Below are 54,989 nucleotides of genomic sequence, written 5' to 3'. Positions count from 1 at the left end.
CGGCTGAACCCGGCGGGAGCGGGCGCGTCCGCGGAGAGTCACCTCGCCGACAGCGCCGCCTCGATCGGGCGCCCCTCCTGGATGCGGGCGAGCTGGTCCCGCAGCGCCGTCTCCAGGGCCGCGTCCTCCGGGCAGAGGTAGGGCAGCTGGTCCAGCGCGGCCCGCACCTCGTCCGCCGTCATGGCGCTCAGCGCCTTCATCGCCCACGGCTGTGCCATCGCTTCGCTTCCTTCCGTGTACGCCGGCGCGCCCCCTCCAGCGCGCCGGCACCCGGTACACGGTGTCGCAGGCCGCTTATGACGCGGTTTCGCGAGGCCGGACTCCCACTGCGGGTCGGGCGGCTCCGCCCGGGGCCTGACGGGCGGGAACTCGATGTGTCGCCCGCTCCGATCACCGGTAGCCTGCAGTCGTGATCGACCTCCGTGCTCTCAGAGAGTCCCCCGACCGCCTGCGCGCCTCGCAGCGGGTCCGCGGCGAGGACGAAACCGTCGTCGACCGCCTGCTGGACCTCGACTCCCGGCGCCGCGCCGCGCAGACGCGCTTCGAAGGTCTGCGCGCCGAGCAGAAGAGCGCGGGCAAGGCGGTCTCCTCCGCCGCTCCCGAGGAGCGTGCGACTCTGCTGGCCCAGGCCAAGGAGTTGGCGGCCGACGTCAAGCGGGCCGAAGCCGAGGCGAACGACCTCGGTGCCGAGGTCGACGCGATGCTGCACGACATTCCCAACATCGTCGACGAGGCCACCCCCGAGGGCGGCGTCGACGACTTCCGGGTGCTGGAGCACGTCGGCACCCCGGCCGAGCTCGACTTTACCCCGCGCGACCACCTGGAGCTGGGCGAGCTGCTCGGCGCCATCGACACCGACCGGGGCGCCAAGGTCTCGGGTGCGCGGTTCTACTTCCTCACCGGCGTCGGCGCGATGCTGGAGCTGGGCCTGTTGAACATGGCCATGCAGCAGGCGGTGGCCAACGGCTTCACCCCGATGATCCCGCCGGTGCTGGTACGCCCCGAGACCATGGAGGGCACCGGGTTCCTCGGCGCCCACGCGGACGAGGTCTACCGGCTTGAGGCCGACGACCTCTACCTGGTCGGCACCTCGGAGGTGCCGCTCGCGGGCTACCACGCCGACGAGATCCTCGCCGCTGACGCGCTGCCCAACCGCTACGTCGGCTGGTCGTCGTGCTTCCGCCGCGAGGCCGGCTCCTACGGCAAGGACACCCGCGGCATCATCCGCGTGCACCAGTTCAACAAGGTCGAGATGTTCGTCTACGCCCATCCCGACGACGCCCGCGCCGAGCACGATCGGCTGCTGGCCTGGGAGCGGGAGATGCTCGACAAGCTGGAGCTGCCCTACCGCGTCGTCGACATCGCGGGCGGCGACCTCGGCGCCAGCGCGGCCCGCAAGTTCGACTGCGAGGCGTGGCTGCCCACCCAGGGCCGCTACAGGGAGCTGACCTCGACCTCCAACTGCACCGACTTCCAGGCGCGGCGGCTGAACATCCGCTTCCGCGACGACTCCGGCAAGCCGCGCCACGCCGCGACGCTGAACGGCACGCTGGCCACCACCCGATGGATCGTGGCGATCCTGGAGAACCACCAGCGGGCCGACGGCTCGGTGGTGGTACCCGAGGCGCTGCGCCCCTTCGTCGGCGGCCGCGAGGTGCTCGAACCCGTCAAGCGCTAGCGCCGGAGCCGCACGGCCGGGGGCCGGGTACCCCGCGGGAACCGCCCGGTGCCGGAACTCTCGGCGGTGGGGTTTCGCGGGCGGTTCCCGGAGGTCGCGGGCGGGCGGATGCGCCTCGTCACAGGTAGGGGCCTGATCCGCCCCGCTCGGGCTCGCCCTGCGGTGCCATGCCGGCGGGCAGCGCCTTGCGCATGTTCTCCAGCTGCGCGCGGGCCGCCATCTGCTGGGCGAACAGGGTGGTCTGGATTCCGTGGAAAAGGCCCTCCAGCCAGCCGACGAGCTGGGCCTGGGCAATGCGCAGCTCGGCCTCGCTGGGCGTGCTGTCTCCGGCGAAGGGCAGGGTGAGGCGCTCCAGCTCCTCGATCAGCTCCGGAGCCAGGCCGTCCTCCAGCTCCTTGATGGAGTTGGTGTGGATCTCGCGCAGCCGCTCGCGGCTGGCCTCGTCCAGCGGAGCGGCCTTCACCTCCTCCAGGAGCTGGCGGATCATGCTGCCGATGCGCATCACCTTGGCCGGCTGCTCGACCATCTCGCTCAAGGGGCGCTGGGCGGCCTGTTCGTCGTCCTCCGCGCCCGAATCGGCGCCGGAGTCCGCGCCGGAGCCCATGACCAGCACGTGCGGCTGCTCTTCTTCGTCGAATCGCTCGCTCATGAATCCCTCACCTAGCGGGGTTGCGTCGTCATCGGGTGAGCACGATCTTGCCGACGTGCGCGCTCGACTCCATGATGCTGTGTGCTTCGGCGGCGCGCGCCAACGGCAGTGTGCGATCCACGATAGGCCGCACCGAGCCGTCGGCGACCAGCGGCCAGACGTGCTCGGCCACTCCGGCCACGATGGCCGCCTTCTCCTCCAGCGGGCGCGAACGCAGCGTCGTGGCGTGCACCGACAGGCGCTTGACCAGCAGGCGCCCGAGGTCGAGCTCGCCGGAGCGCCCGCCCATCAGTCCGATGATCACCAGGCGGCCGCCCACGTTCAGCGAGCGCACGTTGTCGGCCAGGTAGGAGCCGCCCATGATGTCGAGGACCACGTCGGCGCCGGCGCCCCCGGTCTCCTCCTTCACCCGGTCCGGGAAGCGCTCGCGATGGTAGTCGATGCCCGCGTCGGCGCCGAGCTCGCGGCACCGGTCCAGTTTCTCGGCGCTGCCGGCGGTGGCCACGACGCGCGCGCCCCGCGCGTGCGCGAGCTGGATGGCGAAGGTGCCGATGCCGCTGCCGCCGCCGTGCACGAGCAGGGTCTCGCCGGAGCGGAGGCCGGCGGTCATGAACACGTTGGACCACACCGTGCAGGCGGCCTCGGGAAGAGCGGCCGCGGTCACGAGGTCGACGCCGCGGGGGATCGGCAGCAACTGGCCTGCGGGCACGGCGACGCGCTCGGCGTAGCCGCCGCCGCTGAGCAGCGCGCAGACGGGGTCGCCGACCGACCAGCCCGAGTCCCCGGTGCCCGGACCGAGAGCGGCGACGTGGCCGGAGCACTCCAGCCCGGGGTACTCGGAGGCGCCCGGAGGCGGAGGGTAGTTCCCCTGGCGCTGGTTGACGTCCGCCCGGTTGGCGGCCGTGGCGGCGACGTCGACGAGGACCTCGCCCTCGCCGGGGACAGGGTCGGGGACCTCGGTCCAGGCCAGGACGTCGGCCGGGCCGGGTTCTGTGATGAGGATCGCGTGCATGCCGCAACGCTACCCAGGGCGGTGCGGGCCGCGCTCGTCGGATCGGCCGCTTGTGGACGGCGGGGGAACGGGCGGGTGCGGGGTGTCCGCCTTTGGCTGCGGTTCGTATCTTTGTTGGCGGAGGAGAGAATATCCGTGAGTCCGGGTCTGGTCTGCCAGGTTCCCCCATGGCGCGGCCAGGCGGCAGCGATCGGACATCGCGCACCCGAGCAAGCGTCTTGAGGAGAACCGCGTTGGCACACCGAGAGCACGACGGTTCCGAACATGCCGGTACGCGTGCGTGGGACAGGGGGCACGACCAGGACGCCGCCGGGGACGAGGCTCCGGGCGACCGCGGGCAGGCCCCCTCCCCGGCCGATCAGTGGTTCGGCGACGCGTCACCGCCGCCCCCGCCCTACGCCATCGACGAGGGCGCCGTCCCGCCTCCTCCCTATGCCGTAGGCGGGATGGGCGGGTTCGGGCCCGACCGGCCCGCCCCGCAGGCGCCGGCGGATCAGCCGGTTCCGGAACACCCTGCAGGCCCCGGCGGCCCCGGCGGTGCGTCGGCGCAGGACGGCCCGTCCGGCCCCGCCGCTCCCTACGGGCCGCCGCCCGCTCCGCAGCAGCCCGCCGCGCCCGGCGCCTACCAGCCGCCCGGTGCGCCGGGCGCACCGCAGCCGCAGTACGACGACGGCCGGAACCCGGCGCCCGCGCCGGACGCCTACCCCTCCGGCCCGTACCAGGCCGGGCCCTACCAGCCACCCGCGCCGCCCCAGGACGGCCCCGGCCCCGGGCCTTTCCCCGCGGGCGGGGGGCCGGACGCGCCGGCCCCGGTCCCGCCGCCTCCTCCCGCCGCCGGGGACGGCGACCCCGCGCGCCGCGATCCGGCCGGGCTCCCGCCCGCGGACCCGCCCGGGTTCCACGGCGGGCGGCCGGGCGAGGCGTACCCGTCGGGTCCCTATCCCGCCCCGCCGCCCGGCCCGGCGCAGCAGTCCCCGGCTTCCGGCCGACCGGTGCAGGACCCGAACCAGGCGCCGCGGACCGCCTACAACGGGCAGCCGATACCCGCGGCACCCGCTTCCGACCGTCCGGCGCCGGAGGCACCGGACGCGGCGGGCATGCCCGGACAGCGCGACGGCGGCGCGTCCGGCGGCGCCGGCACCGTCGGCCCCGCAGCAGGGTCGCCGGGGCAGAGCGCGGAACGGGACCAGCGGCCCGAGGGCACCGCGCCCGACCGCCCCGCTGCGGGGGAGGCGGCACCCGCCGACCCGCCGCCGGGGCAGCCGTCGGCCCCGCCGTGGAGCAACGGCGCCGGCGGCGCGCCGTGGACCGGCGGCCACAGCGGCTTCTCGCAGTGGGCGCCGCCGGAGCGCGCGCCGAGCCCGCCGCCGGGCTCCCGGCCCGAGGGCGGGTCCGCCGACCGCAACGGCGCCGGACCGCGCCCCGGCGAGGCCACGGAGGTGATCCCGCCCTTCCGTGACGAGGGCGAGCCCGCGGCGGGCTCGTGGGCCTACGACCCCGCCGCCTGGGGCGAGTCGTCCGCCGAACCTCCGCACCCCACCGGCCGGGGCCGGTCGCCTGCCGGCGACGGACCGCAGTGGACCTCGGCCGAGCCCGTCCGTCCCCCCGAAGGCGCGCCGGGGCCGCACGCCGCGTCCGGCGAGCCCCCGCTCGTCGGCGACGGTCCGGCTTCCCCGCCGCGGGTGCGCCCGCCGGAACCGCCCGGCGGGCCGGCGCCCTCCGACGGGCACCCCGCGCCGGGCGGGGACGTCCCCTCTCCCGAGCAGCTTCCGCCGCTGCCGCCGAACGCCGGGCCCCCGCACGGCGGACCGGGCACGGGCCCCGGGGCGGGTCCGCCGACCGCTCCTCCCGCGTGGCCGCCGCAGCACTCAGGCGGGCCGGGCGGCGCCGACACCGGCGGCCGCCCCGCGCCCCCGGCCGGTGACCCGCGTCCGGAATCGGCGCCGTCGGGCCCGCAGCCGTGGAACGCGCCGCCGCCTGCCGGCCCGCACCAGGCGCAGCAGCAGCCGTACGCGCCCGGCGCGCCGGACGACGGTCGTTTCGACCCCTACAGCCGGCCCTACGAGGCCTACGGCCGGCCGGCCCAGCAGCCCGGCGACCCCTACGCCCGCCCCGGATACGACCCGTACGGCGCGCCTCCGCCGCCGGGTGAACCGGAGGGCTACCGTCCCGCGCCGGGCCCGGCCCCGGGCGGGCCGCCGTCCGGGCCGCAGACGGGGTTCCAGTACTCCGCCCACTTCGCGGACGGCGTGCAGCCCCAGCAGTTCCCCGGCCACAGCGGGCACCCGGAGACGGCCGAGGACCTGCGCGCGGAGAACCTGGTCAGCGACAGGCGGCCGGGGCCGAGCAAGGGGTGGCGCAAGATGCTCCACTCGGCCACCTTCGGGATGGTCGACGTGGGGGAGTCGGCGGCCGAGCAGCGCCGCCGCGAGCTCACCGAGCGGGCGCGCACGCAGGTCGGCGGCGGCCACCACCGGGTGGCCGTGCTGAGCCTGAAGGGCGGGGTGGGCAAGACCACCACCACGGTGGCGCTCGGATCGATGCTCGCCTCGCTGCGCGGCGACCGGGTGCTGGCCGTGGACGCCAACCCCGACCGCGGCACGCTGTCGGACAAGGTGCGGCTGGAGACCGCGGCCACCATTCGCGACCTGCTCAACGAGCGCGAGTCGATCTCCCGCTACGCCGACATCCGCGCCTTCACCTCCCAGGCCAACAGCCGGCTGGAGATCCTGGCGTCCGACCGCGACCCCGCGGTCTCGGAGGCCTTCAGCGAGGAGGACTACCGCGAGGTCTCCTGGCTGCTGGAGCACTACTACTCCATCTGCCTGACCGACTGCGGCACGGGCCTGCTGCACTCGGCCATGCGCGGCGTGCTCGGCCTGGCCGACCAGATCGTGCTGGTCAGCTCAGCCTCGGTCGACGGGGCGCGCAGCGCCAGCGCGACCCTGGACTGGCTGGAGGCGCACCGGTACGGCTCGCTGGTGCGCGGCGCGGTGGTGGTGCTGTCGATGGTGCGCACCGGCAAGAGCAGCGTGGACCTGGAGCGGCTGGAGCAGCACTTCGCGAGCCGGTGCCGTGCTGTGGCGCGTGTGCCGTGGGACGCCCACCTGGAGGAGGGCGCCGAGGTCGACCTGGAGCGCCTTGCACCCAGCACCCGCGACGCCTACCTGCAACTGGCCGCCACCGTCGGCGAGGCCTTCGCCTGGCCGCGGTGACCCCGTGTGCGGGGCCGCGCCGGAGCGGTCCCGCACAACGCGCCGGCGTGCTCGGAGCGCGTGCGGCTGTGCCCCGTGCGGGGCGGTCCGCCGGCCCGGCGATTGCGCGAACGGACGAAGCCCTCCCCCCGGACCGCGGGAGACGGACCGGAGGGAGGGCTTCAACGGCGCGGAGGGTGTGGGATTTGAACCCACGAGATCCCGCTAAGGATCTTGTGCTTTTCAAGAGCACTGCACTCGGCCACTATGCGAACCCTCCATGAGCGGCGGCCACGCAGGCCGCCCTCAGCATAGCGCAGACACCCGACTCGGTCCGGAGGGCCGCAGCTCCGCGGCCTACCGCGTCGCGCCGGTCCGCGCGGGCCCGCTTCAGCCGGTCCCGCCGTGCTCCCCGCCGTCATCCAGGCCACGGCACAGGGCGGCCAGGCAGGCGCGGATCGGCGGGCTCTCGTACTCGGCCCGCCACACCGCCGCGATCTCGCGCCGCAGCGGCGAGTCCAGCGGCACGAAGCGGACGCCGGGCGGGGCCGGCCACTGCGCCATCTCCGGGACGAGCGCCGCGGCCAGGTCCGCGGCCACCAGCGCCAACTGGGTCGGCACCTCGTCGAGCAGATAGCGCACATCCGGCTCCACACCCCGCCCTCGCAGCGCCTGCACCAGGGCCTCATGCTGCTCGGTGCCCGGCGAGCAGCTCGCGAACGGGGTGCCCTCCAGCTCGGCCAGGCCGATCCGCTCGCGCCCGGCCAGCGGGTGGCGGTCCGACAGGGCCGCGCTGACCTCCTCGTCGACGAGGGGCCGCACAGACAGGCCGGGCGGTAGGAAGACCGGGCGGTTGGCCCAGCTCTCCACCAGCAGCAGGTCGAGTTCGCCGCGCAGCAGCATCGGCATCATGTCGATGACCTCGCCGTCGCGCACCGAGGGGATGAGCCGCGGATGGGCACCGGCCAGCTCGGCCAGCGCGCGGGGAAGCAGGGTGCGCACCGCGCTGCCGACGCTGCCGATGCGCAGCGGCCCGAGCGTCTCTGCCCGGAGGTCGGCGAGGTCGTTCTCCGCCGCGCCGGTCTGGGCCACGACCCTGGCGGCGTGCTCGGCCAGCACGCGGCCCGCGTGCGTGAGGCGGACGCCCCGCCCGTCGGGCTCCAGCAACCGGTGGCCGGTCTCGCGCTCCAGCTTGTTCAGATGCTGCGAGACGCCGGACGGGGTGATGTGCAGCGCTTGCGCGCCCTGCGCGACCGACCCGTGTACGGCGACCGCGTTCAGGACCCGCAACCGCTCCAGATTGAACACGTAAGTGATGCTACCGGGTTACTGGTAGAAATGATCGCTTTTGCTTCGCGCTCGCTCCCGGCACAGTAGGCGGCATGGAGAGGTACGACGATCCGACGGCCCCCGGTGCGCGTCCGGCGGCGGCTGCGGTGGCGCATGCGCGGACCGCACGCCACGCGGCCGCCGACTCCGCCGCCGCGCCGGGCTCCGGTCGGCCCGCCGGACCGCTCGACCGCCTCCACCCGGTGGTCGCGGCGGTGTCCGGCGCGGCCGCCAACTCGACCTCGGCCGCGTTCGCGAAGCTCGCGGGTGCGGGCCCCGGGACGACGGCGTTCCTGCGCTGCGCGCTGGCGCTGGTCGCCCTGCTGCCGCTCGCGGCGGCGGAGTACCGCGCACGCGGGCCCCGCCCGGCCCGGCTCGTCGCCGCCGACGCCGCCGCCGGTCTGCTGCTCGGCGTGGACTACGTGTTCTGGGCGCGCAGCATCGACGACGTCGGCGCCTCCATCGCCACCGTGCTGATCAACGTGCAGGTGGTCGTCTTCCCCGTGCTGGCGTGGGCCTTCAGCGGGGTGCGCCCCTCCGCCCGCTTCGCCCTGGCGGCGCCGGCCATGCTGGCCGGAGTGGCCTTCGCCAGCGGGGCGGCGGGCGACGCCGCGCCGGGCGGCTCCCCCGTCTCCGGCGCGCTCTGCGGTGTCGCCGCGGGTGTCGCCTACGCCGGGTACCTGTTCCTGACCCGGTCGGCGGGCGGGACCGGCCACAGCGCCGCGCCCGTCTTCGTCTCGACGCTGTCCGCCGCCGTTGCGGCGGCCGCCCTCGGCGGCGCCTGGACCGGCGTCGACCTGGTGCTGCCGCTCGCCTCGTGGGGCTGGCTGGCGGCCCTCGCCCTGCTGGGGCAGGTGCTGTCGTGGCTGCTGATCGGTTCCGCCCTGCCCAGGCTCGCACCGGGCACCGGTGCGGCGCTGCTGGTGATCCAGCCGGTGCTGGCGGTGGCGCTGGGCACCGTGTTCCTCGGCGAGCGGCCGACCGCCACGCAGCTCGGCGGCTGCGCCCTCGTCCTCCTCGCGATCTGGGCACTGGCGACCGAACGCTCGAAGCGGGAGCACGGGCGGCCGCACCGGTCCCGCCGGGAGAGGGCCTACTCCTCGCGTGCGATCAGCGTGCCGTCCAGGTAGCACCACGCCCAGTCCTCCCCGTCCTCGGCCGCGGCGGCGAGGGGGTGGTCGGACGCGGTCGCGTGCGCCGACGCGTGGCGGTTGGGCGAGGAGTCGCAGCAGCCAACGTGGCCGCAGCCGAGGCAGATGCGCAGGTGCACCCAGTCGTTGCCGCCCGCGAGCAGGCAGTCGGCGCACCCGGCCGTGCTGGGCAGCACGGGGCGGATCCGCGAGGCGTGCGGGCAGGCCTGGGGGTCGGCCGCGAAGTCGAACAGGGTATTGGGATCGGGGTAGTCGCCGGTCGGCGGTGCGGCGATGCCCAACTCGTCCAGCAGGGTCCCGGCCAGGTCGGCGGCGACGGCGCGCGAGGTGTCGACGATGCGGCGCGCCCCCGACGGGGCGAGGACGTCGGGCTCGGGGGAGTCGACCGGCCGCACCACGATCGGCGCGTCCGGTGCGAGCTGGCCGATGACGGCGGCGATCCGGGCGCTCTCCTCGGTGGTGTTCTCCGCGATGACGACCGCGCGGGCCGAGAACAGGCCCGCCTCTTCGAGGACGTTGTGGCGCAGCGGGTCGCCGCGGACCACGGTGTAGCCCTCGGCCTCGGCCGCCGCCGCGAGGTCGGGCCCCAGCGTCGTGACGGCCACGGGGATGCCGCGGGCGCGCACGGCGGCGGCGAGCTCGGCGGCCACCGGACCCCAGCCCGATATCAGCACCGGCGCGTCGGGCGGCGCGTCCCCGCCGCCGTCCCCCCGGCCGCGGTCGGCGCCCGCCCCGGGCACCGCGGTACGCGGCCGGCGGCGTCCGCCCGCCCATCGGCCGAGGCGGTCGCCGAGTGCGGCCAGCGCCGGTGTCAGGGTCATCAGCAGCACCGTGACCGCGATGAGCACCTGCTCGCCGTCGGCGCCCAACCCGGCCGGTGCCAGCCCCGCCTCCGCGCCCGAGCGCTGGAGGACGAAGGAGAACTCGCCGATCTGGGCGAGGAGCAGCCCGCCCGCAACGGCCGTGGAGGCGCCCACGCCCAGCACCGACAGCGCCAGCGCGCCGGTGGCCGCCTTGACCGCCACGACGGCGACGGCCAGCAGCAGCACCAGCCACCACAGCTCCAGCAGCACGCTCAGGTCCAGCAGCATGCCGATGGAGACGAAGAACGTGGCGCTGAAGAGGATCTGCAGCGGCAGCACCTCGCCCAGGGCGTGCGCGCTGTGCCGCGACTCGCTGACCACCAGTCCGGCCAGGAACGCGCCCAGCGCGACGCTGACCCCGGCCAGCGAGGTCAGGTAGGCGGTGCCCAGACCGATGGCGACCACGGTCAGCAGGAAGACCTCGGGCGAGCAGGCGCGCGCCACGCGCTCCAGCAGCGGGGGCATGACCTTGCGGGCGATGACCAGGACCACGACCAGCACGGCGGCGGCGGTGCCCAGCGCGCGGGCGATCTCCAGCGGTCCCTCGCCCGATCCGCCCAGCAGGGGGATGAGCAGCACCATCAGCACCACGGCCAGGTCCTGGAAGATCAGCGTGGCGATCGAGGCCTGCCCGAGCGGCCCGGTGGTGCGCCCGGCCGCGGCCAGCACCTTGAGGACGATGGCGGTGGAGGACAGCGCGACGAGGAAACCGGTGAACACGCCGGCGCGCCAGCCCGCCCCGAACGCGATCACCAGGCCCGCCACCACCGCGATCGTCAGCAGGGCCTGCAGCCCGCCGCCCACCAGCACGTAGCGTTTGATCGAGGCGAGCCGGCCGAGCGAGAACTCGATGCCGATGGTGAACAGCAGCAGGATGACGCCGATCTCGGCCGCCGCCTCGACGGTCTCCGTGGTGGGCACGAGCCCCAGCTGGTGAGGGCCGATCGCCACCCCGGCCAGCAGGAACCCGACGATGGGGACGACGCGTACGCGCAGGCTGAGGTAGCCGATCACGGCGGCCGCACACAGCAGCAGCACCACTGGTGAGAGGAACGCCGGAGTCTCCTCGGCGGCCAGGAGCATGCGGAACCTCGATTCTGCGCTGATCACGAACCTGATCGGGCGTGGCCAGAATAGGCGGCCGACCGGCGCGGAGCGAGCGTCGGACGGGAGACCCCGGTCTCCCCGCACACGTGCGGGTTACCGGCGAGTAATATCTGGGTCATGGCAATCATGAACGAAGAGACCGCCGAGATGGTCAAGTCCGGCTTTCTGGCGGCGGTGCCCTTCGCCCGCACGCTGGGCGTGGAGTTCCTCGAGGTCGACTACCACCGCATCTCCATGCGCCTGCCCGACACCGAGGCCAACCACAACCATGTCGGCGGGCCGCACGCGGGAGCGATGTTCACGCTGGGCGAGTCGGCGTCCGGGGCGATCGTCACCGGCGCCTTCGGCCACCTGCTCGACCGCGCCGTGCCGCTGGCGGTCAAGGCCGAGATCCACTACCGCAAGCTCGCGATGGGCGACGTGGTCGCCGAGGCGCACCTGGACCGGCCCCGCGAGGAGATCGAGGCCGAGCTCGAATCGGGCGGTCGGCCGGAGTTCGCGGTCGAGGTCGAGCTGCGCACCGCGGACGGAACGGCCACCGGCGCCATGACCGTCACCTGGACCCTGAAGCCGAGCCGGCGCTGACCCCGATCCGCCGGCGCGGGTCCCCGCGCCGGCCGCGGCCGGGTTCGCGGCAGCGCGTGCTCCGGGAATGTCGCAGCCGACGGATACGGTGGCCGAGCCGGCCACCCGGTCGGCGACGTCCGGACGCCGTCCGGGAGCGGCCCCGGCGCCTGCGCCCTCCCCCGCGCGCAGGCGCGGTGCGGCTCGGCGGCAGGGCCCGCCGGCGCGGCGCCCGGGAACGGACCGTCTACACGGAGGTGGGGACAGCGTGAGATTCCGAGCCGACCGGGATTCGTTCGCCGACGCGGTGGCGTGGACCGCCCGCGCACTGCCCACGCGCCCCTCCATGCCGGTGCTGGCGGGCATGCGCCTGGAGACCGCGGCCGGCTCCTCCGCGCTGCGGCTGTCCAGCTTCGACTACGAGGTCTCCGCGCGGGCCGAGGTCGAGGTCTCGGTCGAGGACCCCGGCGCCGTCCTCGTCTCGGGGCGGCTGCTCGGCGAGATCGCGCGCAACCTCCCCGACGCCCCGGTCGAGCTGCACGCCGATGGCGCCCGCGTGCTCGTCACCTGCGGCAGCGCGCGCTTCACCCTGCTCACCCTGCCGATCGAGGACTATCCCGCGCTGCCGGCGATGCCCGAGGTCAGCGGCTCGCTCAGCGCCGACTCCTTCGCCGCCGCGGTGCGCCAGGTCGGCCCGGCCGCCAGCCGCGACGACACCCTGCCGATGCTCACCGGCGTGAACCTCGCCTTCTCCGGCGACGCGCTGACTTTGGCCGCGACCGACCGCTACCGCATCGCCGTGCGCGAGCTGTGGTGGAAGCCGCAGGCCGCCGGGTTGGAGACCTCGGCTCTGGTGCCCGCCCGCACGCTGCACGAGATCGCCCGCTCGCTGGCCGGCGGCACCGGCATCGACCTCGCGCTGTCGGCGGCCGCCGGCGGAGCCGGAGGCGAGGGGATGATCGGCTTCGAGAACAACGGGCGGCGCACCACCACCCGCCTGATCGACAGCGACTTCGTCAAGTACGAGTCCCGGTTCCCGCAGGAGTCCGGCGCCCGGGCGAAGCTCGCCACCGCGCCGCTGATCGAGGCGGTCAAGCGCGTCGCGCTGGTGGCCGACCGCAACACCCCGCTGCGGCTGTCGTTCAGCGAGGGCGAGGTCGTGCTGGAGGCCGGATCCGGCGACGACGCCCAGGCCGCCGAACGGCTCGACGCGGAGCTGAGCGGCGATCCCATCCGGGTGGCGTTCACCCCCGACTACTTCCTCGACGGCCTCGGCGCGGTGCACTCCGACTCCGTCCACATCGACTTCACCCAGCCCACCAAGCCCGTCGTCCTCTCCGACGTCCCCGGCGACGACGCGCAGCCCCCCGAGTTCCGCTACCTGGTCATGCCGCTTCGGGTGTCCTGACGGCGCACGCGGCGTCCGGCCGCCCTCGCGGGAGCACGGGCGGGGCCGGCCGCGGACGGCCACCTCGCCGGGCCGCGGGAGGAGCCCGCGGCCCGGCGGCGCACGTCAGGGAGGGCCGCTCAGTCGGGGCAGCCCTCCATGTTCTCGATGTCGTGGTTGAGGTCCAGCGGGACGAACTCGTAGTGCCGGGTGCGGTACTTCAGCAGTTTGTTCGTCATGGGCACGGCCCAGCCCTGCAGCATCGGGTGGCGCCGTGCCAGCAGCAGTGAGGCGCGCTTGGCCTCGTCGCCGTCCAGGGGGCGCACCTCGCCGCGCACGGCGCCTCCGCGGGGCTTGCCGTTGAACGTGGCCGGCTGCAGGTCGGCGCCGGCGTTGCGGGCGAGCCGCCGCGCCCCGCCCGACTCCTCCCACGTGCGGAAGAGGACGCGGCCGTCCTCGACCACGACGCGGACCGGTGTGCTCTGCGGCCTGACGCCGTCGTCGTGGTACGTGAGCAGCAGGGCCGTCTTGTAGCGCTGGAACGGCCTCAGGAGCGTGGCTGCGGTCATCCCGGTGAACTCCCTCGTCGGACACTGGAGTGTGCTACTTCACTCTTCCCCAAAAGCGTGTCCTACGTCACCCCCCGCAGCCGAGGCGGTCGCCGCTTCGGAGGCCGCGGCGCCCGCACGCGGCGCCGCGGATGCCGGGAACCGGCGGCTCAGGTGATGGTGTAGGAGTCGCCGACGCGCTTGCGCAGTTCCTCGCCGGACACCTCGGCCACGCGGGAGCTGATCCCCCACCGGTGGCCGAACGGGTCGCGCAGCCATCCCGTGCGCATGCCGTAGGGCTGGTCGGCCACCGGACGCTCGGCGGTCGCACCGGCGGCGAGCGCCGCCTCGAACACGGCGTCGGCGTCGGCGACGGTGAGCATGAGGCTCACCGGGGTGCCGCCGGCGGCACGCGGGCCGCGGAGACCGAGCTCGGGGTGTTCGTCGGCGAGATAGACCGGCGCGCCTTCGACGGTGATTCGGGCGTGGCCGACGCGGCCGTCCCCACCCGTCCAGCGCTCGTCCTCGACGGCGCCGAACGCGCGGCGGTAGAAGGAGATCGCCGCATCGGCGCCGTCCACGCACAAGTAGCAGACGAGTGTGTCCACTTCTGCGGTCATGGCCTCTCACATCCTTCGTCCCACCGAAGTGGGTCTCATCCGAACGGACGCTTTCGACGCTAGCCCGCAGCCGGGCGCCGGTCTTGGACGAATGTGACGCAACCGGGACACCGATTACGGACGCGCGCCGGGAGGGCGGCGAGCAGGAGCGGAGTCCGGAAGTGAACGGAAGGCCACGGCTGGACATCCCGCGGTCAACCGCCGAGAGGAACGGAGAAGTTGGGCCCGCATGGTTTATCCACAGGCGTTTTTGGCCGCTCGGCGAATCCCGTCGGATTTCCCCGAGTTACCCACAGAGTTATCCACAAGACTCCCCCAATGGGGGAAGACATGTGGATAGGGCGGAGGCGTCCGCTTACTCCCTTTCGGACAGAGCCGAGGTTCCGCCCTGGCCGACCGAAGTGCCGATACCGAGTTCGGCGCGGCGGCCGCGCACGTACCCGGCGCGGTAGCCGGCCCGGTGGTGGGTGCGCTCCGGCCGCGTGGGCTTGAGCTGCGGGAAGCGCCGCTGGAAGTCCTCGCGCACCCGGTCGACGTCCGTGCGCAGCACGACTTCGGCCCCGCGGGAGGAGGCGGCCTCCTGCTCGCCGGACTCGCCCGATGCCGACTCCGAGGTGCCCTCGTCCTCGCGCTCCTGGCGCAGCCGGGCGCGGAACTCCTTGATCCGCTCGGCCACCGCGTAGCCGTAGGCGCGAACGAAGGACCGGTAGAAGCGGCTGCGCTCGGTGGACAGGGTGGAGCGGTCGTAGTTGCGCAGCTCGCGCAGGTTGGCGATGTGCTCGCGCGCCGTGAAGCGGGCCGAGGCCTCCATCTGCATGGTGATGGAGGGCAGCAGGACCCGCAGCGCGTCGAGGGCGCTCGCGGTGCCGACGATGATCAGCGTGCGCTCGGTGTTGGCCGAAGTGTTGCCGCGCACCGCCGACTGGCACCCGTAGGCGGCGGCGATACCGGCCAGGGCCTTGACACGCGCCTTGCCGTGCCCGCCCACGCCGGAGACCGGGAAGTCGAACCGGGTGACCGACTCGGGAGACTCGCCCCGCTCGGCGCGCGCCTCGGCCTCGGCGATGGCGTGCCGGGTCATCAGCTCGGCCGCTTTGGCGGTGAACGCCTGGCTCTCGGAATCGGTGACCGCGGGGTCCTCCGCCATCCGGAGGAGCCCGCGGACCCGCTCGATCATCTTCTGACGAGCTTCAGTCGACATAGAGCGCTTGGTCGTTCCCCGTGGATTGTTCTGCCATAGACCGGTGCAACAAGTGGATCAGGTCGACTTGTTCCCCGCCACCATGCCGACGATACCGAGGATGACCCAGATCACCGCTGCCGCTCCAAGGCCCGCGAAGATCGCGCCGAAGAAGCCCGCGCTCAGCAGCGAGGTGGCGGCGACGCCCACACCGGCCAGCGCGGCCGGGCCGGCGGCGAACCGCCAGGGGTACTGGCCCGCCCAGCGGCGCGCCCGGCGGTCGCCCTTGCTGCCGAGGAGTGCGACGCCCCCGCCGACGAGTGCGAAGAAGAAGATCGCGGTCCCGATCGGGCCGGCGATGGTGATGGCGGGCAGCGCCGTGAGGAAGGACAGGCCTCCGGCCACCACACCCGCCCCCGTCGCGATACCGGTGGGCCACATAAGCGTCGCCGCGTGCACGGGCATAAGCGAGTTTCCGCGCTCCAGCGTCATGTCAGCTCCTTTGTTCCGGCTGGTTGGAAGCCTGTGCCCAGCCTGTCCACCCAGGATGCCCGCCCGGCGGCGGAGATGCATCAGGGCACACCCCTGACTTACCCCTGACGGAGCACTCTGGCACCTGCCGTCCCGGGTCCGTGGACTTTTCCACAGCCCTGTGGGCGGCTTCTGCCCGATGAACGAGCGGCGCGCGGCGGAAGTGCCCGCGCCCGCTCACCACACGGCCGCCCCGGCTCGTCAGCCTTCAACCGCGCCGCGCACTCCCTCGGCGGTGCTCGACAGCAGACCCGCGTCCGCCAGCCACTCCGGAGGGACGGTGGAGGCGCCGCCGCGCTCGGGGCCGCCGCCGCGACCGGTGACCAGGACGGTGTCGGTGCGCACACCGTCCGCGTCTTCCCGGTCGGCCGAGCCGCCCGACGCGCCGGGGCGCGCCCGCACCACCTCGACGCCGGGCGCGGGGGCGGGGGCCGGGGCGTCCGCCCCGACCAGCAGTCTGACCTTCGGGAACCACAGGTGCAGGCCGGATTCGGCGAGCCCGTCGGGCAGCGCCGCGGCGGCCACGCCCGCGGCGGCCAGCCCGGCCAGGTCGTCGCGCAGCCGCTCCAGCGCCTCCGGGCTCTCCTCGGGCAGCACTGTCGCGGCGTCGACGTGCAGGGAGAGCCGCCGGCCCAGCGCCTCGCGCAGGAGGGGCCAGGTGCGGCCGAAGGCCGGCAGCAGCCGCAGTTCGGCCACCTCGCCGACACCGACCCACCGCACCTCGTCGCTCTCCCAGTTGGCCGCTTCGAGCCGCCCGCCGTACACGGTGCGCGCCAGCACTGTGTCGTAGCGCCAGACCGTGTGCTCCTGGCGGTGCACTCCGATCAGCTCGAACGTGCCGGGGTCGCCGGCGACCTCCTCGCCGAACTCCCGGAGCGCGGCCTGCAGAGGGCTCTCGTCGCTGTTGCGCGCCCCGCCGGGCACACCCCAGGTGCCGCCCTGGTGGCTGCCCACCGCGCGGTGCTGCATCAGCACCCGGCCGCCGGGTCCGCCGCGCTGCCCGGGCGCGCGGAGCAGCAGCCCGGCGCTGCCGAAGCGTCCCCAGCGCCGCGAACCGTCGGGAAGGGTCACCCAGCCGTCGCCGTCGCTCATCCCACCTCCTTCTCCCGCCCCGATCGACGGGGCGGTCTCGACCCCTCCACCTTGCCCACTGCGGCCGACTCCGGCCAGTGCCAATGCCCACCGCGTATGCCCCGCCCGCTAGGATTTGCGCGCGATGAGCAGCACGGCGAAGGCGACGGCCTCGGTTTCACGGCTCCCCCTGTACACCCTCGACCTGGCGAGGCGGTACTGGGCGCCGCTGCTGTGCGTCTATGTCATCGGCACGTTCCTGCACGACATGATGATGCGCGGCGTCGTCCGGCTGTCGGCCTTCGACCAGAACGTGGGCCTGATCGGCATGACCCTGGTCGTGCTGACGCAGCTGACCGTCACCATCGTGATGTTCCACATGCTGCGGCCGGGCCTGCCCACCGTCGACCGCGAGCTGTTCTCCCCGGCCTCCCCGCGCTCCGGCGGGGTCTCCGAAGGCGAGCGGCGCTGGGTCGACGCGGTGGCGGGGGCGATCCTGCCGTTCCTCATCTTCTACAACGCCTGGGGCCGCTTCGCCGAGGAGTTCCGCCAGTACAACGTGGAACTGATCAACCAGCGCGGCCTCACCGGGTTCGTCGAGGGCAACGACATCAACGCACTCGGCCTTCCGCTGGCCGTCGCGCTGGTGTCGTTCCTGCTGCGGGTGCTGTGCGACCGGCTCTACGCACGCACCGACAGCAAGATCCTGGGCCTGTTCACGGCGCTGTTCGAGGCCAACTGGATGTCCTTCGGCCTGTTCTCGATCATGCAGGTCTACGGCAACATCAAGACCTGGGCCGCCCAGCGCCAGGCCTGGCACGCGTTCGAGAACGGCATTCTGGAGTTCGTGCGCAGCCTCGGCAGTGCCACGTCGCTGCCGATCGAACAGGGCTATCTGGCCGCGCTCGACCTGATCGGGCAGCTGATGCTGCACCTGCGCGACGGCCTCTTCGAACCGCTGCTGTGGCTGACCATCGCAGCGGTCATCTTCGGCGCGGAGATGGACCGCCACGACGCGCTGTTCCGCAAGGGCACCCGCGCCGCCAAGATCGAGGACGCGCTGACATCGCCGAGCAACAGCGTCCTGCGCCAGATGGGCCGGCTCATGCGGCGCAGCGCGCAGGACCGGTGGACGCCGTTCATCAACGCCTTCCGCTTCATCCTGCGCGCCAGCCCGGTGTTCTACCTGGGTTTCTGCCTCTACTACGTGCTGATGGAGGTCGCCTTCGCCTGGCTGGAGCGCGGCGTCTACGTCGCGGTCGGTCCGCACGACTTCCTCGGCTGGTGGTGGCCGTGGCTGACGCCCGTCAGCTTCATGGTGGACGCGCTGCACGAGCTGATGCGCGTGTGCCTGCTGGCGGCGACGTTCGAGGTCACCCTGCGCAGCCTGAGCGCCGCCAGCACCGGCCGCCGCGCCCGCGCCGCCGGGCGTGTGCACGCCTGAGCGCCGCCACACCCGCTCGGCCTGCGGCTCGCTGGACGCGGGGGCCGGCGTGCCGGCACTACTCCTCCTGCTCGAAGCGCATCGCCCGGGGCGCGGGGTCCTGACCGCCACCGGCGGTGGGCACGGCGACCTCGAAGGCGAGTGAGTCGACGGCGTCCTCGGGCACGACGAAGCTGACCACAACGCCCGCTTCCTCGCCTGCCGGCAGCGGCTTGCTGTTCTCGTCGGTGCAGCCGTAGAGGACGGAGACCGTGCCCTCCAGGCCGGGCCGCATGGAGTAGCTGGAGGTCGGCTGCCACCAGCGCCCCTGGTCGTCGACTGCGCGGAACTCGCAGTTCGCGAGGCGCTTGCGGGCCTTGCCCTCGCCGGGAGTCAGCTTGAACACGGCGTCGACGAGGTGGGTGCCCTCGGGCGGCGGCGCGGCCCCCTCCAGTTCGTCGACGAGCGTGCCCCGCAGCTCCCATCGGCTGCCCACCAGCTCGGCGGGGTCCTCGGTGCCCGCGACCGCGATCGGCTCCGGCGATATCGCGCCCTGGTCGAGCATCGCCTCGCGCTCCATCCACCAGGGCACGCCGAGAGCCACCGGCAGCGCCACCGCCAGCACGGCGATGGACGGCAGGTGGGCGCGCTTCCAGAAGGGGAGCGCCCGCCGGGCGCGCCCGCTTCCCGGCGGTACGGGCTGCGCGGGGTGCGGCGGATGCGCCTGGGCCGGGTGTCCGCCGGGCGGCGGTGCGAAGGCAGGTGTGCCCGGAGGCGGAGGAGGCCCGTAGGGGCCTTGCGGGCCTGGGCCTTGGGGACCGTGTGGTCCGGGCGGGCCGGGCGGACCGACCGGTCGGCCGCCGTGGGGGCCGCCGGGCGGCGGAGGGGGACCGGCCCGCGGGCCGCCGGGCGGTGGCGGAGCCAGGTGGCCCTGCTGTCCCGGTCGGCCCTGGGGCGGGTGGGGACCCGGCTGCGGCTGCGGACCCTGCCGGTGCTGCGGCCCCGGCTGGGGAGGCGGGCTCGGCGGCGGCCCCTGCGGTCCTCGGGGAGCCTGCGGAGGCTGTCCCCCCTGGGGAGCGGGCCCGCCGGGCTGCGGGTGAGGTCCGGGACGACCGGGGTGGGGACCGTTGCCCCCGGGCGGCGGAGGAGGAGGTGCGGGGCGGCCGCCTTGCTGCCCGGGCGGTCCGGCAGGCGGACGGTTCCCCGGAGGCGGCGGAGGCGGCGGTGCGGGGCGGCCCTCCGCCCCGGAGTCCGGGGGCCGGCGCTCCGCGGGCGGAGGCTGCCCGCCGGAGGGGTGCTGCGGCTGCCCCTCGGGCGGTGTGGACCGCCGCTGCTCGGCGGGGGGCTGCTGGTCGTGGGGCCGCTCGCCGCGGCGGGGGTCGTCGGGGTGCATTGGCGGCGCTTCCTACGACGTCTTGGCGGGGGCGGGAACGTCGATGCGCTCCTCCGGCTGGGAGAGGCGCTCGTCGAGCTCGGTTCCGCTCAGCCCCAGGTCGATGTCGGCGCGGGCGCTGAGCCGGTCGTCGATCGACTCGCGGGCGTTCACCTGGAGAACGGGTGCCGAGATCCGGTCCTCGGGCACCTCGAACACCAGCATGCCGGCGACGGGGATCCCCGCCTCCAGCGTGGTGCCGAGGCCGCCCGAGAGGCCGTTGCTCAGCCACCCGTTGGCGGAGTAGACGTAGCCGTCGTCCATCACGAGTTCGGCGTCGACGTTGGTCAGCGGAGCCGAGGCGGAGGTGATCCGGACGCCGGCCACCAGCCACACGCCGTTCGCCTCGATCGGCCCGGAGGTGCCGAACCCGTCCTTGTCGGCCACGGTCTCGGCGAACCGGACCTCCTGCACCGTGATGGAGAACTGGCCGGCGTCGACGGGCTCGCCGATATCGCCCGAGGAGGCGATGGGCTCGGTCGCCAGCGTCTCGTCGGGCACCAGCGACTGGGCCGCGACGATCAGGGCGAGCAGCGTCAGGGTGGCGAAGGTCGCGACCGCGCTGCGGGTGAAGGAGGAGGCCACGCGCGCCTCACCCCTGTCCGAGCGGGAAGGTGACCTCGGCCGCGACGTCGTCGGTGGCCTTCCAGGTCTTGGACTGGTCGGTGAAGCCCGGGGAGAACTCGGTCTCGTTGAAGGTCAGAGTCACCTCGTCCTGCTTCTCGGCGAGCGGTGCCACGTCCTCGGGGGTCTTCATCAGATCGTCGAGGTCGAAGGGCTCGGAGCTTCCGGGGCCGCCCAGGCCGGCCAGCGGGTTGTCGGACTGCTCCTGCTGTTCCTGGTCCTTGTCGTCCTGCTCGGCCTTGCGCAGCGACCAGGTCATGACCACCTTCTCGCGCATCTTCGGCTGGATCTCGAAGACCAGGCCCCCGGGGTGGCGGACGTAGGCGACGCTGAGCGCGGACGCGTCGATCCCGTCCGAGGGGAAGTCGACCTCGATCACGTGGCCCAGCTGGCTGACCTGGATGGGCTTGGTGTCGTTGGAGACCAGTTCGGCGCGCACCTGCAGTGCGGTGAGGCCGGCGTCGTCCTTGACGAACTCGGCCTTCTGCGGGGTCAGGGTGTACATCGCGGTACGCACCTCGGTGCCCGGCTCGGCCTCGGGTGTGGCGTCCGCCCGAGCCAGGCCGCCGGTCGCCCAGAGCACAAGGGTCGCCGCCGCCAGGACGACGGCGGCCACGAGCAGGATGACCACCCGCCAGAGCGTGCTCTGGGGAAGGAGGCCGCTCGATACATCCTCGGTGTCGGGAGCGTGGTGTGCCACGAGCAGGAAGTGTAGAGGGAACCGCCCCCTTCGTGCCCTTTCGCGGCCTGATGAGGACAGATTCCCGCGTGTCGGGAACCGATCGGCCGGGTAAGGCGCGCGGCCCGTCCAGAAGGGCTTCCGCCAGCCGAAAGAGAACTGAAAGCGGTCCGCAAGACCCTCTTTTTAGGCTGGAACCACGTTCAGCCGGACCGGCACCCGCAGGAGGACGGCCTGCGGGCGCCGGCCGCGTTGGATCCGGGGCAGGCGGATGCCGCCCGCGGCCGCCGCAGGCCGCGGGACCGGCCCCCGGACCGCTTCGGGCCGACACCTCGATCGCGGGGAAAGGCCTGCTCCTGACCTCCTTGACGTTCCATGAGACCGAAGGAGTCCCCATGACTTCGCCCCTGCTCGCCGGCGCCTACGGCGTCGAGGCGGAGTTCGCGGCCATCGTCGCCAGGGTCGATCCCTTCTCCGAACCGGACTACGAGACGTTCGAGGAGGACGACGACCAGCCGGTCGACGACGACGCACCGGTGGTTGACTGGCCCTAGCCCCCCTTCGGTCCGTTTCCATGCGACACCCTGCAGAAATCGAGGATCACCGATGAGCCAAGCAGTGCTCGCCCCTACCGCGCCGATCGACGCGGAGTTCGCCGCCATCGCCGCCCGGATCGAGCCGTTCTCCGAGCCCGACCCCGAGCAGGAGGACCAGACCGCGCCCGAGAGCGCGCCTTCCGAGAAGGAGGCGGAGACTCCCGAGAAGGAGTCCGACAAGTAGGGGCGACGATCCCCGAGGGCCGCTGATGCGGCCCCGCGTGCCGCTGTGGACGCCGTGCTGCGGGGAGGGGAGCACGGCGTCCACAGCGCTGTTACTTCACCCGGTGCGGCGCGAACCGCCTTGCTAGAGTGCTGTTCGTGAATTTTGGCGTGCTCGGCCCCATTTCGGCGTGGTCGAACGACGGAGAGTCGCTCTCCGTCGGCGGTCCGCGACAGCGGTGCGTACTGGGCACGCTTCTGATGGAGCGCGGCAAGGAAGTCACCGTCGATCGCCTGATCGAGTACCTGTGGGACGACGACCCGCCCCGAACCGCCCGCTCCGTGATCCAGGTGCAGATCTCGCACCTGCGCCGCTCCTTCCCCGACGTCATCAAGACCACCGCCGGCGGGTACATGGCGGCGGTCGAGGCGGACCGGGTCGACCTGCACCGCTTCCGCGCTCTCGTCGAACGCGCCAAGGCCGCGGGCGACCCCGCCGAGGAGGCCGTGCTCTGGGACGATGCGCTGGCGTGCTGGCGCGGCCAGCCGTTCTCCGGCACCGGCTCCGAGCACCTGTGGAACGCCGTCGCCCGGCCGCTCCTCGAGGAGAACTGGAGCGCCTGGACCTCGTGGGCGCAGTGCGCGTTCGCGCTGCACCGCTACACCGAGATCGTCACCCGGGTCACGCCGCTGGTGCGCGAGGACCCGATGCGGGAGCGCCTCCAGTACTTCCTGATCGCGGCGCTGTACCGCAGCGGGCAGCGCGCGTCCGCGCTCGCGGTCTTCCAGGAGTGCCGGGAGTATTTGGCCGAGGAGCTCGGCGTCGACCCGAGCCCCGAGGTCATGGAGCTGCACGGGCAGATCCTGCGCGACACCGAGTCCCACGTGGGGCGGCTTATCGGCGCCGTCACCCCTTCGGGCGGCGAAACGGCTCCCGCGGAGCAGCCGCCGGTTCATGAGCAGCGGCCGCGCGACTTCGTCTCACGCAACGACCTCCCGCGCGACATCCCCGACTTCACCGGCCGCGAGAACGACCTGGACCGCCTGCTCGCGCTCGGGACGCGCGACGAGAACCGGGCCGAGATCGCCGTGGTCACCGGTCTGGGAGGTGCGGGCAAGACGACTCTGGCCGTGCACGGCGCGCACCGGCTGGCCGACCGGTTCCCCGACGGCCTGCTCTTCATCGACCTCTACGGCTACACGGTCGAGCACGAACCCGTCATCCCCGCCGCGGCGCTGGGCAGCCTCCTGCGCGCGATCGGCGTGCAGCCGGACGCGATCCCGGAGTCCGTCGAGGAGCGCGCCGCGCTGTGGCGGGCGAGCCTGACGGGCCGGCGGGTGCTGATCGTGCTGGACAACGTCGCCAACTTCGCGCAGATCAGTCCCCTGTTGGCTGCCGCTCCGGGCTCGTTCACCATCGTCACCTCGCGCCAGGACCTGCCCGGGTTGAGCGGAGCGCAGTACATCTCGCTGGGCATGCTCACCGAGGAGTCGTCGCTGCGCCTGTTCTCCACCGTTCTGGGGCAGGACCGCGTCGACCAGGAGGAGCCGACCGCGCGCGCGGTGATGCGGCTGTGCGGCGGGCTTCCGCTCGCGCTGCGCATCGTGGCGGGCCGCATGCTCAGCCGACCGCGCTGGACCTTCGAGCACGTCAAGCAGCGGCTCAGCGAGCACCACCGGATGTTCCGCGAGCTGCGGATCGAGGGCCACAGCGTCGAAGCCGTCTTCGAGCTGTCCTATCAGAGCCTCAATGAGGAGCAGCGCCGCGCGTTCCTCATCCTGGGCGTGATGATCGGCGGCACCGTCGACCTGCACGGCGCGGCCGCCCTGCTCGACTGCGACCCTCCCGAGGCCGACGACCTGCTCCAGGAACTGGTGAGCGTCTGCCTGTTCGAGGAGCCCAGCGTCGACCTGTACCGGTTCCACGACCTGCTCGGCTCCTACGCCCGCGAGAAGGCGGCCACCGACCTCTCCCCGGCGGAGGCCGAGGAGGCGCGGCGCCGCCTCGCCGACCACTACCTCGACATGGCCAACCGGGCGGCCGACATGATGGGGCCGCGCGGCCACCACTACGAGATCGACCGGAGCAGCTCCTCCAGGTACGAGACCACGCTGACCGACCACGCCCAGGCCACCGCGTGGTTCGAGCGGCACCAGGACAACCTCGCCTCGGCCGTCGACTTCTACGCGGGCGTGGGGCTGGACGAGCAGGCATGGCAGCTGGCCGACTCGCTGTGGCGGCACTACGCGAACCACGGCCAGACCGAGCTGATGATGTCGACCCAGGAGAAGGCGCTCGCCGCCAGCCGGGCCAACGGAAACGTGCGCGGCAGCGCGGCCACCCTCATCGGCCTGGGCATCGCGCACTGCCTGGCAGGCCGCTTCAGCCACTCGCTGGACCTGCTGAACGAGGCCCGCGAGCTGCTGGAGACCATCGACGACGAGCGCGGCAAGGCGCGGGTCTACTCCAGCCTGAGCATGGTCTACGACCGGATGGGGCGCTTCCACGAGGCCCTGTCCTGCATCTGGAAGGTCTTCGAGTACGCGGTCGCCGCCGGCGACCGCTCCCTTGAGGGTGTGCAGCGGGCCAACCTGGGCGCGATGTACCAGGTCCTGGGCGACTACGAGAAGGCTCTGGAGCTCTGCGAGTCGGCGCTGAAGATCAAGAGCGAGGAGGGGCAGTACGAGACCTCGGCCCAGGTCCTGCGCGTGCTGGGCGAGGTCAACTCCCAGCTGGGCAACCTGGACCAGGCGTTCTCCTACCTCTCCGAGGCGCTGAAGCTCGCTCAGCTCATCGGGTCCCAGCGCGACGAGTTCTACATCCGCAACGGTATGGCGGTGGCCCAGCGCCGCAGCGGCGACATCGAGGCGGCGATCGAGTCGCACAAGGCCGCCCTGCAACTGGGCGAGGAGGTCGGCCAGCACAGCGCGGACTCCGAGATCCTCTCCGAGCTGGGGTGCGCCTACGCCGAATACGGCGACGCGGCCGAAGCCCGGCGGATCCAGGAGCAGGCGCTGGAACTGGCTCGCACCCGGGGCGAGCGCCACGTCGAAGGGCGCGCGCTGCTGCGGCTCGGCCTGCTGCCCGAGGCGGTGCCGCACGACGATCGGGTGACCTACCTGGCAAGCGCCGCCAAGCTCTTCGCCGACCTGGGTGCTCCGGAGGCGCAGGAGGCCCAGGCGGAGCTGCAGAAACTCGTCTGACGGCGGCCGCCCGGTCCCGAACCCGCGCCGCACGAGGCCGGCCAGGGCATCGGGTGGCATCGGGTACCGCCTTGGCCAGGCTTGGCCGTGGTTTCACGGGAAACAGCAGGTGAGCGCTGGGGAAGAGCGTCCGGCGACGGAACGCGGTGCCGCAGAAGCACCCGGCCCGCAGTGGCACGGGGACTCCGGCCCGCCGGGCCGCAGGGCGACCAGGCCGCAGACGACCGGGCCACCGGGGCACCGGGCCACAGGGATGCCGGAGTACCGGGACCCCGGTTCGACGGAGCACACCGGGTCTTTGGTTCGCCGGGTCGCAGTTCGACCGGGCTGCCGGGGCACCGGGACTCCCGCTCGCCGGGCCGCAGAGCCGCTCGGCCGCCAGTCCGCCGCGGGTCCGCCCGGCGTCTCCTCGCCCAGAATCGTCCCCGTCGGGCGGGCGTATGCGAGCGGACGCCTCCCCCTCCTCCCCGCTGCCGGAGAGGGGGCCCGGCCCCGTCCGCAGAGGAAGGGGAGGCATCCTGCTCACCCGTGGAACGGCCGCTGATCTCGGGCCCGCCCTGAGGCGGGCCGCATGACGGCGGCGTTCCACTGCCCGCCCCGCTCCGCGGCGGAGCCGAGGTCGGTCGACGTCTCCTCGCGGTGCTGCGGGCACAGGTGGTCGCCGGTCGCGCGTGCCCGCACACAGCGGGGCGCGGCGCATCGGTGCTCTCCGAGTCGTGAGCGGAAGGTGCGGATGTGCGTGGTGCAATGGCGCTCTGTCGGCTCTGTCAGCTCGATGCAGTCGCCCACCGAACACACCCGCGACCCGTTGAGCCACCGTGACAGGCGGACCCACCACGGGATCGGGACGGCGGACAGGGGATCGGGAACGGGGACACGGCTCTCGGCTCCCATACCCCCAAAGTGCGCCCGGCGCCCCCACCCGACAACCCCGAAGGCCGTTCCCGGCCGTTTCCTCTAGAGAGGTTTGCCGATCCCCGTACCCCGGCACCTCGCCCCACCACCCCCACCCGCCCACCGCACCCCGCCCAGGCCCTTGATCGTGTGCGACCACGCCCGCACGTCCGCTAGACTGTTCCACGGCGCAAACGGGGTGTAGCGCAGCTTGGTAGCGCGCTTCGTTCGGGACGAAGAGGTCGTGGGTTCAAATCCCGCCACCCCGACGGAAAAACGGGTGCCCACCCAGGTGGGCACCCGTATTCGTGTGTGCGGGGTCTGTGGGCCCTCTCAGCGGCCGTCGGGGTGATGGCGTGCGGGTTCATCAATCACTGGCCGCGAGCCTGGTGCGGGTCATCGGCGGCACTCGACCAAGCCCTCATCACTGCCGCGTTGGGAATCGTGGTGATCGGCTTGCTGCCCGGATCGGCGGCGTCCAGCGGGCGAGGTCCAGCCACGTGTGCCTCCGCCCGGGAAGTCGCCAGGCCACCCACACGTTCCGGCTGCTGTGGCCGGCGCCGGTTGCCGCACCCTGTGAGCCTCAAGTCTCGCGTGAGCGAGATCCAGGCTTCCCGGTATGTACGTCCAGACGGTGCAGGGCAGCTCGAGCCGTGCTCGCCGGATCCTCCTGCTGCATACTGTCCCGGGCGTACGGGCGGGGACAGGGCTTCGCGTGGGCGCGGGTGCCGTCGGCGGCGGTCGACGGGGTGACCAGTGCGAGAGAGGCGGCTCAGAATGGAGATTCCCCGATGGCTCTATATCGGGTGCGGGATGGTGGCCTTTCTCGGAAGCGGCCGGATGGCCTACGAAGCGGTCACGCTGAGCAACATGGGATTTGAACTCGGTGAGCTGTCCGTATTCATCTGGGCCGGCTTGATCTTCCTGGTGTTCGGCATCGTCGTGGTGGCTGTGGGCGTACGCAAGAAGGGGTAGGCGCCCGGGCTCCCCGGGCCCCCGCACGCCGCGGACGGGCGTCGCGGGCGCGGCCGGGCCATCCGGCGGGTTGTGCGAGGGCCGGCGCCGGTCCAGATCAGCCACGGCGGCGCTCGGTGGCCCGTGCTGACGGCGCCCGCGCCGGAGCGGCTAGACCACCTCGTGGCCGTGCTCCTCGTGGAACGGGCGCAGGTCGGGCTCGCCGTACTTGGCCAGCAGCGCCTTGAACCGCAGTTCCTTCTCCGCGCCGAACCTGCTCAGGCGGGCGGCGACGGTAGCGGGCGAGACGAGGACCGGGGGTCCGGCCTTGGAGTGGAACTTGTCGGCGAACATGACGAGCTCCTCCTCGGCCGACTCGGCGACGTAGTCGCCGGGCGGGATGGGGAGGCCCTGCGCGCGGATGTCCTCGCGCGTGATGCCCATCCCCGTGTGGCAGGAGCAGAACCGGCCCAGGGCGTCGGGGTAACCCTGTTCGGCGAGCAGGTCGCGGCCGAGGACACCGTGGCGCACATAGCGCTCGTAGTCGAGCTTGCCCGTGCGGTCGTAGAGGCGGTAGACCCCGATGTCGTGCAGCAGGCCGCCGGCGCGCACGAGTTCCGGATCGGCGGCCTGGGGGCGGCGGGACAGCAGCTGCTCGGCAATGCCCGCGACGATGGCGCAGTGCGTGTGCACAAGGTCGAAGGCCTCGCTTGTCGGGGCGTGCTCCGCGTGCAGATCGCGGATCTCTCGGTCGCTGGGTACACGCATGCCCTCGACCCTAGCGATCCGTCGTGACCAGCTTGGCCGGGTCCCGGGTTCTTCGGCGGCCGCGGGCGAGCGCCGCCGCTGCGCGTCCCGCCCCGGTCCCCTGCCTCCCGACCACCTCCCTCGGACCGGCACCGCCTGTCCGCGGCGGGCCCCGCCCCGAGGCGCGGCATGGGCGACAGCCGCGGGCCGGGCCGCGCGAGGAGGGCGGTCCGGCCCGCGGCGGAAGGCCCTCAGGCGGTCTTCACCAGGCCGCCGTCGATGCGGTAGTCGGCCCCGGTGATGCCCGCCGCGCGCTGCGACGCAAGGAACAGGGTGAGATCCGCGACCTCCTGCGGCTCGCCCACCCGGCCCAGCGACACGGCCATGCTCTCCGGCAGCAGCCGGTCCATCACGTCCTCCACCGTGGTGCCCGCCTGCTCGGCGAGGACGTTGGCGAAGCCGTCCCCCTCGTTCGTCCACAGGGGTGTGCGCACCGGGCCGGGCGAGACCGTGTTCACCCGGATCCCGCTGGGTGCCAGCTCCTCGGCCAGGGAGCGCCCGAGGTTGGTCAGCGCGGCCTTGGCGGCGCTGTAGTGCATGATCATCGGTGCCGGCTGGCGCCCGTTGACCGAGCTGATGTTGACGATCGCGGCTCCCTCGCGTCCGGTCATCGCGGGAACGGCCGCGCGCGTCGCGCGCACGACCGAGAACAGGTTCACGTCGAAGATGCGCTGCCAGGCGTCGTCGCCGGTTCCCGTGATGCCGTCGGCGGGCTCGCTCGCGCCGACGTTGTTGACCAGCACGTCGATGCCGCCGTGCAGCTCCACCGCCGCCTCGACGAGGCGGCGGGGCCCGTCCGCCGCCGCGAGGTCGGCGTTGACGACGGCCACCCCGGCCGATTCGCTCAGTTCGGCGAGCTCGGGCGTGGTAGTGCGGCTGCCGGCGACCACCCGCGCGCTCTGGGCGGCGAGCTCCCGGGTGATGGCGAGCCCGATGCCCTTGCTGGCTCCGGTGACGACGACGACCTTGTCCTTCAGGTTGAGATCCATACGTGGAATCCTGGCCGCGCGGCTCGGCCGGTGCTGGCGGGAATCCGACCTCGAACTCGGCCGCCGGCCGCTCCCGCCCCGCTCTCCCGGCCTTCTCCGCTCCCTCCCCGGATTGGAGTCGAACGGTCAGTTCATGGGGTTCTCGGGGCGCTCCCGGGTATACGGGACAACATGGGAGTCCTACGCAAACAGCTTCAACGCCTGCTCGCAGCCCCGTTCATCGTCGACTCGGTGGAGACGCTGCGTGATCCGCACCCGCGGGCCGAGGCGCTCGCACCGGTGGTGAGCCGGGTACACGCCTCCTGCCCGTGGATCCCGGACAACCCGGCGCTCGTGGTGCGCGCCCAGGCCGTGGCCGGTGTCGGCGCGGGAACCATGCTGCTGCTCGGCAAGGGGAGGCGCGCGGCCAGCCTGGTGCTCGCAGCGCAGGCCGTCCCGTCGCTGGTCGCGGCGGCGCAGGGCAAGGTCTGGGACTCCGCCGGGCGCGACTCCGCGGTCAAGGACATCGGGCTGCTCGGCGCCCTGGTGCTGACCGCGACCGAGCCGCGGCGGCGGCCGCCCAAGGTGGTCCACGACGTCCGGCACGCGGCCCGCGACGCGCGCAAGTCGGCGTCGCGGGCAGGCAAGACCGCGGGCCGCAAGGCGCGCGGCGCCGCGCCCAAGCTGCCGACCGGCGGGCACTGATCCGGCACCTTCCTTCGCACCGGCCCCGTGCCGCCGGGGCGGCCGCGACGACCGGCCGCCCCGGGCGCGGGGCCGTTCTCGTGCGCTGAAGCCGCCCCTCGGGCCCGGGCTTGACGCGCGCACCGTGATGCGCTCATTATGAACGTACGTTCATGAACAACAGTTCATTTTAATTCCACGCCAAGGAGCGCCGCCATGCACGAGGCCGTCGACACCGACCAGTTCCGCGCCTGGAACGGCTACGAAGGCCGGCACTGGGCGGACCACCACGAGCGCTATGAGGCGGTGAACGGGGGTTTTGACGGACACCTGCTGGAGGCGGCGGCCATCGGGCCCGACGACCGCGTGCTCGACGTCGGCTGCGGAAACGGCGGCGCCACCCGGCTCGCCGCCCGCGCCGCCCACCGCGGCGACGCCCTGGGCGTCGACCTGTCCGCGCCCATGCTCGCCCGCGCCCGCGCACTCGCCGCCGACGAGGGCGTCGCCAACGCCGCGTTCGAGCAGGGCGACGCGCAGTCGCCCCCGTTCCCGGCCGCGGCCTTCGACACCGCTGTCAGCCGCTTCGGCGTGATGTTCTTCGCCGACCCCGCGGCCGCCTTCGCCAACATCGCCCGCGCCCTGCGCCCCGGCGCACGCCTGGCGTTCCTCTCGATGCGCGGACTGGGCGGGAGCGACTTCGGCGGCGTCTTCGCGGCGATGTCGGCCGTGCTGCCGCCCGGCGCCGCCGAAGGGGTGGGCGATACAGCGGTCTCCTTCGCCGATCCCGAGCGGGTCCGCGAGGTCCTGCACGGCGCCGGCTTCAGCGGTACGGAGATCACCGCCGTCGACGCCGAACAGGTGTGGGGCGCCGACCCCGCCGACGCGGCCGGCTTCCTGTGCGGGTGGGGCCCCGTGCAGCACATCCTCCGCGGCCTCGGACCGGCGGCGGCCGACCGCGCGCGCGAGGCCGCCGAGGAGGCCTTCCGCCCCTTCGCCCGATCGGGCGCGGTCCGGCTGCGGGGCACCGCCTGGCTCGCCACCGCGACCCGCCCCTGACGCACCACCGAGAGAAGGACGGCACCATGGATCGGATCACCGTGATCGGCGGTTCCGGCGCGGTCGGCCGCGAGGTCTGCGCGGCGCTGCGGCGCGTGTACCCGGGCGAGGTGGTCGCCGTCGGCCGCGAACCGAGTTGGACACCCTCCCCGGGGTCCGCGCGCTGCCGGCGGACATCACCCGCGACGAGGGGCCCACCCGCGCGCTCGACGGCGCCGATGCCGTCGTGATGTGCACCGAGCAGGACGGCGGCCGCGTCGCCCGCGCGTGCCTGGAGCGCGGCATGGGATACGTGGACGTCTCCGCGTCCGCTCCGCGGCTGCGCGCCGTCGCCGCCCTCGACGGGCTCGCGCGCCGACGCGGCGCGACCGCCGTGCTCAGCGTCGGCCTCGCTCCCGGTGTGACCAACCTGCTCGCGCGAAGCGCCACCGACGCCGGCGGTGCCGGGCCGATCCGCATGGGCGTGCTGGTGGGCGCCGGAGAGCACCACGGCCCGGGGGCCCTCGACTGGATCCTCGACAGCATGGAGCAGGCCGGCGGCCCGTCGCGGCTCCGCTTCCCGCCTCCCTACGGCGTGCGCACCGCCTACCGGTTCCCCTTCAGCGACCAGTACACGTTGCCCGAAACCTTGGGGGCACCCGCGGCCGAGACCGCACTGTGCCTGGACACCCGCGTGCTCACCCCGCTCCTGGCGACGGCGCGGCGGCCCGTCGCCGCCCGGCTGCTGCGCCGTCCCCGCGTCCGCGCCGCGGTGCGCCGGGCGCTGCTGCGGGTGCACGCGGGCGGCGACGGCTTCGCGGTGACCGCCGCCCGGGGGCCGGTCACGGCCTGGTTCAGCGGGCGGTCGCAGAGCCGGGCGAGCGGGGTGGCCGCCGCGCTGGCGGCCGGTCGGCTGCCCGGCCTGGCGCCGGGCGTGCACCACATCGAGCAGGCCGTCGAGCCGGTCGGGTTCCTCACCGAGCTCGCGGGACACGGCTTCGAGCTCGGACTCCCCGAAGGAGTCCTCGGGCCGGGTTCGCACTACGATGCCCAGTGATGTCACCCAGAACAGCCGCCGCGCTGCGCGGCCAGGAGGGCGAACCCACCCTGCGCGAGCACCTCCTGGCCACCGCCGAGCGCCTGGTCGCCGAGCGCGGCGCCGCGGGTCTCACCGTGCGCGACATCGCCCGGGAGGCCGGGGTCGCCGCCGGCGTCCTCTACAACCACTTCGCCGACAAGGAGGAGCTCCTCGCCCGGGCGCTGCACGCCCATGCCGCCAACGCGGCGCGCGCGGTCGGCGAGGTGCCCGCCGCCGGAACCGGCACCGTCGAGGACAACCTGCGGGCGCTGCTGCGGTACGCGATCGCGGTGCACACCGCCGTGCTCCCCGCCTTCGCGGGCGCCGCCGCCCACCCCCGGGTGCTGGAGCGCTTCACCGAGCTGCTCCGCGGCAGCGCGGGCGGCGCCGACCTGCGCGCCGTGCTCGCCGACTACCTGCGCTCCGAGCAGCGGCTGGGGCGCGTCGCGGCCGGCGCCCGGCCCGAGGCCGTGGCGACGATGCTCGTGGGCACCTGCCATGAGCTGGTGCTGCCGCCCCTGCCCACCGTCCCACCAACGGCGGCACCCGCCGACGTTCCGCCGGAACTGATCGACGACCTGGTGGCCACGGTGATCGACGGCGTCCGCCCCCGCTGACACGGGTGTCCGAAACCTTCAAGACGGCGGCCGCCGCCTCGTCTAGCGTCGACCGCATGACAGCAGCATTCAGCGCGGTCGGAATCGTCACCGCCGACATGGGCGCGTCACTGGCGTTCTACCGCCGTATCGGAATGGACATCCCCGCCGGGGCCGAGAGCATGCCGCACGTCGAGGTCGAGCTCCCGGGCGGCCTGCGCATCCTGTGGGACACGGTCGAGACGGTGCGGTCCTTCATACCCGACTGGGAACCGGCCTCCGGCGGCGGGCTGGCGCTCGCCTTCGCCTGCGACGGGCCCCGAGGCGTGGACCGCCTCTACGCGGACCTCACCGGGGCCGGTTACACGGGGCTCCGCAGCCCCTGGGACGCCGTGTGGGGCCAGCGCTACGCCGTCGTCTGCGACCCGGACGGGCACTGGGTGGACCTCTTCGCACCTGTGGAGTGAGGAGCCCGCGGGTGCGGGGAGGCCTACCGGGTGACGGGCCCGCTCGTACCGCCGGCCTGGCCCGCCCGTCCGGTGAGCACGCTCAGCGGGTCCCCGGCCAGCTCCCTGGCCTCGCGGGCGAGGTGCGCCTGGTCGGCGTAGCCGGCCGCTGCCGCCACCTCGGCGAAGGGCGTGCCCTCCCGCGCCGCCGCGAGGGCGCGGTCGAACCGGAGGATGCGCCGCAGAGTCCGGGGGCCGTAGCCGAAGGCCGCCAGACTCCTGCGGTGCAGGCGGCGCGGGCTCAGCCCGGTCGCCTCGGCGGCGCGTGCCACCGACGCGCCGGCATCCAGCAGCGCGGCGACCTCCCGCATCACGGGATCGGCTCCGCCCGTTGCGGCGAGCCGCCGGGCGGCCGCCCGCTCCAGGAGCTTGCCCGGGTCCGCCGCCAGCGCCACCGCCTCGCCGAGTCTGCGCGCCTCGTCCGCGCACCACAGGTCCTCCAGCGGCACCCGCCGGTCGCGCAGCTCGTGCGCCGGCACGCCCAGCGCCGCCGGACCGGCGCCCGGCGGCAGCCGCAGCCCGATGAAGACGACCCCCGGTCTCCAGTCGGCGAAGTAGGCGGCGGTGTCGGGCCCGGCGGCCAGGAGCCCGCCGCCGTCCCAGACCAGGTCCATGCAGCCGTCCGGCACCACCCGGTGCAGGTCGCCGTCCTCGGCCGCCCCGGTCCACACGACCCCTCCGGTCGCCGACGCGCGCTCGCGGTACATGACCCCATTCTCCTCCCGCGCACCGGGCGAGGGCAGGGGGATCGCGGCTCCGCGTTCGCGGCGGCGGGCGGCCGCACCGGGTGCCTTGCTCCGGACGGCCCGACGACCGCCGCGGGCGCGCCTACTGCTGGGCGACCAGGTCGAGCAGCGTCGCCTCGGGCCGGCAGCAGAAGCGGGCGGGGGCCGTGGGCGAGGTGCCCAACCCGCCGGAGACGTGCAGCCAGGTGCCCGCATAGCGGTGCAGCCCCCAGGCGCGGCGGCGGTCGATGCCGCAGTTGGTGACCAGGGTGCCGTAGAAGGGCAGGCACAGCTGCCCGCCGTGGGTATGCCCGGCGACGAGCAGTTGGTAGCCGTCGGCGGCGAAGCGGTTGAGGTTGGCCGGCTCGGGCGAGTGCAGGACGCCCACCCGCAGGTCGGCCTCCGCGTCGGCGGTCCCGGCGACGTCGTCGTAGCGGTCCAGCCCGATGTGGGAGTCGGAGACCCCGGCCGCGGCGATGTCGCGCCCGTCCGCCTTGAGCACGGCCTTGCGGTTGTTCAGGTCCAGCCAGCCCCGCTCGCTCATGGCCTCGCCCAGCTCGCGCCAGGGCAGGTCGGGGACCTTGCGCTTGGCGTAGTCCGAGCCGCTGCTGCGCCACAGGTAGCGGGCGGGGTTCTTGATCTGCGGCGAGTACAGGTCGTTGGATCCGAACACGAATGCGCCCGGCCGGTCCAGCAGCGGGCCCAGCGCCGAAATGAACGGCTCGACGGCGTCCGGGTGGGCGATGGAGTCGCCCGTGTTGACCACGAAGTCGGGGTCGTAGGCCTCCAGCCCGCGCAGCCAGTCCAGCAGCATGCGCCGCCCCGGCGTCAGGTGCGTGTCGGAGATGTGCAGGATGCGCAGCCGGGAGCTGCCCGGGTCGAGGAGGGGAAGCTCGTAGTGGCGCAGCCGGAACCAGTTGCGTTCGATCACCGAGGCGTAGACGACCCCGGCGAGCCCGACCGCACCCGTGACCGCGGCCGCACGTCCGGCCGTCCGCAGCGTCTTCCGCATCCTCGTCACCGTCACGGCACCTCCCGCTTCCGATGGTGTCAGACATCGCGACCGGATGCGCCCGCCGAGCGGGCCTCCGGGCCCGCGGGCGGCGCGGAGCGGGCGCCCGCACCCGCGTCCCGCCGAACTCTGCGGGCTCGCGGTCGTCCGGGACGCCTGCCGCCGCTCCGCCGGGCGATCCGGCGGCCGCGGCCGGGTGCCCGCTGAGCGGTCAGGTGTTACGGATCCGGGACCGCAGCGTCGGCGTCGCCCGGACGTGGTCGATTTGCACGGGGTGGCGCGGACGGAGCCGCGGAGCGCACCGGGACCGGAACGGGATCCGGCGCGGCCGGCGCTGCCCGACCCCGACCCCTGCAGCCGAGCTGATGAGCGCGCTGGACGTGCTCGACGACGCCGAGCGGGGAGGCCTTCCGCGCGCTCCTGGGCGGGTGCGGCACCGCCTGACACGGGCGCGAGCAATACGCTCGCAGCCCCGCAGACCGCCGCCGTATGATCGCTGCCATGGCCGAACTCAAGGACCGCCTCCAGACCGACCTCACCGCAGCGATGAAGGCGCGCGACGACGTCCGCACCCGCACCCTGCGCAGCGTGCTCGCCGCGATCTCCACGGAGGAGGTCTCCGGCCAGGCGGCGCGCGAGCTCCGCGACGAGGACGTCGTCCGCGTGATCACCCGTGAGGCGAAGAAGCGCCGCGAGGCCGCCGACGCGTTCGAGGAGGGCGGCCGCACCGTCCAGGCCGCGGCCGAGCGCGCCGAGGGCGACGTGCTCGCCGACTACCTGCCCCGCCAGCTCGGCGACGACGAGCTCCGCGACCTGGTCGCCGCCGTCATCGCCGAGACCGGTGCCGAGGGCCCCAAGGCCATGGGCCAGGTCATGAAGCAGGTGACTCCGCGGGTGGCCGGCCGAGCCGAGGGCGGCCGCGTCGCCGCCGAGGTCAAGCGCCAGCTCACCGCTTAGGCCGTTTGACGGGTCCGTCCGTAGTGGGCGGCGCAATCGGGTGCCCCTCGCTCCAGGCGCGAAGCGCCGAGTCTGCTGCGCGGAGCGCTTCGGCGGGACCGGTGTCGCTCTCGCGCGGCCGGGAAGCGAGCCGGGGCGGGGATCCCCTGCCGACTGACGGGAGCGCAGGGAGCGGTGCCGGGGCGCCGCGCAGTAGGAGTGATTCGGCGAACACGCCCCTGGCGCCGCATCGCGCGGCCGGGCCGCGCCCGCCGGTGCCGTCCCCGCGCCGCCAGGCCCGAGAGCTGAAACGAACGGGGGCGGCGGGCGACCGGGTCGCCCGCCGCCCCCGCGGCGTCAGCAGCGGCTGTGCCGCCGCAGGTCAGTCGTCCTGGCCGCGGCCCGGGTTGCCCTGGCCCCAGCCGGTCCAACCGGCGCCTCCGCCACCGGCGTCCTCGCCGTTGCCGCCCCCGCCGCTGCTCAGAAACACGTTGACCGTCGCGCCCTCGGGCAGCCCGGTTCCGGGCTCGGGGTTGACCGCACCGACGGCGTCCGCCGGCTGGTCGGAGGGCACCTTCGTGGAGGACAGGTTGGGCTCGAACCCGGCCGCCTCCAGCTCGCCGAGAGCCTCGTCGGCCGTCATCCCGAGGACGTCGGGGACGCCGCCGTTGCTGGCGGCCTCGTCGGCGTTCTGGCCGTCCTCGCCGTCCTCCTGCTCCGGCTGCGGCTCGGAGGTGCTGCCGAACTGCGACGGCGGCGCCGCGAAGTCCTTGGCGGGCAGCTCCTGGGTCGCCTCCCGCATGGTCTGCTGCCAGATCGGGCCGGGGATCGTGGCGCCGAACACCTGGGAGTAGTACCTGCCGCCGATGGTGACGTCGCGCAGCGGGTAGTTCTGCGGTCCGCGCGGGTCGCCGACGAACACCGTGCCGGCGAGGTTGGGCGTGAACCCGGCGAACCAGGCGCTGGCCGAGCCGTCGGTCGTACCGGTCTTCGCCGCCGCCGGCCGCCCGATCTCCAGCCCGGTGGTGGTGCCGCCCTTGAAGGTCTGCTGCAGCAGGTAGCCGACGCCGTCGGCGACGTCCTTGCTGATGACCCGCTCGCACTCGGACTTGATGTCGATGGTCTTGCCCGCGTGCTCGTCGACGATCTTGTCGATCGCCTGCGGCTTGCAGTACGTGCCGCGCGAGGCGAACGTGGCGTAGGCGGCGGCCATGGTCAGCGGGGAGACCTCCTCACTGCCCAGGGTGAAGGAGTTGTTGGCCTGGGTTCGCGCGTTGTCGAAGGAGGTGCCGTCGGCGCGGTGGACGCCGAGGGTCTCGGCCATCCGGATGACGTTGCACAGGCCGACGTCCGCCTGAAGGCTGGCGAAGTAGGTGTTCACCGAGCCCTTGGTGCCGCTGACCATGTTGTTGGTGCTGCCGCCCTTGGTGTCGCCCGCGTTGCTGAGCGTCCACGGTGCCAGCCGCCCGCCGTTGCAGTTGCGCTGACCGGTGATGGTCGTGGTGTTGCCGGTGCTGTAGGAGGTGCTGAACTCCTTGCCCGCCTTGAGCGCCGCGGCGAGGGTGAAGGGCTTGAACGTGGACCCCGCCTGGAAGCCCGTGCTCCCGCCGTCCTCGGCGTCGACGGCGAAGTTGATCGACGTCTCGCCGATGTTGGACTCGTCGGGTCCGTAGTTGCGGCTCTGGGCCATCGCCCGGATCTCCCCGCTGCCCGGGTCCATCAGGACCTCGGCGGCGACCTTGCGCGACTTGTTCTTGCGCGGCACCCACTCGTCGACGGCCTTCTGCGCCGCGTCCTGCATGTCCATGTCCAGCGTGGTGTGGATCTGCAGCCCGGCCGTGCGCAGCCAGCGGGCGCGCTCGGTCTCGGTTTCGCCGTAGCGCTTGTTCTGCTCGATCTGCTGGACCACGTAGTCGCAGAAGAACGGCTGGTCGCTGGGCATGCAGCCGTTGCTGGGGCTGGTGATGTCCAGACCGAGCTCGGTGGCCTTGGCCTCCTTGGCCTTCGCCTCGGAGATCCGCCCGGTGTCGGCCATGCGGTCCAGCACGACGTTGCGCCGGTTCTCGGCGGCATCGGGGTTGAGGCGGGGGTTGTACAGGTAGGGGTAGCGCACCGTCCCGGCGAGCGTGGCGGCCTGGGGGAGGCTCAGCTCGGAGGCGCTGACACCGAAGAAGTGCTGCGCGGCGGACTCGGCGCCGTAGGCCCCGTCGCCGAAGTAGGCGATGTTGAGGTAGCCCTCGAGGATCTCGTCCTTGGACATCCGCTGTTCGAGGGCGATGGCGTAGCGCAGCTCGCGGACCTTGCGGCCCAGCGTGGTCTCGCGGGCCTCCTCCTGTTCGGCCTGGCTGTCGGCGCTCTCGACGAGGACGTTCTTCACGTACTGCTGGGTGATGGAGGAGCCGCCCTCGACGTTGCCGCTGATGGTGCGCACAGCGGCGCGGAACGTTCCGGCGATGTCGATGCCGCCGTGCTCGTAGAACTTGGAGTCCTCCATCGCGACGATCGCCTCGCGCATGACCGGGGCCATGTCCTTGAGGCCGACCACTTCGCGGTTCTGATCGTAGATCTCGGCGATGACCTCACCGTCGCGGTCGTAGATGACCGAGCGCTCGGGCGGAGGCGGGGTCTCCAAGTCGCCCGGCATGTTCAAGAACCCGGTGGCGACGTTGCGTGCGGTGATACCGAGCCCGCCGACAGCGGGCAGCGCGAGTGCCGCTACGAGTACCCCGGCGACGACTCCGACGCCGACCAGTTGACCGATTTTCTGCAGCATTGTCCCCTGACCCACCCCCTAAGACTACGTGCGGACCGCGATGGGCGCCGCCGTCGATGTCCGTGATTTCGGACGTTTCGGCGCACCGGCGGCACCGAGGTCGTTCTCCATTGTGGATGCAATACCGAGCAGTCGGAACCGGTGGTCGGCAGCCGTCCGTGCGGTGGATCCGATGGAGCGCTCGGAACGCAATGACCCACCTGGGCTAGATCCGATATGAGCCTCATGGGGCCTGGCGGATCGCGTGCGCGAATCATAGGTTCTTCCGCAGCAATCGCGGGGACACGCAGAGCTTCCGACTCGTCGCGCTCCGCTACCGGGCCGCCCCTGCTCCGGGAAGCGGCCGCCGCGGGCACTCCGCGTGTCCCCCGCCCTCATTGCGTCCGAAGCCGGCGACCGCGCCCGCCGGCTCTTTCGACGACCGCACATGCTGGACTTGGGAGTGGGAGACATGTGGATGCCGGGCTGGGCCGCACACGGCCTGTGCCGCGAGACCGACCCTGACGCGCTCTTCGTGCAGGGAGCCGCGCAGAACCGGGCCAAGCTCATCTGCCGGGGGTGTCCCGTGCGCACCGAGTGCTTGGCCGACGCGCTGGACAACCGGATCGAGTTCGGCGTCTGGGGAGGGATGACCGAACGCGAGCGCCGGGCACTGCTGCGCCGCAGGCCCGACGTCGCCTCGTGGGCGAAGCTGCTGCACGACGCACGCCGCCGGTACCGCGAGCAGGCCGGTGGATCCGACGGCGCCGAACACGGCGAGGCCGGAGTCCGGGCCGGGTAGCGGGACGGCAGGCCTCCGGTGCCGCGCATGTCCGGCATCGGACCGCCGCCTCCTTCCACGACTCCACGACCGCCGCGCGCCGACGGCCGGTTCCCTCCGGCTGCTGCGCACGGTCCTGTGCTCGGTTCGAGCGCCGCCGCGCCCCGCGCCTCCGGCGGCGCTGCGGCGGCCTCGTCCCCCTGCCCGCTGCGGCGGGGGGCCTAACGGGCGGATCGGCGAGGGCGGCCGAGATCTCAGCCGCGCCCCAGCGCGCGGCCGATCTCGGCCAGCCCGGCGAGGTCGTGCACATCCTCGGGGCGAGCCGGCACCTCCGCCGAAGGCACGCCCGGGTGAGCGGCGACCAGTCGGCCCATCAGCCACTGCTCGCGTTGCTGCACCCGCGCGCGCTCGGCGTGCAGGCGCAGCGCCGCCGCGGCCAACGCGTGCTCGCCGGAGGTCTCAAGCTCCGCGGCGGCGGTCGCGGCGGCCTGCTCGGGCAGGCCGCGGACCGCGGTGCGGTGCACCCGGTTGAGCACGATCCCGGCCAGCGGCATGCGGTCCTCGCGCAGGCGCTCGATGAAGAACTCCGCTTCCCGCAGCGCGTCGTCCTCGGGCGCCGCCACCACCACGAACCCGGTGCCGCGCGCCTGCAGCAGCCGGTAGGTGCGGTCCGCGCGCTCCTGGAACCCGCCGAAGACCGCGTCGAACGCCGAGACGAAGCTCTGCACGTCCTTGAGCACCTGGGCGCCCACGATCTTGGCGATCACGCCGGTCACCATGCCCACACCCGCGCCCAGCACCTTGAAGGCGCCGGTCGCCGGCGGCGCGCCCAGGATGCGGATGAGCCTGCTGTCGAGGAACCGGCCCAGCCGCTCGGGCGCGTCCAAGAAGTCCAGGGCCGACCGGCTCGGCGGGGTGTCGACGACGATCAGGTCCCAGTCGCCGGAGTGGCGCAGCTGCCCCAGCTTCTCCATCGCCATGTACTCCTGCGTGCCGGAGAAGCTGGAGGACAGCGACTGGTAGAAGGGGTTGGCCAAAATCTGGCGCGCGCGCTCGGGGTCGGCGTGGGCCTCGACGATCTCGTCGAAGGTCCGCTTCATGTCGAGCATCATCGCGTGCAGCGTCCCGGGAACCTCCGCACCCAGGGTTCCGGTCAGCTCGACGGGGCGCGGCGTGTTGTCCAGTTCCCGCAGCCCCATCGACTGCGCGAGCCGCCGGGCGGGGTCGACGGTGATGACCACGGCGCGGCGGCCCAACTCGGCCGCGCGCACGCCCAGCGCCGCGGCGGTCGTGGTCTTGCCGACACCGCCGGAGCCGCAGCACACGACGATGCGGGTGTCGCCGTCCGACAGCAGCGCGTCGACGTCGAAGTCTGGCGCGGCCGTGGCGCGCGCCCGGTCGGGGGCCTCCTGGCCGCTCATACGCCCTGCTCCCGGAGGCGCTCGGCGAGCTCGTCCAGCTCCTCGGGGCCCACTCCGCGGCTCAGCAGCGGAAGCTCCAGCCGCGTCAGGTCGAGGCCGTCCAGGCGCGCGCGGATCCCGGACTCGCCGGCCACCCGCTGGGCATGCTCGGCCACCTCCTGCGCGAGGGCGCGCGCGGTCTCCTCGGCGTCCTCCAGCCCCGCCGCCTTGACGCCGCGCACCAGCGCACCGGTGTCGAAGGAGCCCTCGGCGACCTCCCGCAGCACCGGCTCGGCGAAGAACGGCGGCCGCACCATGTTGACGATCAGCGAGCCGACGTTCAGCCCGGCCGCGCGGATCTCGCCGATGCCGTCGAGGGTCTCCTGGGCCGGCATCTCCTCCAGCACGGTCACGAAGTGCACGGCCGTCCGGGCCGAGCGGAGGGTGGCCATGACCTTGTCGGCGTGATTGCGGACCGGCCCCACCCGGGCCAGGCCCGCCACCTCGGCGTTGACGTTGAGGAACTGCGCGATCCTGCCGGTGGGCGGCGCGTCGACGACCACCGCGTCGTAGACGTGGCGCCTGCCGTCGGCGTCGCGGCCGCCGCGCCGCCGATCGCCCTCGCGGCGCCGGACGGCCTCGGTGGCCTTGCCCGTCAGCAGCACGTCGCACATGCCCGGCGCGATCGTGGTGGCGAAGTCGACCGCGCCGAAGCGGGTGAGCACCTGTCCGGCCCGCCGCATGCCGTAGAACATCTCCAGGTACTCCAGTAGGGCCGACTCGGCGTCGACCGCCAGCGCGCACACACGGCCGCCCTCGGGCGCGGCGGCGATCGCGCGCTCCTCGTAGGGCAGGGGGCGGGTGCCGAAGAGCCGCGCAATGCCCTGGCGCCCCTCGACCTCGACCAGCAGTACGGTGCGTCCGCCGGCGGCCAGGGCCAGCGCGAGAGAGGCGGCCACGGTGGTCTTGCCGGTGCCCCCCTTGCCGGTGACGACATGGAGCCGGACGGCGTCCCCGTCGCGATCGCGTGCACTCACTCCTCGGAGTCTATGTTCCCGGTCGGAGCGGGTCGCGGTGCGCGCCCGGCGGCGTGTGCGCGGCGCGCCGCGGGAGCGTCGGGCGGCGGCCTGATCGGCGGGTCCGGTAAGTAAGGTGGCGGCTATGACGAAGTGGGAGTACGCGACCGTGCCGCTGTTGTCGCACGCGACGAAGCAGATCCTGGACAACTGGGGAGAGGACGGCTGGGACCTGGTCTCGGTCATCCCCGGCCCGTCGGTCGACGGGGATCCGCGCAACCAGCAGATGGTGGCCTACATGAAGCGGGAGAAGGAGTGATGGCCACCCCCGAGGAGCGGCTGGCCGGCCTGGGGCTGACCCTGCCCGACGTGGTGCCGCCCGTGGCCGCCTACCAGCCGGCGGTGCGCACCGGCGATCACGTCTACGTGTCGGGGCAGGTGCCCCTGGTCGGCGGCAAGCCCGCCGGCACCGGCAAGGTCGGCGCCGAGGTGACACCGGAGCGGGCCAAGGAGCTGGCGGCGGTGTGCGCGCTGAACGCGATCGCCGCGGTCAAGGCCGAGGTCGGTGAGCTGTCGCGGGTGCGCCGGGTCGTCAAGGTGGTCGGGTTCGTGGCCTGCGACCCGTCCTTCACCGGGCAGCCGCAGGTGGTCAACGGCGCCAGCGAGCTGCTCGGCGAGGTCTTCGGCGAGGCCGGCACGCACGCCCGCAGCGCGGTCGGCGTGGCGGCGCTGCCGCTGGACGTTCCCGTCGAGGTGGAGATGATCGTCGAGGCCTGAGGGCCCGCACCGGATGCGGTGGCGCTCGTTCGCCACGACCTACGGGAGGACGACGGCCATGACACGGGAGCACGACCGCGGCGGTGAGGCGGGCGCCGAAGCGCGTCCGTCCGCCACGGTGATGCTGCTGCGCGAGTGCGCAGCCGGCGGACTGGAGGTCTACCTGCTGCGGCGGGCGGCCACCATGCGGTTCGCTCCCGGCATGCACGTGTTCCCCGGCGGCGGGGTGGACGAGCGCGACACCGAACCCGGCATCCGGTGGGCGGGGCCGCCGCCGGCCGAGTGGGCCGCGCGCCTGGGCGTCGCGGAGCCGATGGCGCGCGCCCTGGTCTGCGCCGCCGTGCGCGAGACCTTCGAGGAGTCGGGCGTGCTCCTGGCCGGCCCGCCCGCGGGCGGCGTGGTCGCCGACACCCGCGGCCCGGACTGGGAGGCCGACCGCACGGCGCTGGTCGACCGCGCGCTGTCGTTCACCGCGTTCCTGGGCGACCGCGGCCTGGTGCTGCGCAGCGACCTCCTGCGCGCCTGGTCGCGCTGGATCACCCCGCGGCGTGAAGCGCGGCGCTTCGACACCCGGTTCTTCGCCGCCGCCCTGCCCGCGGGACAGCACACCCGCGACGTCGGCGGCGAGGCCGACCGCGTCGCCTGGATGCGCCCCGCCGAAGCCGTGGCCGCCTGGCAGCGCGGCGAGCTGGAGATGCTGCCGCCGACCGTGACCACCTGCGCCGAGCTGGCCGAGTACGGTTCGCCGGCGGCCGCCCTCGCGGCCCGGCGCCACATCGCCCCCATCGAGCCCGCGATGCGCGAGGTCGGCGGCGAGCTGCGCTTCGTCGTCCCCGAGGGGGTGCCCTACCCCCGGCGCTGAGCCCTCTACTGCGAACCCCCCACCCTGCCGGCGCCGCTCGGCGAGAGAGACTGAGGTGCGATGAGGATCGACGGTTCCGGAACACTGCGCGCCAACTGCGTCCTATGCCCGAATCCCGGCCCGATGACGCTCGACGGCACCAACACCTGGGTTCTGCGCGAGCCGGGAGCGCGGGGCGTCATCGTGATCGACCCCGGCCCCCACGACGAGCGCCACCTGGAACGGGTGGCCCGCACCGTGCAGGAGCAGGGCGCCCAGGTCGCCGTGACGCTCCTGACCCACCACCACCCCGACCACAGCGAGGGCGCACGCTACTTCGCCGAGCTGACGGGCGCGCCGGTGCACGCGGTCGAGCCGGAGCTGCGGATCGGCGGCGACGGCCTCCCCGACGGCGAGGTGGTCGAGGTCGACGGGCTGGAGCTGCGCGTGGTGGCCACGCCGGGCCACACCGCCGACTCGGTCTGCTTCCACCTGCCCGCCGACGACGTGGTGCTCACCGGCGACACGGTGCTGGGCAGCGGCACGACGATGCTCGCCGACGACGGCCTGGCCGCCTACATGGACTCGCTGTACCGGCTGCGCGGCCTGGCGGTCTCCACCGGGGTGCGGGCGCTGCTGCCCGGGCACGGGCCCATCTGCACCGAGCCGCTGGACCGGCTCACCGAGTACATCGACCACCGCGAGGCCCGGCTGTCCCAGATCGCGGCGGCCGTCGAGGCGGGCGACAGCACGGCCGACGAGATCGTCGCGCGGGTCTACGCGGGCATCGAGGAGGCGGTGGTCCCGGCCGCGCGCTCCTCGGTGCGGGCGCAGCTGCGCTACCTGGCCAAGCGCGGCGACATCCCCGGCGAGCTGGGCGAGGCCTGAGAGAGCGGTCCGGCGGGAGCGACGGCGGCGGCGCGCCGTCCGCCCCCGGCACCGGGCGCCGCGCAGCCGACGGGCCCGGCACGTGGCCGGGCCCGGTGGTCGTTGCGCGCGGCGCCGCGGGCGTCCGCACTGCCGGCCGCTCCTGGGGCCGGCGCGCGGCGGGTCGGTGCGAACGCGGTGTCAGCGCGCGCGTCGGCGCATGCGCTCGACGTCGAGCAGCACGACGGCCTTGGCCTCTATGCGCAGCCACCCGCGCAGCGCGAACTCCGCCAGCGCCTTGTTGACGGTCTCGCGGGAGGCGCCGACGAGCTGCGCGAGCTCCTCCTGGGTCAGGTCGTGGTGCACGTGCAGGCCGTCCTCGCCCTCCTTGCCGAAGCGGTCGGCGAGGTCGAGCAGCTGTCCGGCCACCCGACCGGGAACGTCGGTGAAGACGAGGTCGCTCATGACGTCGTTGGTCCGGCGCAGCCGGCTCGCGAGGGCCTTGAGCAGCTGCAGGCTGACCTGGGGCTGCTGAGCGATGAACGGACGCAGGTCGTCGTGGCCCAGACCGGCCAGCACGGCGTCGGTGACGGCGATGGCGCTGGCGGTGCGCGGGCGCGGGTCGAACAGGGACAGCTCGCCGAACATCTCGCTCGGGCCCAGGACGCTCAGCAGGTTCTCGCGGCCGTCGACAGCGGCACGGGTCAGCTTGACCTTGCCGCCGAGGATCACGTAGAGGCGGTCGCCCTCATCGCCCTCGGAGAAGAGCGTCTGGCCGCGACCCAGCCGGACCTCGCTCACCGAGGCGCGCAGCGCGGCGGCACCCTCCTCGTCGAGTGCCTCGAAAAGAGGGGCCTTGCGCAGCACCTCGTTGGTCTCGTCCACCACTTCCTCCTTGCAAGCCTGACCGTCAACAGTGTGACGTATATCGCACCCCGGTGGGAAACCACTTCGTTGCCTCGGCTTGTCGCCCGGGTGACAAGCCGACCGCCACGGCCGACGTCAGCGCATCCGATCCTAGTTGCAATCCCGTTCCCGAGGGGCTCGGCCCGCCGAACTCACGACATTGCCGACATGGCACGCAAGCTCGCGGGCGCGGCCCCCGCCGCGGCCGCCCGGGCACGGACGCCGCCGCGGGATACGTAGTCTTTGGGGCGTGCTCGGAGATCCTGCCACCCCTGCTCAGACCACCTCGTCCGACACCGCGCCGGACGACGGCGCGGTGCGGACACCCACGGGTGAGTCGCGTCTCGCACTGGTGAGACGCGCCCGACGGATAAACCGGGAATTGGCCCGGTTGTATCCCGATGCGCACTGTGAGCTTGATTTCACCTCTCCGCTGGAGCTGCTGGTAGCGACCATCCTGTCGGCGCAGTGCACCGACAAGCGGGTCAACCTGGTGACCCCGAAGCTCTTCGCCCGCTACCCTTCCGCGGCCGATTACGCCTCTGCCGACCGCGAGGAGCTGGAAGGGCTGATCCGCTCCACCGGCTTCTACCGCTCCAAGGCCAACAGCATCCTGGGCCTGGGCCGGAAGCTGTGCGACGAGTACGGCGGCGAGGTCCCCGGCGACCTGGACGACCTGGTGCGGCTGCCCGGTGTCGGGCGCAAGACCGCCAACGTGGTGCTGGGCAACGCCTTCGGCGTGCCGGGGCTCACCGTCGACACCCACTTCGGCCGCCTGGTGCGCCGCTTCGGCTGGACGGAGGAGACCGACCCCGTCAAGGTCGAGCACGCGATCGGCGGCCTCTTCCCGCCCAAGGACTGGACCCTGCTCTCACACCGCCTGATCTGGCACGGCCGCCGCATCTGCCACTCGCGGCGCCCCGCCTGCGGCGCCTGCGAGCTCGCCCGCTGGTGCCCCTCGTTCGGCGAGGGCCCCACCGATGCGGACGCCGCGGCGGCGCTGGTGCGGAATGGCCCGTTCTCCTAGACGGTTCGCATCAGGCGGAGGCAACGGCCGGGAGGAGACGCGCACAGCATGACCGCACAGGAGCACGGCGAGCGGCGAGGGGACGGCCACGACGCGGAGGCCGGCGAAGCGCCCGGCGACGGACGCGCCGGCGCGCCCGACGTCAGCACCCCCGACTGGCTCGCCTCCCTCGCCCGCGCGGGCGGGCGCATGGCCGTGCCCGCGGCGATGCGCCCGCCCGAGTCCGGCGGGCGCCGGTCCGCGGTCCTCATCCTGTTCGGCGAGGGCGAGCACGGCCCCGACGTGCTGCTGATCCAGCGCAACAACGGGCTGCGGCGCCACTCCGGCCAGCCCGCCTTTCCCGGCGGCTCCTTCGAGCCCGACGACGAGGGGCCCGAGGACTGCGCCGTCCGCGAAGCCGTGGAGGAGACCGGGGTCGACCCGGTCGGGATCGAGCTGCTGGGGCGGCTGCCCGAGCTGTTCATCCGGCACAGCGGCTTTCGCGTGGTGCCCGTGCTGGCCTGGTGGCGCGAACCCTCCGACGTGCACCCCGCCGACTCCGGCGAGGTCGCCGGAGTCGTGCGGGTGCCCGTCAACGAGCTCGCGGACCCGGCCAACCGGGTGCGTGTGCGCCACCCCAACGGATCCACCGGGCCCGCGTTCCGCGTCCGCGGCATGCTGGTCTGGGGATTCACCGCCGCGATTCTGAACCGGCTGCTCGTTCTGGGAGGCTGGGAGCGGCCCTGGCTGGACAGCGCTGAGGCGGAACCCCTCCCGCTGCCCGGCGGCCCCGACGAGGACGGCCGGCGCGCGGAACCGTCGCCGCGCGGCCGCCGAGACAGCTGAGACGAGCGCGAGGTGATGATGGACGGCATCGTCCTCGACGCCGCCCTGGTGGTCCTGGTGCTCCTGTTCGCGGCGTCGGGATACCGGCAGGGGTTCATCGTCGGGATCATGAGCTTCGCCGGGTTCATCGGCGGCGGGGTGCTGGCCGCCCTCGGCGCGCCGACCCTCATCCAGCAGGTGGTGACCGATGCCGGGCGGCAGGCGCTGCTCGCGGTCGCCGTGGTCTTCCTGTGCGCGGCCATGGGCCAGTTCGCGGCCTCCTACCTGGGCGCCGTCGTGCGCAACCGCGTCACCTGGGAGTCCGCGCGCGTCCTCGACGCGATGGGCGGCGCCCTGGTCAGCGCGGTGTCGGTGCTGCTGGTGGCCTGGCTGGTCGGCAGCGCCGTCGCCAACTCCGCCATCCCCGTCCTCAACACTCAGGTGCAGCAGTCGCGGGTGCTGCACGCGGTCGACCGGGCCATGCCCGAGGTGGCCCAGACGTGGTTCTCCACCTTCCGCCGGATCGTCGACCAGAGCGCGTTCCCGCAGGTCTTCAGCGGGCTGGGGACCGGCGAGCCGGCCGAGGTGCAGCCGCCCGACCCCGACGTCCTCGACACCCCGGGTCTGCGCGACGCCAGCCAGAGCGTGGTCAAGGTGCTGGGCACCGCGCCCAGCTGCCAGCGGCGCGTCGAGGGCACCGGGTTCGTCTACTCCGACGGGCGCATCATGACCAACGCGCACGTGGTCGCCGGTGTCACCCAGGACCTGCGGGTGGTCACGCGTTCCGGCCAGCAGCTGAGCGCCACGGTGGTGCTCTACGACCCGCAGCAGGACATCGCCGTCCTCGACGTGGACGGCCTCGACCTGGAGCCGCTGGAGTTCGACCAGGAGGCGGCCAAGGGCGACGACGCCGTGGTCGCGGGCTTCCCGCGCAACAACGGCTTCACCGCGGTGGCCGCGCGCATCCGCGCCGAGCAGACCGCGCAGGGGCCCGACTTCTACCACTCCCAGCAGGTGAGCCGGGAGATCTACCAGATCCGCGCCGAAGTCCGCCCCGGCAACTCCGGCGGCCCGCTGATCTCCCCCGACGGCGACGTCTACGGCGTCGTCTTCGCCGCGGCGACCAACGAGGACGAGACGGGCTACGTGCTCACCGCCCACGAGGTCGCCGCCAACGCCCAGCAGGGGGCATCCGCGTCCGGGGAGGTCTCGACACAGGAGTGCGACTGACGACCGCGGGCGGGAGCGGCGAGGGGGCCGGCGACCTTGCGGCGGCAAGCAGGGCGGCCCGGCCGTGGAACCGACAGGGCTCGGCGGTGCGGCACCGTATGCGGCCGCAAAACGTGCTTGATGCGATGCCCGGGTGCACCACACGCGCGGCCGAGGCGGGGCGTACGGCGGAGCGTGCGGGCGCCGAACGGCTGCCGGTGACCCACGTCGGCCCGTCCCTGCGGCCGGAGGAGGCGCTGCGCAGAGCCGCTGCGGACTACGCGGGGCCGGTCGCGTACGCGGGCCCGCGAAAGACCTGCACCGTCGGCTGATGCGGGGACCGCGTTCAGGCGGAGGCCCGCGGTTCGCGCCGCCGCCCCGCGGAGGCTGGGCCGGCGCGGGGCGGGAGCGGCGCGGAAGCGCCTAGCCGACGAGTTCGGAGTCGGCGTCGGGGTCGGACTTGCCCAGGGGCCAGCTCATTCGGACGACGGTGCCGTCCTCATGGGGTTCGATGCTGACCTCGTCGGCGAGTCCGAGGATCACGGCGAGGCCGACATCGGGAGAGAGCCCCGAAACCCCGTCGGACGGGGCGCCGTCGGCGATGTCGAGCCCGGCGGCGGGGTCTTCGAACGCCGTCGCCGGCTCCTTGGCCGGCGCGCGGTCGAACACCACGACCTCGAAGCGCTGTGCCGCCTTGCCGTTGTGGGACGCGCGTTCGGCCGGCGTGCCGGGCGACGCACCGGCCCCCCGAGTGGTGTCGGCGCTGTCGATCAGATCGAGCTGGATCGGACGCCCGGGGCAGTGGACGCGGTGCGCCTCGACGGCACGGGAGCACGCCTCGCCGACCGCCAGCCGAATCTCGTCGAGGGCGGACTCGGCGATGCCCGCCCGCCTGGCCACGGCCGTGGCCATGAGCCGGGCCGTGCGCACATGGGCGGGCAGCGCGCTGATCGTGAGCTGGACGAGTGCCATGAGATCGCTCGTAACGCAGCTACTTGGACTTGCGTTTGTCGATGGCTTCCTGAACGGAGTCGTAGATGCCGAAGACCTTGGTCAGTCCGGTGATCCGGAAGATCTTCAGGATGCGCTCCTGCGTGCACACCAGGTCGAGGGTGCCGTCGTGCGCCCGCACTCGCTTCAGGCCGCCCACGAGCACGCCGAGTCCCGTCGAGTCGAGGAACTCCACCTTCTCCATGTTCACCACGAGGTGGAAGTTGCCCTTGTTGACGAGATCGATCAGCAGCTCACGCAGCCGGGGCGCGGTATAGACGTCGATCTCACCCTCGACGACGACGATCTCTGTGTCGTCCTGTGTGTGGTGATCAAGCTTCAAGTCCACTAGTCCTCCAGCGCCGAACCGCGAAAAGCCGCGAGTGATCTCTGCCGGGCGTTACCCCACAGTGCGGCATTCAACCACGCTTGCCCTTCGCATCTGCCTGTTATGCACAAGAAACCACGACAGCGCGGAACCCTTCCCGCGGATGCCACACTGAAACGGGGGTCGATCAGTGCCATCACACGTGCTGCCTGCCGAGGAGGGGTCGGGTTGACCGGATCCACTCCCCGCGCACGCGGGGACGCTTCCCGGAGGGAATCCGCGCTTGACCGGTTGTGGCGTGACCATACCCGGAATTCGCAGGTGACACATGTGGAGCAGCTGCCGCGTGGCCGCGGGGTAAGCGAACACTGGCCAGACTGGACACCGTCCTCTGTACGTGAGCGGCTGGCTGAGCAGGGGATCACGGCTCCGTGGTCCCACCAGGCGGCCGCCGCGGATCTCGCGCGCTCTGGTAGCAATGTGATCATAGCCACCGGCACCGCATCGGGGAAATCGCTCTCCTTCCTGCTGCCCTGCGCCGAAGCCGCCGAGCAGGGTGGGACGGTGCTCTACATCTCCCCGGCCAAGGCGCTGGCCGCCGACCAGCGGCGCGCGGTGGCCGGTCTGGGCCTTGCGTACCTGCGCGCGGCCGCCTACGACGGAGACACCCCGCGCGACGAGCGCGCCTGGATCCGCGCGCACGCCAACTACGTGCTGACCAACCCCGACATGCTGCACCACGCGGTCCTGGGCAACCACGCCGCCTGGTCGTCGTTCCTGCGGCGGCTGCGCTACGTCGTGATCGACGAGGCGCACCGCTATCGGGGCGTGTTCGGCTCGCACGTCGCCCAGATCGTGCGGCGGCTGCGCCGGATCTGCGCCCGCTACCGCAGCGAGCCCGTCTTCATCCTCGCCTCGGCCACCACGGGCACCCCCGAGGAGAGCGCCTCCCGGCTGATCGGCCTGCCGGTACGCGCCGTCACCGAGGACGCGTCGCCGCGCCCGGAGCTGCGCTTCGCGCTGATCGAGCCGGAGCTGACCGAGGAGACGGGAGAGAACGGCGTACCCGTGCGCCGCACCGCACCGGCCGAGGCCGCCCACGTCCTCGCCGACCTCGCCGAGGAGGGCGTGCGCACACTCGCCTTCGTCCGCTCCCGCCAGGCGTCGGAGGTGGTGGCACTGACCGCCCAGCGCATCCTGCGCGAGCGCGAGTCCCGCACCGCGGCGCACCTGCGCGGACGGAGCGCTGGTGAGGGCGCGGTGGTCGCAGGGGATGCGGAGGCGCAGAGGGCTGGCCGTGCGGATGAGGATGGGGGCGGAGCGACTCGCCGGGAGGCGGACGGGCCGTCCGGCGGCAGGCTGTCCGAGCGCATCGCCGCCTACCGCGCCGGCTACCTCGCCGACGACCGGCGGAGCCTGGAGGACGCGCTGCGCAGCGGCGAGCTGCTCGGGCTGGCCACGACCAACGCACTCGAACTCGGAGTCGACATCACCGGACTGGACGCCGTCGTCATCACCGGATGGCCGGGCACCCTTGCGTCGCTGTGGCAGCAGGCGGGGCGCGCGGGCCGTACCGGAGGCGACGCGCTGGCGGTCTTCATCGCCCGCGACGACCCGCTGGACACCTACCTGGTGCACCACCCCGAAGCCGTCTTCGGGCGGCCGGTCGAAGCCACGGTGCTCGATCCCGGCAACCCCTATGTCCTGGGCCCGCACCTGTGCGCGGCCGCGTCGGAGATCCCGCTCACCCGCGACGACCTGGACCTCTTCGGCGCCGAAGCCGCCGGCGTGCTCGACGGCCTGGTCGACCGGGGACTGCTGCGGCGCCGCCCGCGCGGCTGGTTCTGGACCCGGCGCGACCGCGCCTCCGCACTGGCCGACCTGCGCGGGTCGGGCGGGCCCCCGGTGCAGATCGTCGACTCGGCCAGCGGGCAGCTGCTGGGCACCGTCGACGAGGCGGCCGCGCACGGCACCGTCCACGACGGCGCGGTCTATCTGCACCAGGGGCTGACCTATGTGGTCGACGAGCTCGACCTGGAGGAGTCGGTGGCACTGGTGCACGCCGAGGCGCCCGACCACAGCACCTGGGCGCGCGACACCACCGAGGTCGAGGTGCTGCGCACGCTGCGCGGCCGGGACTGGGGGCCGGAGTCGGCGGTGCGGTTCGGCGAGGTCGAGGTCACCCGCCAGGTGGTCTCCTACCTCAAGCGCGACGTCCGCACCGGCGCGGTCCTCGGCGAGCAGACCCTCGACCTGCCCGAGCGGCGGCTGAACTCGCGCGCGGTGTGGTGGACCCTCGCGCCCGAGGCGACCGACCGGCTGCGCAAGGCCGACGTCGACGTGCGCGGAGCCGCCCACGCCGCCGAGCACGCCGCGATCGGGCTGCTGCCGCTCTTCGCCACCTGCGACCGCTGGGACATCGGCGGCGTCTCGACCGCGCTGCACGCCGACACGGGGTGCCTGACGGTGTTCGTCTACGACGGACACGAGGGCGGCGCCGGGTTCGCCGAGCGCGGCTACGCGGCGGCGCGCGAATGGCTGACCGCGACCCGCCGGGCCATCGCCGGATGCGAGTGCGCGGAGGGCTGCCCTTCGTGCATCCAGTCGCCCAAGTGCGGCAACGGAAACGACCCGCTCAGCAAGTCGGGAGCCCTGCGCCTGATCGACGCCATCCTCGACGGCGGCGTGTAGCGCGCAGCAGCGAGGAGGAGAGGAGTGGCGGACGGCCCGAGCAGGCTGCCGGAGTCCGGCCGCGAGGCGCGTAGGGGGTCGGCGGGGCAGCGGTGTGCCGGCGGGATCGGCGGCCTACGAAGGGTTCGGCCGATCCGGGCTGGGCCGGGCGGCACTGCGGCGCCCGGATCGGAGCTGGGAGACCGGCCCCCTAGCTAGAAGGGTGAGGACTGCGGGCGGTCAATCGAGAGCGTGATGCGGCGCTTGAGGCGTCCCGGCCGGAGGCCAGCCACCGGCGCTCCGGCCTGGTCGGCGGGCGTGTGCAGCACTCCGCTCGGCTCCGGTGCTGTGCGGTACGTGCGGTCGGCGGAGCACAGGAGGAAGGCGGGAAGCGGAGCACAGGCGGTAGGCGCAGCGCGGAAGTGGTGCGCACGCGTGGAACAGGTGGCGAGTGGGACGTGTGGTGCATGTCCGGCGTCATTGCACGTCGGGCACGGGTTGCACGTCGGGAAGAGGTTGCCCCTTGGGCACGGGTTGCACGTCGGACACGTGAGCCGCGCGCGGGGGATACCGCGGCCCGACCTGTTCCGCGGCCGCGGACCGCGGCCGGCGGCGCACGCGCGGAGACGGGGCCCAGCGTCCTCTGCCGCGCCGAACCGGGACGGTACGCGTTCTGTCCACAGGCTGGGAATCCGGCTTTCCGCCGCCGACCCGCCGGGCGATGGTGGATACGGACCGTGAGACCAAACCGACTCATGGTGTGTCCACCCGCTTGGAGGCAACCGTGTCCGCTCTCCCCTCTCTCCCTCCGGTGCCGCGTGTGCCGCGCCGACCGCCCTCGCACGCGGCTGTCCGCCGGGTGCGGCGAATTCGGTGCCGGGCCGCGCGAGCGCTGCAGTCCGCGCGGGCCGTGGAGACTGCCCGGGCCGTACCGATCGTGCCGCCCGTGCTGACCGGGCTGGCCCTGTCGGGCGTACGTGCTGTGCGGGCCGTGGCCCGGGGGCTCGCGAGCGCGACGGCGGCGCTGCTCCGCAGCAGCCGCGCCGTACCCGGCGTTCGGCCGCTCGCCTCGGTGCGCGGCGACCGGGGCATGTCGACCGCGGAGTACGCCCTTGGAACCGTGACGGCCTGTGCCTTCGCGGCCGTGCTGTTCGCGATCCTCACAAGCGATGAAGTCCGCACCACCGTCACCCGGATCGTCACCGATGCGCTGCAGATCGACGGGTGACCGGGGCGGCGTCACCGCCGAGACCGCTGCCGCACTGCCCAGCCTCGTGCTCGTGCTCGGCGTCGCGCTGGCGGCGGTCCAGGCCGGTGCGGTGCACGTGGCCTGCGTCGACTCCGCGCGCATGGGTGCGCGCGCGTTGGCCCGCGGCGAGCCCGAACACGCCGTTCGTGCAGCGGTCGACCGCACCGCCCCCGACTCCGCACAGGTCGAGCTGACCACCGGCGGCGGCATGGCGCGGGTGGCCGTCACGGCCCCGGTTCCGATCGGCCCGCTGGCGGAACTGCCGATCGAGGTCGAGGGGCGTGCCGCAACGCCGCTGGAGTCCCTGGAAGGCCTGGAGTCCGTGGAAGAGGGGGCGCCCGCCGAGTCCCTGGTGGGGGTGGAGAAGTTGGAGGAGTTGGAGGAGTTGGAGGCGCCGGGAGGTGGCGAGGAAGCCGTGGAGGGGGAGGACGTCGGCGAGCCCGACGGGTCGGAGGCCTCCGGGCCCAGCGCCTCCGGGCCCAGCGATCGGGCCGAGCAGTCTCCGGCCGCCCTCGGAGGCGACGACGCGCAGGGGAGGGACGGCAACGATGCCGCGGTCGAATGATCCGCCTTCGCCGCGCCGGAACCCGGCGGCCGTGAGTCGGGTCGGCCCCGACAGCGCGAGAGGGAACGAGCGCATCGGGCGTCGCCTCGGCTCGGTGCGGGCGGTGCGGGCGGTGCGGGCGGTGCGGGCGGTGCGTGGATCTGGTCATGGACGGCACACGGTGGAAGCCGTGCGTCGGCCCGACTCCCTCGGTACGCACGTTGACGGGCGCTTCCGGGGTCAGGTCAGGGCGGTGCGGGTGGTGTGTGGCCCTGTCCCTCGGAGGATCATGGGCGGCCGCCGGGGCGCGTGGCGGGGGCCGCCGGCTGGTGGCGGGTCCGGTGTCGGCAGTTGCGGTTGGCGTGATGGCGGTGCAGGTGCTGGCGCCGGTGCCGGCGGCGCCCGGCCCTCGTCCGGCGGACAGCCGAGCTGGTCCGTGTCATCAGGACACCGTTCGGCCCGACGGGCGCAGCCGGCTGCCTTCCGACGCCCGGAAGGAGGGAGGGCGTGGCAAGAAACGGCGCGGCCGACCGTCTCCCGCCGCATGGCAGGAGGGGCGGCGCGGGCACATTCGCCCGTCTGCGGAGGGTCTGTCCCTGCGCAGACGGCTCGGAGCGGCGACGACGCAGGCTCGGCGACCGTCTGGGTGCTCGCGTTGTGCGGCGCGGTGCTGTTCGTCGCCGCGGCGATCGTGCTTGTGGCAGGCGTACGAGTCGATCGCCACCGGGCGGCGACGGCGGCCGACCTCGCCGCGCTCGCGGGAGCGGAGAGGTTGGCGGAAGGAGAGCGTCCATCATGTGCCGCGGCCCGCGCGACCGCCGAGGCGAACGGCGCCGAACTGACGCGATGCCGAAGCGCCGCAGACCTGTCGCTGTACGTGAGCACGCGTGTCCCCGCCCGACTGTGGCCCGGATCCGTCACAGCCCACGCCCGCGCCGGCCCACACCGCTCGCCCTGGGCACTGCACACCCCGAGCGGCTGATCCATCGCCGAACACGCTTAAGTCCTGCCCGCCCCCGGGCTCGCGGACAGTACGGTCCGCTCAGACGTCCGCGCCGGTCGCCGCGGGCTCCACCAATGGACGAGGCGGCGGAGACGGCGGCGGGTGGTTGAGCCTGAGCTTATCGGTTCGGGTGCTCGCCGGTTGGGCCTGCGACGAGGCAGCGAGGCAGTGGTCGGTTCGGCTCGTGTCACCGCTTTCGGTTTCTGGTGGTTGCGCACCGGCGACGGGCAGCGACGGCGGCGGACGGTTCGGCCAGCGCTCACCGCTCCCAGTCCCCGGTGGTTACCCACCCGACAGGACAGCGAGGGCGGTGGGTGCCTCGGCCTGCGGTCAGCGGTTCGGGTGCCCGCTGGTTGAGCCTGCGACGAGGCAGCGAAGGCGGCGGGTGCCTCGGCCCGCGTTCACCGGTTCGGGTGCCCGCCGATTGAGCCTGCGACGAGGCAGCGAAGGCGGCGGGTGCCTCGGCCTGCGCTCACCGGTTCGGGTGCCCGCTGGTTGAGCCTGCGACGACGGGCAGCAAGGGCGGCGGGTCGCTAAGCTCCCGCCCCTCGGTCCGGGTGCCCGCCGGTTGCGCACCCGGCGGGGCGGCGAGGGCGGCGGGTCGGGCCCTCGGGCCGCCGGTCCGC

Annotated in this window: 52 protein-coding genes and 2 tRNA genes (1 of these 54 running past the window's edge); 30 read left to right on the top strand and 24 right to left on the bottom strand. The window is 73.6% G+C overall.

Annotated elements, in window-relative coordinates:
• Positions 1–7: the 3' end of a prephenate dehydratase gene (gene pheA, locus ABEA15_RS22150; RefSeq protein WP_345558766.1), read on the top strand. 935 nt of this gene lie to the left of the window's left edge; 7 of the gene's 942 nt are visible here — the last part of the coding sequence; its start codon lies beyond the left edge, outside the window; the stop codon is at positions 5–7.
• A 31-nt stretch (positions 8–38) separates the two neighbouring features.
• Here the strand turns inward: pheA and ABEA15_RS22145 are convergent, their stop codons facing one another.
• Positions 39–218 (bottom strand): hypothetical protein, encoded by a 180-nt coding sequence (locus ABEA15_RS22145; protein ID WP_345558765.1) that lies wholly within the window; start codon positions 216–218, stop codon positions 39–41.
• Between the two features lie 191 nt (positions 219–409).
• Between ABEA15_RS22145 and serS the strand changes: the two genes are divergently transcribed.
• A complete protein-coding gene (gene serS, locus ABEA15_RS22140; protein WP_344147093.1) occupies positions 410–1,678 on the top strand; it encodes a serine--tRNA ligase in 1,269 nt (422 codons plus the stop codon).
• 118 nt (positions 1,679–1,796) lie between these two features.
• Here the strand turns inward: serS and ABEA15_RS22135 are convergent, their stop codons facing one another.
• Positions 1,797–2,327 (bottom strand): bacterial proteasome activator family protein, encoded by a 531-nt coding sequence (locus ABEA15_RS22135; RefSeq protein WP_345558763.1) that lies wholly within the window; start codon positions 2,325–2,327, stop codon positions 1,797–1,799.
• Between the two features lie 28 nt (positions 2,328–2,355).
• Positions 2,356–3,339 (bottom strand): NAD(P)H-quinone oxidoreductase, encoded by a 984-nt coding sequence (locus ABEA15_RS22130; protein WP_345558761.1) that lies wholly within the window; start codon positions 3,337–3,339, stop codon positions 2,356–2,358.
• 1,682 nt (positions 3,340–5,021) lie between these two features.
• Between ABEA15_RS22130 and ABEA15_RS22125 the strand changes: the two genes are divergently transcribed.
• A complete protein-coding gene (locus ABEA15_RS22125) occupies positions 5,022–6,554 on the top strand; it encodes a MinD/ParA family ATP-binding protein (RefSeq protein ID WP_425579434.1) in 1,533 nt (510 codons plus the stop codon).
• Positions 6,555–6,724: 170 nt separating this feature from the next.
• On the opposite strand, the gene ABEA15_RS22120 is transcribed toward ABEA15_RS22125, so the two are convergent.
• Positions 6,725–6,813 (bottom strand) — tRNA-Ser (locus ABEA15_RS22120).
• Positions 6,814–6,923: 110 nt separating this feature from the next.
• Complete coding sequence (locus tag ABEA15_RS22115; protein WP_345558757.1) at positions 6,924–7,841, bottom strand: LysR family transcriptional regulator; 918 nt, start codon at positions 7,839–7,841, stop codon at positions 6,924–6,926.
• Between the two features lie 74 nt (positions 7,842–7,915).
• On the opposite strand from ABEA15_RS22115, the gene ABEA15_RS22110 reads away from it, so the two are divergent.
• The gene (locus ABEA15_RS22110) at positions 7,916–8,992 is read left to right on the top strand and encodes a DMT family transporter (protein WP_345558755.1); all 1,077 of its coding nucleotides are present in this window, start codon (positions 7,916–7,918) and stop codon (positions 8,990–8,992) included.
• Here ABEA15_RS22110 and ABEA15_RS22105 read toward each other — a convergent pair.
• Positions 8,956–10,986 carry a cation:proton antiporter domain-containing protein gene (locus tag ABEA15_RS22105; RefSeq protein ID WP_344147075.1) on the bottom strand — a complete coding sequence of 677 codons (2,031 nt, stop codon included), beginning with the start codon at positions 10,984–10,986 and terminating at the stop codon, positions 8,956–8,958. The genes ABEA15_RS22110 and ABEA15_RS22105 overlap by 37 nt on opposite strands.
• Before the next feature lie 114 nt (positions 10,987–11,100).
• Here ABEA15_RS22105 and ABEA15_RS22100 point away from each other — a divergent pair, with 114 nt between their 5' ends.
• Positions 11,101–11,568 (top strand): DUF4442 domain-containing protein, encoded by a 468-nt coding sequence (locus tag ABEA15_RS22100; protein WP_345558753.1) that lies wholly within the window; start codon positions 11,101–11,103, stop codon positions 11,566–11,568.
• 247 nt (positions 11,569–11,815) lie between these two features.
• Positions 11,816–12,955 carry a DNA polymerase III subunit beta gene (dnaN, locus tag ABEA15_RS22095; RefSeq protein WP_345558751.1) on the top strand — a complete coding sequence of 380 codons (1,140 nt, stop codon included), beginning with the start codon at positions 11,816–11,818 and terminating at the stop codon, positions 12,953–12,955.
• Positions 12,956–13,074: 119 nt separating this feature from the next.
• Here the strand turns inward: dnaN and ABEA15_RS22090 are convergent, their stop codons facing one another.
• The 5 genes from ABEA15_RS22090 to ABEA15_RS22070 form a co-directional block, all read right to left on the bottom strand.
• Positions 13,075–13,503, bottom strand: a complete 429-nt coding sequence (locus ABEA15_RS22090) for a PPOX class F420-dependent oxidoreductase (RefSeq protein WP_344147065.1) — start codon at positions 13,501–13,503, stop codon at positions 13,075–13,077.
• A 149-nt stretch (positions 13,504–13,652) separates the two neighbouring features.
• A complete protein-coding gene (locus ABEA15_RS22085) occupies positions 13,653–14,102 on the bottom strand; it encodes a VOC family protein (protein ID WP_345558749.1) in 450 nt (149 codons plus the stop codon).
• A gap of 355 nt (positions 14,103–14,457) precedes the next feature.
• Positions 14,458–15,303, bottom strand: coding sequence for a DUF2786 domain-containing protein (locus ABEA15_RS22080; protein ID WP_345558747.1), 846 nt, complete (start codon positions 15,301–15,303; stop codon positions 14,458–14,460).
• Between the two features lie 57 nt (positions 15,304–15,360).
• The gene (locus ABEA15_RS22075; RefSeq protein ID WP_345558745.1) at positions 15,361–15,774 is read right to left on the bottom strand and encodes a hypothetical protein; all 414 of its coding nucleotides are present in this window, start codon (positions 15,772–15,774) and stop codon (positions 15,361–15,363) included.
• Positions 15,775–16,014: 240 nt separating this feature from the next.
• Positions 16,015–16,905: an NUDIX domain-containing protein gene (locus tag ABEA15_RS22070; protein WP_345558743.1), complete on the bottom strand. Its 891-nt coding sequence runs from the start codon at positions 16,903–16,905 to the stop codon at positions 16,015–16,017.
• Positions 16,906–17,029: 124 nt separating this feature from the next.
• Here ABEA15_RS22070 and ABEA15_RS22065 point away from each other — a divergent pair, with 124 nt between their 5' ends.
• Entirely contained in the window at positions 17,030–18,328 is a 1,299-nt protein-coding gene (locus ABEA15_RS22065) for a hypothetical protein (RefSeq protein WP_345558741.1), read from the top strand.
• A gap of 58 nt (positions 18,329–18,386) precedes the next feature.
• On the opposite strand, the gene ABEA15_RS22060 is transcribed toward ABEA15_RS22065, so the two are convergent.
• From ABEA15_RS22060 to ABEA15_RS22050, 3 genes are all read right to left on the bottom strand, one after another.
• On the bottom strand, positions 18,387–18,932 hold the full coding sequence (locus ABEA15_RS22060; RefSeq protein WP_344147047.1) for a hypothetical protein: 546 nt from the start codon (positions 18,930–18,932) through the stop codon (positions 18,387–18,389).
• A gap of 780 nt (positions 18,933–19,712) precedes the next feature.
• Positions 19,713–20,324 (bottom strand): DUF4352 domain-containing protein, encoded by a 612-nt coding sequence (locus ABEA15_RS22055; protein WP_344147043.1) that lies wholly within the window; start codon positions 20,322–20,324, stop codon positions 19,713–19,715.
• A gap of 7 nt (positions 20,325–20,331) precedes the next feature.
• Entirely contained in the window at positions 20,332–21,063 is a 732-nt protein-coding gene (locus ABEA15_RS22050) for a hypothetical protein (RefSeq protein WP_345558738.1), read from the bottom strand.
• 374 nt (positions 21,064–21,437) lie between these two features.
• On the opposite strand from ABEA15_RS22050, the gene ABEA15_RS22045 reads away from it, so the two are divergent.
• The 5 genes from ABEA15_RS22045 to ABEA15_RS22025 all read left to right on the top strand — a co-directional run bounded on the left by ABEA15_RS22045 (position 21,438) and on the right by ABEA15_RS22025 (position 26,873).
• On the top strand, positions 21,438–21,596 hold the full coding sequence (locus ABEA15_RS22045) for a hypothetical protein (protein WP_344147037.1): 159 nt from the start codon (positions 21,438–21,440) through the stop codon (positions 21,594–21,596).
• 52 nt (positions 21,597–21,648) lie between these two features.
• Positions 21,649–21,822 (top strand): hypothetical protein, encoded by a 174-nt coding sequence (locus ABEA15_RS22040; protein WP_344147034.1) that lies wholly within the window; start codon positions 21,649–21,651, stop codon positions 21,820–21,822.
• A gap of 137 nt (positions 21,823–21,959) precedes the next feature.
• Entirely contained in the window at positions 21,960–25,004 is a 3,045-nt protein-coding gene (locus ABEA15_RS22035; protein ID WP_345558736.1) for an AfsR/SARP family transcriptional regulator, read from the top strand.
• A gap of 1,089 nt (positions 25,005–26,093) precedes the next feature.
• Positions 26,094–26,167: transfer RNA gene (locus ABEA15_RS22030), tRNA-Pro, on the top strand.
• A gap of 508 nt (positions 26,168–26,675) precedes the next feature.
• Positions 26,676–26,873 (top strand): hypothetical protein, encoded by a 198-nt coding sequence (locus tag ABEA15_RS22025; protein ID WP_344146995.1) that lies wholly within the window; start codon positions 26,676–26,678, stop codon positions 26,871–26,873.
• Between the two features lie 150 nt (positions 26,874–27,023).
• Here ABEA15_RS22025 and ABEA15_RS22020 read toward each other — a convergent pair whose 3' ends face one another.
• Both ABEA15_RS22020 and ABEA15_RS22015 read right to left on the bottom strand, forming a co-directional pair.
• Positions 27,024–27,620 carry an HD domain-containing protein gene (locus ABEA15_RS22020; protein ID WP_345558734.1) on the bottom strand — a complete coding sequence of 199 codons (597 nt, stop codon included), beginning with the start codon at positions 27,618–27,620 and terminating at the stop codon, positions 27,024–27,026.
• A gap of 230 nt (positions 27,621–27,850) precedes the next feature.
• Positions 27,851–28,648 (bottom strand): SDR family NAD(P)-dependent oxidoreductase, encoded by a 798-nt coding sequence (locus ABEA15_RS22015; protein WP_344146989.1) that lies wholly within the window; start codon positions 28,646–28,648, stop codon positions 27,851–27,853.
• Between the two features lie 171 nt (positions 28,649–28,819).
• Between ABEA15_RS22015 and ABEA15_RS22010 the strand changes: the two genes are divergently transcribed.
• The 5 genes from ABEA15_RS22010 (at position 28,820) to ABEA15_RS21990 (ending at position 32,487) form a co-directional block, all read left to right on the top strand.
• Positions 28,820–29,332, top strand: coding sequence for a DoxX family protein (locus ABEA15_RS22010; RefSeq protein ID WP_344146986.1), 513 nt, complete (start codon positions 28,820–28,822; stop codon positions 29,330–29,332).
• A 195-nt stretch (positions 29,333–29,527) separates the two neighbouring features.
• A complete protein-coding gene (locus ABEA15_RS22005) occupies positions 29,528–30,367 on the top strand; it encodes a class I SAM-dependent methyltransferase (protein WP_345558731.1) in 840 nt (279 codons plus the stop codon).
• A gap of 136 nt (positions 30,368–30,503) precedes the next feature.
• Positions 30,504–31,403, top strand: a complete 900-nt coding sequence (locus ABEA15_RS22000) for a saccharopine dehydrogenase (RefSeq protein WP_345558729.1) — start codon at positions 30,504–30,506, stop codon at positions 31,401–31,403.
• Positions 31,403–32,041, top strand: a complete 639-nt coding sequence (locus tag ABEA15_RS21995; protein WP_344146977.1) for a TetR/AcrR family transcriptional regulator — start codon at positions 31,403–31,405, stop codon at positions 32,039–32,041. The genes ABEA15_RS22000 and ABEA15_RS21995 overlap by 1 nt, the downstream gene beginning before the upstream one ends.
• Before the next feature lie 56 nt (positions 32,042–32,097).
• Entirely contained in the window at positions 32,098–32,487 is a 390-nt protein-coding gene (locus ABEA15_RS21990) for a VOC family protein (protein ID WP_344146974.1), read from the top strand.
• A 23-nt stretch (positions 32,488–32,510) separates the two neighbouring features.
• Here the strand turns inward: ABEA15_RS21990 and ABEA15_RS21985 are convergent, their stop codons facing one another.
• A complete protein-coding gene (locus tag ABEA15_RS21985) occupies positions 32,511–33,233 on the bottom strand; it encodes a helix-turn-helix domain-containing protein (RefSeq protein ID WP_345558727.1) in 723 nt (240 codons plus the stop codon).
• Between the two features lie 121 nt (positions 33,234–33,354).
• Positions 33,355–34,263, bottom strand: coding sequence for a metallophosphoesterase (locus ABEA15_RS21980; RefSeq protein WP_345558772.1), 909 nt, complete (start codon positions 34,261–34,263; stop codon positions 33,355–33,357).
• Positions 34,264–34,764: 501 nt separating this feature from the next.
• Here ABEA15_RS21980 and ABEA15_RS21975 point away from each other — a divergent pair.
• Entirely contained in the window at positions 34,765–35,220 is a 456-nt protein-coding gene (locus ABEA15_RS21975; protein ID WP_344146968.1) for a GatB/YqeY domain-containing protein, read from the top strand.
• Between the two features lie 361 nt (positions 35,221–35,581).
• Here ABEA15_RS21975 and ABEA15_RS21970 read toward each other — a convergent pair whose 3' ends face one another.
• Positions 35,582–37,972 carry a penicillin-binding protein gene (locus ABEA15_RS21970; RefSeq protein ID WP_344146965.1) on the bottom strand — a complete coding sequence of 797 codons (2,391 nt, stop codon included), beginning with the start codon at positions 37,970–37,972 and terminating at the stop codon, positions 35,582–35,584.
• A gap of 451 nt (positions 37,973–38,423) precedes the next feature.
• Between ABEA15_RS21970 and ABEA15_RS21965 the strand changes: the two genes are divergently transcribed.
• Positions 38,424–38,753, top strand: a complete 330-nt coding sequence (locus tag ABEA15_RS21965; protein ID WP_345558770.1) for a WhiB family transcriptional regulator — start codon at positions 38,424–38,426, stop codon at positions 38,751–38,753.
• 233 nt (positions 38,754–38,986) lie between these two features.
• On the opposite strand, the gene bagB is transcribed toward ABEA15_RS21965, so the two are convergent.
• Positions 38,987–40,153 (bottom strand): ATPase BagB, encoded by a 1,167-nt coding sequence (gene bagB, locus ABEA15_RS21960; protein WP_344146962.1) that lies wholly within the window; start codon positions 40,151–40,153, stop codon positions 38,987–38,989.
• Positions 40,150–41,169 (bottom strand): ATPase BagA, encoded by a 1,020-nt coding sequence (gene bagA, locus ABEA15_RS21955; protein WP_345558724.1) that lies wholly within the window; start codon positions 41,167–41,169, stop codon positions 40,150–40,152. Before bagA ends, bagB begins: the two co-directional genes overlap by 4 nt.
• 124 nt (positions 41,170–41,293) lie before the next feature.
• Between bagA and ABEA15_RS21950 the strand changes: the two genes are divergently transcribed.
• From ABEA15_RS21950 to ABEA15_RS21935, 4 genes are read left to right on the top strand one after another with little or no spacing between them, the layout of a single operon-like run.
• Positions 41,294–41,467 carry a DUF4177 domain-containing protein gene (locus ABEA15_RS21950; protein WP_131096593.1) on the top strand — a complete coding sequence of 58 codons (174 nt, stop codon included), beginning with the start codon at positions 41,294–41,296 and terminating at the stop codon, positions 41,465–41,467.
• On the top strand, positions 41,467–41,925 hold the full coding sequence (locus ABEA15_RS21945; RefSeq protein WP_344146953.1) for a RidA family protein: 459 nt from the start codon (positions 41,467–41,469) through the stop codon (positions 41,923–41,925). The genes ABEA15_RS21950 and ABEA15_RS21945 overlap by 1 nt, the downstream gene beginning before the upstream one ends.
• Before the next feature lie 58 nt (positions 41,926–41,983).
• Positions 41,984–42,787, top strand: a complete 804-nt coding sequence (locus ABEA15_RS21940; protein WP_345558722.1) for an NUDIX hydrolase — start codon at positions 41,984–41,986, stop codon at positions 42,785–42,787.
• Between the two features lie 60 nt (positions 42,788–42,847).
• Positions 42,848–43,654 carry an MBL fold metallo-hydrolase gene (locus ABEA15_RS21935; RefSeq protein ID WP_344146947.1) on the top strand — a complete coding sequence of 269 codons (807 nt, stop codon included), beginning with the start codon at positions 42,848–42,850 and terminating at the stop codon, positions 43,652–43,654.
• A gap of 180 nt (positions 43,655–43,834) precedes the next feature.
• Here the strand turns inward: ABEA15_RS21935 and ABEA15_RS21930 are convergent, their stop codons facing one another.
• The gene (locus ABEA15_RS21930; protein ID WP_425579433.1) at positions 43,835–44,518 is read right to left on the bottom strand and encodes a Crp/Fnr family transcriptional regulator; all 684 of its coding nucleotides are present in this window, start codon (positions 44,516–44,518) and stop codon (positions 43,835–43,837) included.
• Between the two features lie 337 nt (positions 44,519–44,855).
• Here ABEA15_RS21930 and nth point away from each other — a divergent pair, with 337 nt between their 5' ends.
• The 3 genes from nth (at position 44,856) to ABEA15_RS21915 (ending at position 47,600) form a co-directional block, all read left to right on the top strand.
• A complete protein-coding gene (gene nth, locus ABEA15_RS21925) occupies positions 44,856–45,566 on the top strand; it encodes an endonuclease III (protein ID WP_344147194.1) in 711 nt (236 codons plus the stop codon).
• A gap of 189 nt (positions 45,567–45,755) precedes the next feature.
• Complete coding sequence (locus ABEA15_RS21920; RefSeq protein WP_344147191.1) at positions 45,756–46,391, top strand: NUDIX hydrolase; 636 nt, start codon at positions 45,756–45,758, stop codon at positions 46,389–46,391.
• A gap of 18 nt (positions 46,392–46,409) precedes the next feature.
• Positions 46,410–47,600, top strand: a complete 1,191-nt coding sequence (locus ABEA15_RS21915; RefSeq protein ID WP_344146942.1) for a MarP family serine protease — start codon at positions 46,410–46,412, stop codon at positions 47,598–47,600.
• 402 nt (positions 47,601–48,002) lie between these two features.
• Here ABEA15_RS21915 and ABEA15_RS21910 read toward each other — a convergent pair whose 3' ends face one another.
• Together ABEA15_RS21910 and ABEA15_RS21905 are read right to left on the bottom strand one after the other, a co-directional pair.
• Entirely contained in the window at positions 48,003–48,551 is a 549-nt protein-coding gene (locus ABEA15_RS21910) for an ATP-binding protein (protein WP_345558717.1), read from the bottom strand.
• A gap of 19 nt (positions 48,552–48,570) precedes the next feature.
• Positions 48,571–48,918: an STAS domain-containing protein gene (locus ABEA15_RS21905; protein WP_040272705.1), complete on the bottom strand. Its 348-nt coding sequence runs from the start codon at positions 48,916–48,918 to the stop codon at positions 48,571–48,573.
• A gap of 300 nt (positions 48,919–49,218) precedes the next feature.
• On the opposite strand from ABEA15_RS21905, the gene ABEA15_RS21900 reads away from it, so the two are divergent.
• The 4 genes from ABEA15_RS21900 to ABEA15_RS21885 all read left to right on the top strand — a co-directional run bounded on the left by ABEA15_RS21900 (position 49,219) and on the right by ABEA15_RS21885 (position 54,342).
• Positions 49,219–51,588 (top strand): DEAD/DEAH box helicase, encoded by a 2,370-nt coding sequence (locus tag ABEA15_RS21900; protein ID WP_345558715.1) that lies wholly within the window; start codon positions 49,219–49,221, stop codon positions 51,586–51,588.
• Positions 51,589–52,513: 925 nt separating this feature from the next.
• Positions 52,514–52,795: a DUF4244 domain-containing protein gene (locus ABEA15_RS21895; protein ID WP_345558713.1), complete on the top strand. Its 282-nt coding sequence runs from the start codon at positions 52,514–52,516 to the stop codon at positions 52,793–52,795.
• On the top strand, positions 52,773–53,381 hold the full coding sequence (locus ABEA15_RS21890; protein ID WP_345558711.1) for a TadE family type IV pilus minor pilin: 609 nt from the start codon (positions 52,773–52,775) through the stop codon (positions 53,379–53,381). Before ABEA15_RS21895 ends, ABEA15_RS21890 begins: the two co-directional genes overlap by 23 nt.
• Positions 53,365–54,342, top strand: a complete 978-nt coding sequence (locus ABEA15_RS21885) for an Rv3654c family TadE-like protein (protein WP_345558709.1) — start codon at positions 53,365–53,367, stop codon at positions 54,340–54,342. The genes ABEA15_RS21890 and ABEA15_RS21885 overlap by 17 nt, the downstream gene beginning before the upstream one ends.
• Positions 54,343–54,989 lie beyond the last annotated feature (647 nt).

The sequence above is a fragment of the Streptomonospora halophila genome (genome assembly GCF_039542725.1).
Classification (GTDB): domain Bacteria; phylum Actinomycetota; class Actinomycetes; order Streptosporangiales; family Streptosporangiaceae; genus Streptomonospora; species Streptomonospora halophila.
The sequence above is the reverse complement of the archived record's forward strand: the minus strand, read 5'-3'. Positions and strand labels throughout refer to the sequence as shown.

What these genes read in the sequence shown, in the direction of transcription:
- ABEA15_RS22065 (WP_345558741.1), top strand. Translation starts at nt 17,030, where the DNA reads ATGAGCAGCACGGCGAAGGCGACGGCCTCGGTTTCACGGCTCCCCCTG.
- ABEA15_RS22045 (WP_344147037.1), top strand. Translation starts at nt 21,438, where the DNA reads ATGACTTCGCCCCTGCTCGCCGGCGCCTACGGCGTCGAGGCGGAGTTC.
- ABEA15_RS21915 (WP_344146942.1), top strand. Translation starts at nt 46,410, where the DNA reads ATGGACGGCATCGTCCTCGACGCCGCCCTGGTGGTCCTGGTGCTCCTG.
- ABEA15_RS22135 (WP_345558763.1), bottom strand. Translation starts at nt 2,327, where the DNA reads ATGAGCGAGCGATTCGACGAAGAAGAGCAGCCGCACGTGCTGGTCATG.
- ABEA15_RS21910 (WP_345558717.1), bottom strand. Translation starts at nt 48,551, where the DNA reads ATGGCACTCGTCCAGCTCACGATCAGCGCGCTGCCCGCCCATGTGCGC.
- ABEA15_RS22130 (WP_345558761.1), bottom strand. Translation starts at nt 3,339, where the DNA reads ATGCACGCGATCCTCATCACAGAACCCGGCCCGGCCGACGTCCTGGCC.
- ABEA15_RS21920 (WP_344147191.1), top strand. Translation starts at nt 45,756, where the DNA reads ATGGCCGTGCCCGCGGCGATGCGCCCGCCCGAGTCCGGCGGGCGCCGG.
- ABEA15_RS22010 (WP_344146986.1), top strand. Translation starts at nt 28,820, where the DNA reads ATGGGAGTCCTACGCAAACAGCTTCAACGCCTGCTCGCAGCCCCGTTC.
- ABEA15_RS21990 (WP_344146974.1), top strand. Translation starts at nt 32,098, where the DNA reads ATGACAGCAGCATTCAGCGCGGTCGGAATCGTCACCGCCGACATGGGC.
- ABEA15_RS21975 (WP_344146968.1), top strand. Translation starts at nt 34,765, where the DNA reads ATGGCCGAACTCAAGGACCGCCTCCAGACCGACCTCACCGCAGCGATG.
- ABEA15_RS22020 (WP_345558734.1), bottom strand. Translation starts at nt 27,620, where the DNA reads ATGCGTGTACCCAGCGACCGAGAGATCCGCGATCTGCACGCGGAGCAC.
- ABEA15_RS21890 (WP_345558711.1), top strand. Translation starts at nt 52,773, where the DNA reads ATGCGCTGCAGATCGACGGGTGACCGGGGCGGCGTCACCGCCGAGACC.
- ABEA15_RS21980 (WP_345558772.1), bottom strand. Translation starts at nt 34,263, where the DNA reads ATGCGGAAGACGCTGCGGACGGCCGGACGTGCGGCCGCGGTCACGGGT.
- bagB (WP_344146962.1), bottom strand. Translation starts at nt 40,153, where the DNA reads ATGAGCGGCCAGGAGGCCCCCGACCGGGCGCGCGCCACGGCCGCGCCA.
- ABEA15_RS22025 (WP_344146995.1), top strand. Translation starts at nt 26,676, where the DNA reads ATGGAGATTCCCCGATGGCTCTATATCGGGTGCGGGATGGTGGCCTTT.
- ABEA15_RS22005 (WP_345558731.1), top strand. Translation starts at nt 29,528, where the DNA reads ATGCACGAGGCCGTCGACACCGACCAGTTCCGCGCCTGGAACGGCTAC.
- ABEA15_RS22070 (WP_345558743.1), bottom strand. Translation starts at nt 16,905, where the DNA reads ATGAGCGACGGCGACGGCTGGGTGACCCTTCCCGACGGTTCGCGGCGC.
- ABEA15_RS22080 (WP_345558747.1), bottom strand. Translation starts at nt 15,303, where the DNA reads ATGTCGACTGAAGCTCGTCAGAAGATGATCGAGCGGGTCCGCGGGCTC.
- ABEA15_RS22145 (WP_345558765.1), bottom strand. Translation starts at nt 218, where the DNA reads ATGGCACAGCCGTGGGCGATGAAGGCGCTGAGCGCCATGACGGCGGAC.
- ABEA15_RS21940 (WP_345558722.1), top strand. Translation starts at nt 41,984, where the DNA reads ATGACACGGGAGCACGACCGCGGCGGTGAGGCGGGCGCCGAAGCGCGT.
- ABEA15_RS21970 (WP_344146965.1), bottom strand. Translation starts at nt 37,972, where the DNA reads ATGCTGCAGAAAATCGGTCAACTGGTCGGCGTCGGAGTCGTCGCCGGG.
- ABEA15_RS22110 (WP_345558755.1), top strand. Translation starts at nt 7,916, where the DNA reads ATGGAGAGGTACGACGATCCGACGGCCCCCGGTGCGCGTCCGGCGGCG.
- ABEA15_RS21985 (WP_345558727.1), bottom strand. Translation starts at nt 33,233, where the DNA reads ATGTACCGCGAGCGCGCGTCGGCGACCGGAGGGGTCGTGTGGACCGGG.
- ABEA15_RS22100 (WP_345558753.1), top strand. Translation starts at nt 11,101, where the DNA reads ATGGCAATCATGAACGAAGAGACCGCCGAGATGGTCAAGTCCGGCTTT.
- ABEA15_RS22015 (WP_344146989.1), bottom strand. Translation starts at nt 28,648, where the DNA reads ATGGATCTCAACCTGAAGGACAAGGTCGTCGTCGTCACCGGAGCCAGC.
- ABEA15_RS21945 (WP_344146953.1), top strand. Translation starts at nt 41,467, where the DNA reads ATGGCCACCCCCGAGGAGCGGCTGGCCGGCCTGGGGCTGACCCTGCCC.
- ABEA15_RS21935 (WP_344146947.1), top strand. Translation starts at nt 42,848, where the DNA reads ATGAGGATCGACGGTTCCGGAACACTGCGCGCCAACTGCGTCCTATGC.
- ABEA15_RS21995 (WP_344146977.1), top strand. Translation starts at nt 31,403, where the DNA reads ATGTCACCCAGAACAGCCGCCGCGCTGCGCGGCCAGGAGGGCGAACCC.
- ABEA15_RS21950 (WP_131096593.1), top strand. Translation starts at nt 41,294, where the DNA reads ATGACGAAGTGGGAGTACGCGACCGTGCCGCTGTTGTCGCACGCGACG.
- ABEA15_RS22040 (WP_344147034.1), top strand. Translation starts at nt 21,649, where the DNA reads ATGAGCCAAGCAGTGCTCGCCCCTACCGCGCCGATCGACGCGGAGTTC.
- ABEA15_RS21885 (WP_345558709.1), top strand. Translation starts at nt 53,365, where the DNA reads ATGCCGCGGTCGAATGATCCGCCTTCGCCGCGCCGGAACCCGGCGGCC.
- ABEA15_RS22075 (WP_345558745.1), bottom strand. Translation starts at nt 15,774, where the DNA reads ATGACGCTGGAGCGCGGAAACTCGCTTATGCCCGTGCACGCGGCGACG.
- ABEA15_RS22090 (WP_344147065.1), bottom strand. Translation starts at nt 13,503, where the DNA reads ATGACCGCAGCCACGCTCCTGAGGCCGTTCCAGCGCTACAAGACGGCC.
- ABEA15_RS22085 (WP_345558749.1), bottom strand. Translation starts at nt 14,102, where the DNA reads ATGACCGCAGAAGTGGACACACTCGTCTGCTACTTGTGCGTGGACGGC.
- ABEA15_RS21965 (WP_345558770.1), top strand. Translation starts at nt 38,424, where the DNA reads ATGTGGATGCCGGGCTGGGCCGCACACGGCCTGTGCCGCGAGACCGAC.